Genomic DNA, 57,671 nt, shown 5'->3' with positions numbered 1-57,671 from the left:
GTTGGCAAGGTCCCAGACCTCCTGGGCAGTCTTGCCGTTGAGGACGCCCTCGTAGCCAAAGTAGCGCTTAAGCTCCAGGTGGCTCCACTCAAAGACGGGGTTGCCAACGCAGCGACCCAGGGTCTCGGCCCATTTTTGGAACTTCTCGCGAGCAGGGGCGTCGCCAGTGATAAAACGCTCGTCGACGCCGTTGGCACGCATCAGGCGCCACTTGTAGTGGTCGCCGCCCAGCCAAACCTCGGTGATGTTCTCGAAACGCTTGTCCTCCCAAATCTCCTTGGGAGAAATGTGGCAGTGGTAGTCGACGATGGGCATGCCCTCGGCAAAGTTGTGGAACAGCTCCTCGCCGGTCTTAGTGCTCAGCAGGAAATCCTGATCGTCCATAAAGTTTTTCATCAAACAGCCCCTTTGTTTGCGGAGCGGGCGCACAATACGCTCGTCATCCTCTAGGTGAACGTTCACCATACTAATCCATTACGACTCAAAAGGTGAACGTTCACCTAACAACCATGGGGTGAACGGTAGGTTTTGCCCGTTCAACGGTTGCCGGAGCTGTGACTTGCATGCATTGCGGACCGGTTGGCGTCCCCGAACACCGAACTTGAGCGCTTTTGCTCAGGTGGGTCATGTCCCGACGTACATTTTTGGGAGTATTCAGCATTGGAGCGCGCCGTGCGCCATCCTCAGCGTCCTATTTGGAACGCAGATAGCGCCCGATCGGCATAAAAAGTGCCCCCGATGGCAAATTACGCCATCGGGGGCACTTAAAACAGTCGTTCTGCACCTCATTCAGGGCATGCCAATGCTGAATACTCCCAAAAATGCACGTCGCAAGAGGGGGTACCTGCTCAATCGGCTAAATACCCGCAAGTTCGCAGTAGCGGTCGACATTGCTGGCAAATACCATCTCGACGGCACCCTTCTGGACGGACACCGTCGGGGTCCTTCCCCACAGCAGATAATCGCCCAGCGTCTTAGCGCCGCGATACGCCAGGCTCGTCGGGTCCTTATAGACAATATTGGTAAAGATACCGCGGCGCAAGGCCAGAGCACTTTCGGGAAACAGGTCGTTGCCGATCACCATGACCTGACCGGCCTTGCCGGTCGAGACGAGCGCGTCGGCAACCACTTCGGAACCAACGGCAAAAACGCTACAGATAAGTTCGGGGGCGTCCGGCGCACTCAAGCGCTTTTCGAGCTCATGCTCGAGTTGTTTGACTTGCGCATGGGCACCTGCAAGATCCTCAACCTGCCATGGAATATCACGTTCGCGCAGGTAATTGTGGAAGGCGCGGGCGGTTAGATAGTGCGAATCGGTATATGGGTCGCCCGTCAAAAGGAGCACGCGGGCGTCGGCCCCAGAAGCATGGACCAGGTTTGCCGCCTGCTCGGCCATAAGGCTGCCTGCCGTCGAATAATCGGCCAAGCTCGCACCCAAACGATTCAAATGCGGACGGTCGCCGTCGACAAGCTCAATCGTCACGCCCGCCTCGGCGATCTGCCCCAAAAGCTCAGTCGCACGATCGTCGCCCGGCGCATAGGCGAGCAAGCCATCAATCTTCTCGCCCACCTGCAGACGCTCGTCGATTTGCTCGAGTGCATCAGCGTAGCCGCCCACGCCAAATTCAACGCGCTCAACCGTAATGCCCCGGTCGATGACCTCCTGTTCAAAGCGATTGCAGCCTTCCCACAGGTAACGGAAAAAGTACGCTCCCTCGCGCGATGCGCGGGGCAGGCAAAACACCAGATTGATATCCTTGCGGCGCAGGCTTGAGGCACTTGTGTTGCGGTGATAGCCCATGGCCTCGGCCTTAGCGTTCACCTTGGCGCGCACGGATTCGCTCACGCCGGCCTTTCCCGTCAGAGCCTTGTGCACGGTATTGATGGAAACGCCAAGCTCGGCGGCTATGTCCTTCATGGTTACGCGAGCGCTCATGCGGTTACTCCGTTATAGATAAGTTGCCAATTAATAGTCCAGTTAACGATACCCCAAAAATACTCTTCGACTCGCCGTGCTCTCCCTCAAATGCACAAAGCGCCCCGCGAACGGATGCCCGCGGAGCGCTTGGATGTCCGGACCTTATTTGATACCGCGACCCAAGTCTTCGGCGATTTTGTCTACGCCCTTAAGTGCAGCGCACGTCTTTTTGTTGGAGCAATGCCCCGTGCAAACGCCACCCTGAGCGCAGTCGGCGCAGGTGCCCTTGCGGTAGATGCGCACGCACACGGCAACAAACGCAATACCGATAACAGCCAGTACAACAATATCGATAGGTGCCATAGCAAGCCTCCTTTAGTTAACCATCACTTACTTTAACCCATTCTCCACCTACCAAAAAGGGACAGGTTTATTTTGGTCGGTTTTATCTGCGGAAACGCCACATCTCCCCACCACATTGGTACAAGGCAACCTATCCGGAATGGGTGAAATCATGATCATAGAGCTCATCTCGCTGCCTCACTCAGCAATAAGGTTTACCCTGGTGCTATTTTTCTCGATACGATAGACGCCGACCTTGCCTGTAACGCCATAATGCTTTTTAAGTAGACCCATCTCCGCAGAATTGGACTCGATTACGATGAGCTTGTCATAACCCGACAGAAGGTTATCCATATTGGGCTCATAGAACGCGCATATGGCATCGGAATGCGGGGCAAACAAATAATATCGAGCCACATACGTGAAGTAGTACGAAGTCATAAGCCCATCGCGATCGGAACCGAACAGCAAATAACGAGCACCGTCTTCTTTACCCGATGCCGGCCAGCGATCACCGACGACATCTCGGACCGTCGCCGGAAGCGAAGTGTCGTATGTCTTTGCATTGAATAGCATGCCGTTGTATTCACTCGTCAAAAGGCCAAGCGACAAGGCGATGCAGCCCATTACAACCTGTTGGTATCGCCGCTTATGTAACGGCGTTGCATGGCAGGGGGAACCATCGGACCGGAATTTCATCTGCCCCTCAAGCTCAACGGTAACTGCCATCGCCAGGCCACCGACAAACAATGCAATGATGCTGCAAGCATAACGATCGAATCCAGCAAGCCTCAAGGCCTCGTCCATTGGCATCGAGAAAATGTACATGGCGAGAATACCCACATAGTAAACAATTGTCATGAAATCAAGCGCAACCAGTGCGCGGCGCACATGTGTCAACTGATGCCCAAAGCGCCACCGAGCAGCCGCTAGCAATGCGACAACAGCCAAGTTGCCGAGCAGGAAACCGAGCGCAGGCCTGGTAGTTAAATCGATGGAGGTCGCAAAAAACGTCGAGACGACCTGCGCGATCTGGGCAGTATTCTTACCGCCGACCACCGCCGCGTGAGCAGCATCGCCCACATCGAACTTATTCTTGACGCCCGCGAGCGCCGTGGCCATGTGCCAACTCCACATCAGATAAGTGGAAAAACCCAAAACACCTGCGACGGCAGTTGCACCAAACCAGCGCAGGCGAGCGTTCCAGCTGCGATTCCTGAGAGCAACGTGTCCGCGCGCTAAATGGTAAGCGAGCACAAATGCAACGAATACGACGCCCGTCGACTTCACCACTATGAGCTCCGCCATCAACGGCACGAGCAACTTGAGCTCGCGGCGAACATCACCGTTATAACGATCCACGACTGCCCAGCACGCCATCGTGAGGGCCGGGAGCACGAAATCAACCAAAAGGTTATTAATGCGAATCGTTACATTGAAAAACGTAAGGAGCGAGCAGCCAGCCCCTAACACCGCATATGGCAGAAACGAACGGCGATTGCGCACAATACCAAGAACAGCATAAAAACATGAGAAGATAAAGGCTGCCTGAACAACGAGCATTGTTCCCTCGGCATGGCCTAAAAACGTGCATGCGCAGTACAGCAGTGAAGTTGTGCCGAGCGGATAGTTGAAAAACTCAACGAGACCACTTGACGCCGTGGGGAAAGCCCCCGTCTCCAGCATGACCTTGAGCGCTATAGCCCAATGCGTAAAGTTATCGTAATGCTCGAGACGCGCCGACAGCAGGGGCCACAGAAAGATCAACATACCTAGGAGAAAACACGCGTCAGGGAGACCAAAGGGCAATCTAGCAAGACCACGACCATGGAGACAGGGCATTGCCGCTGCACCGGCGATGGCGCCCACCACAACCACCCCCCAGGTGGCAGGGGCAAGCGCGCCCACGATTCCACCGGCATACGTGACGACCCCCATGACACACAAGGCACACACGGGAGCGAAATGCACATCCGTCTCGGTCAAACGATGGATCCAATAGCACAGACCGAAGAGCGCTAGCAGGAACAGCACCGCACGGCCGAAGGCAGCAATAATCAGCATGCAGCATCTCCTTCGACATGAGCAGAATCGTGACTGGTCCGCTCCGCATCCCGTGAATCGCCGCATCGATCGCTATCACGCCTGGAGCGGCGGCGGGATCTCCATACGCGGTAACGCGAAAGAAGCGCCCTTATCCTCATGCGGACAATACGCACGATATCGTCATAGGTGGTGTTCCAGCTATCAAGCTCCTCGGCGATGCCCGTTTCGCGATCGTACAGCAGCTGATCATAGATGCGACGCTCCTCGAGCGAGCGGTGCTCGATTCGAAGCGCCGCGTACCACGACTCATCATCGCCACATTTGGATTGAAAGAGGCGCACAAGCCTACCAGAAACGCATGTGCAATAGCGACCATCTCCCAAGCGCACCGCAAAGCTGCGCAGCTCCTCGGGAAAGGAATCATCGATGCGCACGAGTACACCACCGTCTGACATGTTGATGGCACGCCCCGCGAAAACACCCACAGGGCCTTCGTCATCCGTCTCGTCCGAACTGCAATCGGGGAAAACGCCACCTTCGGCCACGGCTTCGCCGGTGCCCTCGGTTAGCTTCGACCACTCATCCTCAACCGGCAGCGCCGTCAGCACCGCAGGTTCGTCTACGGAGATGCGAGTACTCTTGCGCGGCATGGACCGACCACCCGAAAAGGCAATAGCATACAAAAGGGCAATCAAGTTGTAGCACAACCAATAGATGATCACGGAACTGTACACGAGCGCCATGCCATACTTTCCCCATGTAAATCTGATAATAGCTGCAACCGAGAGCACCACGAGCAACAGGTGTGGGAGCATGTTCCACAGGCTACCGCTGCGATTGGTCGTCTTGTCTTTACGCGTAACTTTGAACTTGGTCTCGCGGATACCGAGCGTCTCAAGAAATACGGGAATAATAAGTGATGGCGCCAGCGTGGTGTCGATGATTTGACTCCATTTCTGACTGCGAACATTGCTCGAAAGCAATTTCATAGACCTGCTATAAAAGAAATAGCTCGGCAGCCAAAAAATTAGTAACTGCCAGAGTGTGCAGTTAACCACTTGGAAGTCAAACAAGGCAAACATAATGGGCGCAAGAATGAAGATGATGCGGTTGAAGAATGACCACCAGTACAGAAAACTGCACAGATAGGTAATGCGCGCGGAAAAAGAAATCTTGCGGGAAAAGATGACACCCGTGTTTTGGATGCTCTGAATCACACCGCGCGCCCAGCGGATGCGTTGGTGCACCATCGAGCGCACATCCGTCGTCGAGAGGCCGTGAGCTTCGACCTTATCAGTGGCATAGGTAATATAACCCGCCATCTGCAGACGACAGCTCGTCTCAAAATCTTCGGTAATCGTATGATACGGAAACCCGCCAATCTCCTCCATACCGGCGCGCGAAATCACGGCATTGCTACCGGTGTATGCGCAGGCGTTGGACGAGTTGCGCATCTGGTTTACCTCGCGTGAGAAGAAATCTTGCTCATTAGGAATCTTGTCCTCGGCGTACAGATTGAACTGAAAAAGATCGAGATTATAGAAGCTTTGCGGCGTCTGAATCAGACCGACTTTAAGGTCCTCATTGAGTTCGTCCTCGGAACGATAACGCCATGCGCCGGTCGCGCCATCCTGAATATAGCGAGGCAGCAAGAAATAGGGCACGGTATCTACGAGAAAGCTGCTACGCGGAATCATGTCGGCATCGAACGTCGCGATCAGCGGTGAAGTCGTGTGCCTTAACGCGTTGTTGAGGTTGCCCGATTTGGCATACTTGTTATCCTCGCAGGGGATATAACCAATCCCAAGTTCAGCCGCAAGGGAAGCGACCTCTTTGCGGCAGCCATCGTCAGCAAAATAGACGTGCACCCGAGAACGATCGGGATAGTCCATGTAGGTACAGGCGTTCGCCGTCTTGAACAACACGTCAGTCGGCTCGTTGTGCGTAGCGATTACCACGTCAACGTCGGGATAGTCTTCGGGCAAGATTTTCGGCATAACGAGATGTCCGCTGTCGGCCTTAACCTTGCGGTAGTAAAGTTCGAAGGTCGTAAACGCGGTTACTGTCTCAGCGATGAGCAGCAAGACCGCAAAAACCATCTGGGGAATCCCCTGATCAAACGGCAGGGTGAACAGCAGACGCCATAGCAGATAGATGACCATAAGGACTGCAGTGACGATAAAGGTCGTCACATCGCGCTTCCATGCCCCCTGTTTTTCCACCACGCTTTTCTTGGCTTTCTTAAGCTCATGAACGTTCACGGAATCATCCCCCTATTCAAAGACCCATGACTGCTGGATACGGTAGTTAGCAAAGAACAATGCCGTATCAACAAACGGTTTGATGATGAAGACCGGTATGGGCAGTGCAACGGAAATCAAGAGGACGAGAGCTGCGCTCGCCAACATACAAGCTGCGCACAGGGCAATATAGCGGCAAAGGCTCCGAGAACAGCTGGAATTATCCGCTTTGAAGACGATATTTCGATTCAGCATATAGTTGACAAATGCCGAGACGACCCGCGCAACGACGGTTGCCCACACGATGGCTGCGCTGGTCGCGACACCATGCGACCATAGGAGTACGAGCGCAGAGAACAGTGCCCAATCCAACAACGATGTGCAGAGCGAAGAGAGCGTATAGCGCGCAAACGCAGAGAATAAGACACCGAGCACGCGAAGCGAATCAACAACGGGACGGAAATGTGATGCCTCGTTGTCACCCTCGTAGACCGTGGTAATGGGAACCTCGAAGATGCCACCCGCACGCCGCGCCAGCACAAGCATCTCTGTCTCGAACTCATATCCGTCTCGCACCACAGCGAGCATACGGCGCATAAGCGACGCCGGAAGGCCACGTAAGCCCGTCTGCGTATCACTCACATCGACACCGCAGAGCACGCGCATGGCCCCAAGCATAAAATTGTTACCGAGCTTACTGCGCGCAGGAACGCCATTACCGTCAAATCGGCGACAGCCAAGCACCAACGAGTCCTGGTGCAGACCGAGTTCGCGCGCAACGGCGCGGATATCGGCAGGCAAATGCTGACCATCGGCATCTGCCGTGACGGCCCCCGCAACAGTCGGGACCTGTTCCAAGAGATAAGAAAAGGCAGTCTTGAGAGCCGCACCTTTGCCGCGGTTGAGCCCGTGGACAAGAACCGTAGCACCAAGCGCGCGGGCGCGGTCAAACACCACAGAACAGGACGCGCTGCTCCCGTCATCCACCACAACGATCGGTCCCGGCCATAAGAGCACGAGCTCCTCAAGTAGTGCGGCCAGCCGACCACTCGGCTCATACGCGGGAATCACCAAAGCTATCCTATTGTCGATATCTGCCATGATCAAATGGATTCTCCAACATAATGAATCGATTTGCGGACGTCGATTATAACGAAATTGCCTAGCGGTTAAAACAAAAGCCCGAGTGTCGCTGGGACACCCGGGCTCGTGGAAAGGGGTTAATCCTTATTCGGACTTAAGCGGAAACTGCGGCGGAGGCAGCGTTGGTCTCGTCCTCGTCGGTCCATGCATGCTTGGGCATGGGACGGAAGATCTGGAAGAGCATCGCAACCAGCAGCACGATGGCCACAATCGTCCAGATACCAAACTGTCCCAACACAAACAGGTTGTAGAACTGGTTGATGAACAGGCCGATTACCCAAGCAAAGGCGCACTCATAGCCGATGGCAATCGCAGTCCACTTGCCGGAATCCATCTGGTTGCGAATAGTACCTATGGCGGCAAAGCACGGAGCGCACAGCAGATTGAAAGCGCCAAAGGCAACGCAAGCGCCCATGGTCGGGAACATGCCGGCGAACGCGGTCCACAGGCTCGGGTCAGTCTCGCCGGCGTCGGCGACGGACAGCAGCGAACCGGCGGTTGCGACGACGTTCTCCTTAGCCACAAGGCCCGAGACGGTCAGCGCGGTTGCCTGCCAGGTGCTAAAGCCGAGCGGGGCGAAGATCCAGGCGACCAGGTTGCCCAGCATGGCAAGCACGGAGTAGTCCATGAACTCCTCGGGGATGCCGTCCATCGCAGGCAGGAAGCCAAAGGAACCGTTGTAGCTACCAAAGTTGGACAGGAACCAAACCACGACAGTGGACGCGAAGATGACCGTGCCGGCCTTCTTGATAAAGGCCCAGCAGCGCTCCCACACATGCAACGCCCAAGAGCGAATCGCCGGGAAGTGGTAGGCAGGAAGCTCCATAACAAACGGCGTCGGGCGACCGGCGAAGAGCTTGGTCTTCTTGAGCATGAGGCCCGAAGCAATGACGGCAAAGACACCCAGGAAGTAGAAGAGCGGGCTGATCCACGCGGCGGTGGTGGAAGAATCGCCGATGATGGAACCCATGAGCAGGGCGATGATCGGCAGCTTGGCGCCACAGGGAATGAACGTGGTGGTCATGACCGTCATGCGGCGGTCCTTCTCGTTCTCGATGGTCTTGGTAGCCATGACGCCGGGAACGCCGCAGCCCGAGGACACGAGCATAGGAATGAAGGACTTACCGGACAGGCCAAAGCGGCGGAACACGCGGTCCATGATGAAGGCGACGCGGGCCATGTAGCCGCAGTCCTCCAGGAAGGACAGCATGACGAACAGCAGGAACATCTGCGGCACAAAGCCGAAGATGGCGCCCAGGCCGCCGACGATGCCGTCGCAGACCAGCGAATCGACCAGGCCACCGTCCTCGGTGCCGCCCGCCACAAGGGCGTCGTGCACCACGGTGGTGATGCCGGGGACATAGGGGCCGTACTGTGCCGGGTCGACCGAGTCGGCATTGTCGCCCGCAGCCTCGACGGCCGCGTCGTAGGCGTCGCGGCCCTGACCGAGCACGTACCAGCCGTCGGTGCCGAAGAGCTGGTCGTTGGTGAAGTCGGTCACCGTGCCGCCCAAGGTAGAAACGGCGATGTAGTACACGCAGAACATGATGACCACAAAGATCGGCAGACCCAGGATACGGTTGGTAACCACGCGGTCGATCTTCTCGGAGGTGCTCATCTTGGCCGGAGCCTTAGTGAGGCACTCATCGATGATGTGCGCGATGACGCCATAGCGCTCACCGGTGATGATGGACTCGGCATCGTCGTCGCAGTCCTGCTCGCACTGGGCGACCAGCTCCTCCACGCGAGCGGCCTTCTCCTTGGTGAGGTTGATGAGCTTGCAGGCGTCCGCGTCGCGCTCAAACAGTTTGACCGCGTAGTAGCGACGCTTGTTGGCGGGAACGCTCGCAGGCAGGTTATTCTCGATGTGGTCCAGAACGTCCTCGATGGAGGAATCGAACTTGTGCTCCGGCACCTGGCCCTTAGAAGCAGCGGACTTCTTGACCTGCTCGAAGAGTTCCTTGATGCCCTTGTTCTTAAGAGCCGAGATCATCATGACCGGGCAACCGAGCTTCTTGGAAAGCTTGTCCGTGTCGATCTTGTCGCCGTTCTTCTCGACCAAGTCGGCCATGTTGAGGGCAACGACCACAGGCAGGCCGGTCTCGATGACCTGAAGCGCCAGGTACAGGTTACGCTCGAGGTTGGTGGCGTCGACCACCTGAACGACCACATCGGGCTCGCCGCTCATGAGGTAATCGCGCGAGCACTGCTCCTCGGGGCTGTAGGGGGAAAGCGAGTAGATGCCAGGGAGGTCCGTGATGGTAACGTTCTTGTCGCTTAGGAGCTTGGCCTCCTTTTTCTCAACCGTGACGCCGGGCCAGTTGCCAACGTAGCCGTTGGCGCCGGTGATCAGGTTGAAAAGCGTGGTCTTGCCGCAGTTGGGGTTGCCCGCCAGCGCGACATGGATCTGAGAATCCGCCATTCAATCCTTCTTCCTTGTGTGCCCGCGCTGCTTTCTCCGCGCAGGCTGGATAATGTGCTTCAAAGACGCTGCATTAAGTTAGAAAAACCTAACTTTATCTGCAGAAATATGCGCCGCGAGTCCTTACTGGACCTCGACGACGGCGGCCTCCTCCTTGCGGATGGAAAGCTCGTAGCCGCGCACGTTGATCTCGACCGGATCACCGAGCGGTGCAACCTTTACGACCTTGAACGAAGTGCCCTTAATGAGCCCCAGGTCCATAAGGTGGCGGCGAAGCGCACCCTCACCGTGAAGCTTGACGATGGTGGAGCTCTCGCCCACCTTAACGTCACCCAACGTCTTCATTTACTTGTCCCCCTTTCAGTGCGTACAGAAATACCGTCGACTAACCGACGGTCATGATGTGCATGGCAACCTTGGAATCGATACCAAAGCGTGCGCCCAGCACCGTGACGATGATATTGGCGCCACTCGAGCTCACCACGTGGATTTCGTTGCCCTCGACAAAGCCGAGATCCTTGAGGTGGTGCTTCATATCCTCATTGCCCTTTACACGAGACACGCGCACGGTTTCGCCCGCTTTTACCATCGAAAGCGGCATGGCCGGCATCTGCGGTCCGCAAGACATGAGTGGCTCCTAACGTCAGTTCGTCCTCAACATCGACGCGTTAAAAGTTAACCACGTCTATGTTCGCTATAGTAAACTAGCACGTGGTTAACTTTTTGGAAAGGGTCCCCATTCAGATTTCGAAAAAGTTTCCTATACGAAACAAAAGGGCGCGGCAAAGGACCATCCTTTACCACGCCCTGTCATGCTTAAAGCGAGAGATTTCTGATCGATGTGACACAGGAGGCCTCATCTACGCCCGAAACGCGGAAGATGATGTCCTCGCCGCACTCGCCGTAGAGAGCCATGAGTCCCATGACATCGCGGCCGTCCGTGTGGCGATCACCGATGCTGACTGACACGTCGCTACGATGCTTGGCAATGATGTCATAGAGCAGCGCAACCGGGCGGGCATGTAATCCCAACGGATCTTTAATCGTCTTTGTAAACTCGACCATGTCCCCTCCCACGACATCGCACATTCGGCCGGCAAAACCCAGCCACGTGGTAGCTATTGTACCGTTAGATGCTTCTCGAGAGCCCCTCTGAACACCTCGTGGTCAAAAAGTGGCAAATATGAGTACTGTCACCAATTTAGTAGCAGCAAAATCGAGAGCAAATTGCCTAATTTGAGCGATTCGAAGAGGTTGAAAGCCGTCAAACGCCCTTTAAAGGGGGCCAGATAAATTGATTATGAGCCCATTTTCGCTCAGAGCAGGCCGAAAAATATGACACCTCTTTTGCAACAGTACTCATATTTGGTATTTTTTGACCACAGGGTCCAAAACCATGCTCCAAAACACAAAAGGAGGGGCCTCGTAAGGCCCCTCCTTAGGAAAGGGAATCGATTTATTCCACAGCCGTAGATTAATCCTAGCCGCTACTCCATCATGTCGAGGACGGAGGGGCGAAGCTCGTTCTCAGCAGCCTCGGGATCGGTCTCGCGCAGACGGTTGATATAGCGGTTGTACCACATCACGGCAAGGCCCAGGAAGACAACCACACCGCCAACGTTGTAGACCAGCGTCAGCCACAGCGGCTGATCGAGCGGAATGGTGCCGCAGATAAGCACGAAGCAGAAGACCACAAGCAGGAATGCGGCAACGACCAGGCCAAAGCTGCGCGAGCCCATGCGGAAGTCACGGGGAGCGGCGTCGAAGTTCTTGCGCAGCATAAAGTAGGCAAGCAGAATCAGCAGCGGCGGGAGCAGAGCGGTGGCAGCCGTCATGTTGGTGACGATCATGAGCAGGTCGTCGAGGTTGCCGGAGCCCAGGGCCGGGATGATCAGGATGGGGACGACGATGGCGAACTGCAGCCAAGCAGCGCGGGCAGGAATGCCGTGCTCATTGAGCTCGACGATCTTGCTACCAAAGACGCCCTTGGGAATCTCGGTGAAGAACACCTTGATGGGAGCGGAGGTCCACATCATGAGGGAGCCCAGCGTAGCGGCGAGAAGGATCAAGCCGATGGCGCGCGTAGACACTTCCATGGGAATGCCAAAGTGGGCAAAGACTGCGCCGAATACGTCGAAGATACCGGTGGAGATGGCAACGCCGCCCTCGGGGATGAACAGGTTAACCAGCAGCGAAGCGCCTGCATACAGAAGGCCGATGGTCAGGCCGGCGATAACGACGGTGCGCACGAAGGCCTTGACGCCACCCTTAAGGTCGTTAAGGAACACGCCGACAGACTCAGCGCCGCCAACGCCCTGGATGATCCAGGCAAGCGTACCGAAGAAGCCCCACGCAGTTGCGAAGTTGCTCATGTCGGGAGCCATGTTAGCGGGAGTAGGAGCCGTAGCGAACTCAACGCCGCCAAAGGCAGCAGCCAGGGACAGCAGGATGAACACGGCGGTCAGGCCGAGAGCCGCGGTCGAACCGAAGGAGGAAATGGAGCCGATCCACTTAGCGCCCTTGGTCGAAACCCACGTGGCGATAGCAAAGACGACGATCTCGATAATGGTGATCCACAGCTGCGAAAGCTCGGCGTTGGCACCAAAGAACACGTAGCTCGCGTAGATGATGACGTTGGGCAGGACGGACGCAAAGAAGAACAGGTTAACAAACCAGTAGCTAAATGCCGTCAGGAACGCCCAGCGACCACCCATCGAGGTCTTAACCCATGCGTACACGCCAGACTCGGAGTCCTTGTTGAGGCCGACGAACTCGGCGGTAACCAGGGTATAGGGGACAAAGTACAAAAGCGTGGCGAAGAAGAACGACGGCGCAGCTGCCAAGCCGATGGCCGCGTTGTTGTTGATGATGTTCTTGATACCGAACACGGCGGCGACCGTCATGCCCAGCAGAGCGAACGAACCAATCGTTCCTCGTTTTTCAGAGCTCATAAGCCCTCCCAATCATCTGTTAAATGTCATCTAAAACCGTCCGAGCTGCAAGTGCAAACACGGACGGCGCACCTGCTAAGGGGAATGGGGAAAAGGGAGTCAACAAAGCCATCCCCCTTAACGGCGCGAAGCAAACGTCCAGGCGGACGAATACTACTTGTTGGGGAAGGAATAACCTTCGACTGTCACGTGCAGTACCACGACGCGGGGATCCGCGGCATCGGCCACGACACGGTAGGCCTCGTCAATTTCGACGACGGCAACGCCGCCGGCGGGAATCGTCACGGTCTCCCCCGTACCCTCAAAGCGCTCGCGATCATCGATATCGCTGTAGGCGCGCGTACAGGTAAGATCGGCCTTGGAAGCCACCTCAACGGTCAGATTGCCGTCGAGCGGGGCGAGCACGGCATGGTAGCGACGGTGACCGACCAGATCGGCAGTAGCCGCCTCGTGGGCGTTCACCCACCAATACACCAGCGAGTCGCCGATAGAGTACGCCACATCGTGCTGCAGTTCAGAAACGCCGTCGAGTGCCTGACCGGTACGCATCCACTTCTTGACGGACTTCATCTGGGCGTCGAAATCGGCACGCGAGTTAAAGATATGCATGACTTATGCCTCCTTAATGGGTGCCAGCGCCTGAGCCAGATCGGCAGACGTCAGCGGTCGCAGGGACACCTCAAAGCTGAAGCTCTCAAAACGGGTGCGATAGGAATCGAGCACCTCGGAACCCCAAGAGTTCGAGCCAAGGCCGAGCAGCTGGTCGTTGATGTTGACCGTAACCGTTTCGCCCGGGACAAGATCGTAGACATGCTTGGCGTTATCGATAGCCTCGCAGCTATAGGGCCATGCGGAGAACGAGAACGGATTGGAAGCGGCGTCGCTCGGACGCGTCACGACCAGACCGTCACCGTGGCTGGAGCGCAGGGCGACCCAGCGGGTACCCTCGCGGTTGGCGCAGTCCTGGGGCATAACGTAGGGCGTGAACATGTCGTCGACCGTAGTGCGGTAATGACCGACCGGGTTGGCGCGCAGCGAGTCCGGATAGTTCTCGCCCGGGCCGTGGCCATACCACTCGACGGCACGATCACAACCGGGAACCTCAAAGGAGATGCCGATGCGCGGGATGATATCCGAGTAATCGCCGTAGGGCTCGCCGGAAACCTTGAGGTCGACGCGACCGCTCGGAAGCACGGTGTAGACAAGCTCGACGCGCATGCCGAACGCGCGGACGGGAGGAGCAATACGTTGGCTCACGGTAACGACGACCGCATTGCCGTCCTGCTTCCAAGAAACCTTGCGGGTGGACGTCTGCATTACATCAATGAAGTTGTCCTTCCACAGGGAGTCGTACTCCTGGGCGTGGTTGTCGACGAGCGGATGCCAAAAACCAACCTGGGGACCAGAGGCCATGACGTCACGGCCGGATGCCTTCCACTTGCTCACGGTGCCGTTTACCTTGCTGAAGGTCAGCTCGCCGTTGAGGGAGTGAATGCGAATCTCCTGCTCAGTCTCCTCGACCGTAAGCTCAGGACGAGTGGGAGCCGCGATGGCCGGCGCCGGATGGTTTGCGATGGCAAACTGGCTTGCGCCCAGTTGGAACATCGGCTCGCACCAGACGTGAGCGGCCATGGTGTAGGCGCGCACGGTCAGCAGGGTCTCGCCTACCGCGGCCTCGCGAATCACCAGCGGAAGCTTGACGGACGCGCCGGGGGCAACCGCGCCGGGCATGAGCGTCTTGCGGCAGACCACGTCGCCGTCCACCAGGGTCTCGGCCGACAGGCAGACATCCTCGAGAGTGGTGAACCAACGCTTGTTGGTGACGGTCAGCTCGCCCGCCTCGGCATCGTAGGCCATGCGAACCGGGCAGATGACCTGACCATACTCAGTGAGGCCCGGGCTCGGCTGCTGCCAGGGGAACACCATGCCGTCGATGCAGAAGTTGCTGTTGTTGGGGTAGTCGCCGTTGTCGCCGCCATACATGTCGTAGGCAACGCCGTCCTCGGTCACAGCAGCCAAGCCGTGGTCGCACCATTCCCAAATGAACTGGCCCTGGATGCAATCCCAGCGATCGAAGACCTCCTGGTACTCGGACAGGCCTCCGGGGCCATTGCCCATGGAGTGACCGTACTCGCAGTTGATGCGCGGCTTGGGGAACGGATGTTCACCAAAGTCGTTCATCTGCGACACGCGGGAGTACATGGTGGAGATAACGTCGACGGTATCGGCGTTGCGGTCCTCCTCGTAGTGGACCGGACGACCATCGAGCTCGTGAGCCTTGGCATACATTGCACGGATGTTGCAGCCATAGCCGCTCTCGTTGCCCATCGACCACATAATGATGCAGGCGTGGTTGCGCTCCTGCATCACCAGGCGCTCAATGCGGTCGACGTAGGCCGGCTCCCATGCCGGGTCGTCGGTGACCAGGGCGATATTGCCGATATTCTCGAAGCCGTGGCTCTCCATATCGGTCTCGGCGACCAGCATGATGCCGTACTCGTCGCACAGCTCGTAGAAGCGCGGGTCGTTGGCGTAGTGGGACGTGCGCACCGCGTTGATGTTGTGCTGCTTCATGAGCTCCAGGTCGCGGCGCATGCGATCGAGGCCCACGGCGCGGCCCTTGTGATCGTCGTGATCGTGGCGGTTGACGCCATGCATCTTAAAGTAAGTGCTGTTGAGGTAGATATGATTGCCCTCGACCGTCACCTCGGCAAGACCCTGGCGATGCGGGACGTACTCGCTCACCTTGTCGCCGTCGTAGACCTCAAACGTAAGGTCGTAGAGGAAGGGGTCCTCGGGATTCCAGAAGTGGGCATCGGTCACGCTGCACTCGGCATGGCCGTCGACGCACTCACCCGTAGCCACCACGTTCTCGCCATCGCTGAGCGTATACACAACGCGGGTAGCGCCCTCGGCCACCGTATCGAGCGTAATCAGAGCGGTATCGCCCTCGCGGTGCGTGCGGAACCTAAAGTCGACCAGGTGCGCGGCGGGACGCTGCACAAGGTACACATCGCGGAAAATGCCCGAGGCCCACCACATATCCTGGTCCTCGATATAGCTGCCATCGCTGTACTGCAGGACCTTGACCGCAAACAGGTTGTCGCCCTCGACGAGCGCGTCGGTCACGTCGAACTCGGCAGACAGGCGCGAGCCCTTGGTCATGCCGATAAACTGGCCGTTGACGTACAGCTCGCCATAGCTCTCGATGCCGTCGAAGCGAATGATCTCGCGAGCGCCGGCGGGAACAGCGGGAAGATTGACGATGCGCTGGTAGACGCCCGTGGGGTCGTCGGAGGGAACGAACGGCTGGTCCACCGGGAACGGGAAACCCTCGTCGGTATAGGCAAGATTGCCATAGCCGTCCACCTGCCACAGGTGCGGAACCTCCACGTGATCCCACTCGGGCTTGTACGTGGAGAGTTCCTCGTTGGAGACGGCAGCGGGGCCCTCAAAGAGGCGGAACTGCCACGAGCCGGACAGCTGGACAAACCCGCGCGACAGCTCGCGGCTGTACGTTGCAGCGAGATCGGCGGTCTCATAACCCATAAAGTACGCATGGGGTGCCAGGCGGTTCCTATGGGTGAGCGCTTGGTTTTCCCAATCGTTAATGGTGTCCATGGTGATGCTCCTTCGTCATCGTAGTGATTCTTGTGCAACCGGTTGTCCTTATCTTACGGGCGATGCAAAAAACTGTGCAACCGGTTGTCCGCTGAACGGTCGATTTGGTCGGGTTAACGGTGCAACCGGTTGTACAACCGCGACACTTATGTCACCCTGAGTATCGAAACTCAGCGCAAGACATCGTTCTCAAGCTCGTAGGCAACCTCCACGCCCGCTGATATCTCACCCACACGAGACGTATTCGATTCCGGCTTGGTTGCAAAACGACACCGGTCACCGGATATCATGAACGCTGTTCAGGCGCACTATAGTAAGCTGTATCCGCACTAGCCCGTATCAGTGACAACATCGACCGCATTTTCCAGGAGACGCCATGACCCAACCAGTTCGCACCGCACCTACGCTTGCCGAGGTTGCCGCAGCTGCCGGCGTGTCGCGCTCCACGGCATCGCGTGCCCTCAACGATTCGCCCCGCATTAGCGAGGAAACCAAAAAGCGCGTCCGCGCGGCGGCCAAGGAAGTCAATTTTGTCCCCAACGCTCGTGGCCGAGCGCTCGCTGTCGGGCGCACGGAAATCATCGCCGTGCTCGTGACCGAGCCTCTGAGTGAACTCTTCAGCGACCCCACCTATAGCGAGTTTTTGAGCGGCATTACCGAGGAACTGTCGGAGTCGTCCTATCTGCCCGTTATCTTGCAGGCGTCTTCTACGCATGAGCGCAACCGCGCACGCGAGCACTTTGAGCGCCGCTCGTTCGACGCCGTGATCGACGTCTCTCCCTACAAAGGCAGTGAGCTGCTCGAGGTGCTGCGCGAGCTGGGCGTACCCACCGTGTTGTGCGGCCAGCTCGAGGGCCACCCCTATCGCGATGTGTTCTCGACGGTCTACTCTGACGATGAAGAGGGCGGACATTTTGCGGCACTCGCCATGAAGGATCGCGGGCGCAAAGATATCGTCGCCGTGTTGGGACCGCAAGACAACCCCGCTGTTGTCGACCGCCTGCGCGGCTACCGCGCCGTCTTGGGCGAAGACCTCCCAGACGCAAACGTTATCTATACCGGCTGGAACAGCGGAGACGGCTATCAGGCCATGCACCAGATCCTCGCGCGCGAGATTACTTTCGATGGCGTGCTCTGCGGATCGGACCGTATCGCGGCTGGCGTCATCACCGCGCTCAACGAGGCAGGCCTATCCGTTCCTGCGGACGTTTCTGTCGTCGGCTTCGACGATCACGAGATTGCGGCGCGCTGCGTCCCCGCGCTCACGACCGTCCGCCAGCCCCTGCGCGAAGAAGGACACATGGCCGCCAACATTGCGCTCGACATGATCAAGGGTGCCGAGCCCACCACCTCCGTGATGCACACGCAGCTGATCCAGAGAGACTCGCTATAAGAAAATGGGGCAGGCTTTCCGCCGGACAGTTGTTGCGGAAAGCCTGCCCCGTTTTGAGCGCTCATTCTGGGACACAGTTTCCGTTAGACAGCTCAACCGGAAACTGTGCCCCATTATTTTGCCGAATTCTGGGTCGCGCTTTCCCAGAGGACCCCCTTTGGGAAAGCGCGACCCGTTTTGGACGCAAATTCCGGGTCGCAGTTTCCGCGGCGGCCGGTCATCCCATACCCTCGCAACATCGGCGCATAAAAAAACGAGGGAAGGCACGTGTCCTTCCCTCGTTGCGGGCAATATGTAGCCGCTTGCCTACATCAGGCGCAGGCTGACGTCCTTGAGCTGGGCGCCGCTAACGGCACTCGGGGCGCCCGACATAAGGTCGGAGCCGCTGGCCGTCTTGGGAAACGCCATGACGTCGCGGATGGAGTCGGAACCGGTGAGCAGCATGCACACGCGGTCCAGGCCCAGAGCGAAACCGCCCATCGGGGGCGCACCAAACTTGAGGGCCTCCATGAGGAAGCCAAACTGAGACTCGGCGCGCTCCTCGGTAAAGCCCAGGAGCTTGAGCATGGACATCTGCATCTCGGCGTTGTGGATACGCATACCGCCACCGCCGGCCTCAAAGCCGTCCATGACAAAGTCGTAGGTGCACGAACCGGCCGCCAGCGGATCGGCCTCGATCTTGGCGATGTCGGTCTCGGTCGGCAGGGTAAAGGGCTGATGCTCGGCAGCATAGGCCTTGCGGTCCTCGTCCCAATGGAACAGCGGGAAATTGACGACCCACAGGAAGTCGTGGCCCTCGCGCTTGATCTCGAGCGCGTTAGCCATGTGGGAACGCATGCCGCCCAGGATCTCGTCGGAGAGCAGGCGCGGGCCGGCGGCAAACATCACAAGGTCGCCGGGCTCGACGTCCATGCGCTCGCGCAGAGCCGCCATCTCCTCGTCCGAGAAGAACTTGACGATGGGGCTGTTGATGGAGCCGTCCTCGCGGAAGGCGATCCAGGCCAGGCCCTTGGCGCCAAACGTGGAGGCCACGCCAGCGAGCTTATCGATCTTGGCACGTGCCCAGGCACCGGCGCCCTTGGCGTTGATGGCCTTGACGACAGAACCCTCCTCGTTTGCGGCAGTCGCAAAGACCTTGAACTTGGAGTTGGCAAAGATGTCGGTCAGGTCGACCAGGTGCATGCCATAGCGGGTATCGGGCTTGTCGGAGCCATAGGTGTCCATGGCTTCCCAGTAGTTCATGCGACGCAGCGGCGTGGGCATCTCGACGCCCATGCGGCCGAAGGCATCGGCAAGAACCTCTTCGAGCGCGCTCATAACGTCGTTCTGGTCCACGAAGGACATCTCGATATCGACCTGGGTGAACTCGGGCTGACGGTCGGCACGCAAGTCCTCGTCGCGGAAGCACTTGGCAACCTGGTAGTAGCGCTCGACGCCACCGACCATGAGCAGCTGCTTCAGGAGCTGCGGGGACTGCGGCAGGGCGTAGAAGTTGCCCGGCTGAATACGGCTGGGAACGATGAAGTCGCGGGCGCCCTCGGGCGTGGACTTAAACAGGGAGGGCGTCTCGACCTCCATGAACTCACGGTTGTGCAGCGCCTCGCGAATGGCAAAGGTAAAGTCGGAGCGCAGCTTGAGGTTGGCCATCATCTCGGGACGGCGGAGGTCCAGATAGCGATAGCGCAGGCGGGTGTCCTCGCTGGTCTCGATGCCGTCCTCGATCTGGAACGGCGGGGTGACGGACGTGTTGAGCACCTCGGCGTGGTCGGTCAGGACCTCGATCTCGCCGGTCGCGAGCTTGGTGTTGGTGGTCTCCTCGCCACGAGCGCGCACGACGCCGTGAATCTTGATGGGCCACTCGGGACGCATGGTCTCGGCGATCTTAAAGGCATCGCCGTCGGAGTGCTCGGGGTCGAAAGTGAGCTGCGTGATGCCCTCGCGGTCGCGAAGGTCGCAGAAGATAAGGCCGCCGTGGTCGCGGCGACGGCTCACCCAACCGGTGAGGGTGACCTCTTCGCCCACGTTCTCGAAGCGAAGCTCGCCGCAGGTACGGGTGTGCATGGAATGCTCGTCAATGGGACGGGTCTGGCTCATACCAGTGATCCTCCTTTATGGATCTGTGCCGCCCCGTGTCGTTCCGGGCGGCGTCGTACAGATTTGCCCAGCCTGCGTAAACCGCGCAGCCAGACATGGCGTTCTATCTTATCGCACCTGTGTCGATGTGCCGCGAAAAAGCAACTCTTGCCCAAAGACTTGACGGAGACGAAACAATTGACGCACCGTGGCCGTCGCCGACGCGCGCCACGTGCGACAATGTGCCCCAATACAACTGCACTCGGAAAGGCCCGCCATGACTGCACGCCTCATCGTTATGGATATCGACTCCACGCTCATCAACCAGGAGGTCATCGACCTGTTGGGCGAGGAAGCCGGCGTGGGCGAGCAAGTGGCGAAGATCACCGAATGCGCCATGCGCGGCGAGCTCGACTTTAAGCAGGCGCTCGAGGAACGCGTGGGGCTGCTTGCCGGCTTGGACGAGAGTGTGTTCGAGCGCACCTTCGAGCGCGTGACGTTTACCCCCGGCGCGCTGGAGCTTGTGCGCTCGGCGCACAGCAAGGGCTGGAAGGTCGGCGTGGTAAGCGGCGGCTTTCACGAGGTCGCCGATAAGATCGTGGCCGCCGCGGGCATCGACTTTTGCCTCGCTAACCGTCTGGAGGTCGTGGACGGCAAGCTCACCGGCAAGCTGGCGGCAGACATTGTGACCAAAGAGTCCAAGCTCATCCAGCTGCTGGATTGGGCGGTTGAGTGCGGTGTCGATATGGCCCATACCGTCGCGATCGGCGACGGCGCCAACGACATCCCCATGATTCAGGCCGCGGGCACGGGCATCGCATTTTGCGCCAAGCCCAAGACGCGCGAAGCCGCCCCATTTGCCATCGACGAGCGCAACCTGATGCTCGCCATGGACATCATCCTGCGTGACTAGCCGATCCGTCTAACAATTGAATCAGTCTGTCCTATAGTTTCCGAACAATTTTGTCTTAGTGTTCGGAAACATACCCTTTGAGTGCTAGACTTTGCGCCGTCGAAGGGAACATAGATGGATAAGCAAGATCTAGAGCAGCTACTGAGCGATGTTGCCGGCGGATCAGTCACCCCTGCCGACGCCCTCACGCGCATCCAGACGGCGCCAACCGCCGATTTGGGCTTTGCACAGCTCGATCTTTCACGCGGGGTACGCCAGGGAGCCGGCGAGGTTGTCTACGGTGCCGGTAAAACCGCCGAGCAGATCGCCGCCATTATCGAAGCGCTGCGCGATGCCGGTCAGGAGCGCATCCTGGTCACGCGCCTGGATGCCGAAAAAGCCACGCACACCGCTGAGCTTCTCGGCAACGACATCGACCTGGGGTATGTCCCGGACGCCCAGCTCGCCCTCGTGGGCGGCAAGCCCTCCCCTACCGGCAACGGACGCATCGTTGTCGCCTGCGCCGGCACGAGCGACCTGCCCGTCGCCGAAGAAGCCGCGTTGACGGCCGAGTTCTATGGCAACGAGGTCGACCGCCTCTACGACGTAGGCGTCGCCGGCCTGCACCGCCTGCTCGCGCATGCCGAGGAACTCGCCCAGGCACAGGTGGTCATTGCCATCGCCGGCATGGAGGGCGCGTTGGCGAGCGTTATCGGCGGTCTGGTGAGCTGTCCGGTCATCGCCGTTCCCACCAGCGTGGGCTACGGCGCAAGTTTTGGTGGCGTAGCCGCGCTGCTCGCCATGCTCAACTCCTGCGCCAGCGGCGTTTCAGTCGTCAACATCGACAACGGCTTCGGCGCCGCCTACCAGGCAAGTCTTATCAATCATCTGGGCGCCGGCACACCTCGCGCCCGTTAAGGAGCATTTCATGTCCAACCATCAGCACACGCTTATCATCGACGGCACCTCGGGCATCAGCGGCGACATGACCGTCGCGGCCCTGCTCGACCTGGGCGCCAGCGAGGAGCACCTGCGCGAACAGCTCGCCACGCTGCCGGTCGACGGCTTTGAGATTGCCGTCACGCGTGCAAACAAGCATGGCATCGACGCCTGCGATTTCGACGTCCAGCTTGCAGAGGAGCTCGAGAACCACGATCACGATATGGCCTGGCTCTACGGCAACGAAGCAACTGCCGAGCACACGCACGAGCATGAGCACCACCATCATGACCATAGCGAGCACGAACACGAGCACTGCCACGAGCATGACCATGAGGCCCATGGCCATGGCCACGAGGACCACCATCACGCCCACCACCATCACCACCGTTCTTTGGCGGACGTCACCGCCATCATCGATGGCTCGCAGCTAAGCGATGGCGCCAAGCGTCGCGCCCTCGCCATTTTTTCCGTACTCGCCGCGGCCGAGGCCAAGGCTCACGGCAAAACGCCCGAGACCGTCATGTTCCACGAGGTGGGCGCCGTCGACTCCATCGTCGACGTCTGCTCTGTCGCCATCTGCCTCGATGACCTGGGTATCGAGGACATTGTCGTCGAGTCGCTCTCCGAGGGTCACGGCACCATCCACTGTGCCCACGGCCTTATGCCCATCCCGGTGCCCGCCGTCGTCAACCTATGCCAAGCAGGCAATATCGCCCTCACGCCCGCACCGGTCGCCGGCGAGCTCGTGACGCCCACGGGCGCCGCCATCGTCGCCGCACTGCGCACGTCCGAGCACCTACCGGCCCGCTACCGCATCGAGGCCGTCGGCTACGGCGCCGGTAAGCGCCCCTACGAGGGTTGCTCCGGCACGCTCCGTTGTCTGCTCGTTCACGTGGATGCATAGCCATGGATGCCCGCAAAGAAAAAAGCCGCGCTGCCATCGTTGCGGCGTTCTCCGAGCTGCTACGCGAAGTGGACTACGGCAAGATTACCGTCGGCGACATCATCGCGCGCGCTCACGTAGGCCGCGCGACATTCTACGGCCTCTTTAAGAGCAAAGACGACCTACTGTCCGAGCTCGTGAGCGACATCTGCACCCACGCCCTCGACGACGATGGCACACCGCTCGACGACCCACTCGTGCAGGTCGAGCATATCCTCAACAACCTCTGGGAGCGCCGCCAGGGCGTTCGAGCCCTCGTAGCCGGCGCCGGCTCCCGCGTCTTCGCCGACTGCTTACGCAAGACCATCATGTCACGAGCAGCCGAAACCGTCCCCGCCGACCCCACAGGCCCCGCTGGCACCATGGACCGCAGTTTCTTACTACACCACATAGCCTCAAGCTTCGTAGGAATGGTCCAATGGTGGGCCTGGCACAACTTCCAAGCAGATAAGGCCGACGTAGCCAAAGACTACCTCTCAGCCATAAAACCCCTCTTCAACTAACTAAGTAAGCCTCTCATCCCAAAGCACCGCCCCACCCCAAGGCACCACGCATCCCAAAGTGCCACTCGCACCTCAAAGCGCCTAACAACAAAGTGCCCACCACATCCAAATTCAGATATATATGTTGGTTGCTTGTTCGAACGCAACTGGATTCCCGCAGGGTCCGGCATAGGTTAACTTTCCGCCGCACTCCGCAGGACGCAAGAAGCTCCCGCCGCACGAAGTGCGCAGCGGGAGCTTCTTGCATGTCCGAGGACGCGGCGGAAAGTTAACCTATGCCGGACCCGGGCGTTATATCAATTGTCTTGGACTAGAACATGCCCAAGAAACCATGCACAAACAGTGCGGCCAGAGCGGCACCGACAAACGGCGCGATGCCAGGAACGAGCAGGCCGTACTTCCAGTTGTTGTCAGCCTTGTTCTTGATCGGCAGCACCTGATAGGCCATGCGAGGACCAAGGTCACGAGCCTGGTTCATGGCGAAGCCGGTGATGCCGCCCATGCCCATGCCAACAGCCCAAACGATCAGACCGACGCAGATAGCGAGCATCAGAACGTTCTCGCCGGCGCGGTTAGCGGCAGCAAGGATGGCGCTAATGAACACGAAGGTGCAGATAGCCTCGCAGAAGAAGTTGCGGGCATAGTTGGTGCCCTCGGTGGTGGGGTTGGTCGAGAAGATGTTGCGCTGAGCAATGGGATCGATGACACCATCGGAAGCCTTGAACTCATCGGCATACATAAGCCACGCGATCACGGCACCCGCAAAGCCGCCGAGCATATCGGCAATCATGAAGGGGATGCAGCTGCTCCACGGCACCAGGCCGACGATGCACTGGGCAAGCACCATGGCGGGGTTCATGCACACGGCGCCGCCAAAGATAAACAGAGCAACCGAGATGCCAAAAGACCAGGTGGTGATGGCAAACATGTGGCCGGAGCCCTGATACTTGGTGCCCTTAAGCACGGTATCGCAGTGCACGCCCACGCCAAAGATGATCATGAGGGCCGTTGCGCCGAATTCGCAGAGGAGTTTGGTAAGCATAAAACCTTATCTTTCTTGTCGGTTATAAACGATTCGTTTAGGCCGCGTACTAGTGCTGAGCGACGACAACGCCCAGGCCATCGGGAATGACGGCCACCTTGGCATCGGCACCCTTCATCTCAAAGGCGAGCTTGAGCGCCTCATCGAGGGTGTTGACCGGCGTCATGTGCATATCCTTGATCATCTGGTGATCGCACAGGTCGGTGACCATGATCACAGGGTGATGCGCCAGGATGCGGGCAAAGATCTGGCTCGTCCACTGGTCGGGCAGGGTCTCGTCCTTAGGACGGTCGATGCAGGCACGCTCAAACTCCGCCGGATCGTTGTCGGCGATGTTGTGATAGAAGCCCTCGCCACCGTGACCGTCGGCACAGCCGGCGACGTCGATGATCACACCGCCCTCGGGAAGCGTAGCCTCGGCAGAGCACATGCCCTTCACGGCCTGGTAGATGTTCTGGTCGAGCGGGTAGCCGCCGTTAGTGGTGATGGCAATCTCGCACTCAACGGGCTCAACGCCGGCAAGGCTCTTCACGAACTCACAGCCGGCCTCGTGCGCCTTGTGAATGTCGCCGGCAAAGGAGCCGATGACCTCGTGCTTGCCGTCGAGCACCACGTTAAGCACAAAGGCAAGGTGAGCCATCTCGGCAGCGGCAAACATGTCCTCGCTCACGTGGTTGTGGCACAGGTTGCCGGCACGCGAGTGGGAATCATTCACAAACTGACCGTTGTGGTTGTACATGATGGTCTTGTAGCTGGCGATGCCAGGCAGGACGGACTTGCGGCTACCAGAGAAACCGGCAAAGAAGTGCGGCTCAATAAAGCCCTCGGCAAGCAGCAGATCACAATCGGCGGCAATCTTGTTGATGATGCACTCGCCACCAGAAGGCAGGGTGCCAATCTTTTTCATCATGCTGTCGTCAGTCGCGACGTGCATAACGATTTCCTCGTTGGCAACAATCTCCTCGCCATACTTGTTGACGAGTTCCTCGTGCGTCGACGGACGGTGCATACCCGTAGCAACCAAAATACGCACTCGAGCCTCGGGCGCAGCGGAATGGATGTGATGCAGCAGAATAGGCATCGTCACACGCGAGGGAACGGGGCGAGTATGATCGGAGCTAATAATGACGATATCCTTCTTGCCAGCACAAAGCTCCTCGAGCGAAGGCGAACCATAAGGGTTGGCAAGCGACTCCTCTACCAGCTCTTCCTGCGATTTCGTGGTCTTAAACTCGTTTTGATGACCTTCCATCACACCCGCGAAATTCTTATCCTCGAGCTCCAGATGCAACGTCTTGTGGTCAAACGGTAGTTCACATTCAAACAATGACGAGCGCCCTCTTCCTTTCAACTGACACACTAGATAAACCGTTGGAAGGATACGCCGCTCACCGAAAAACACCACCGTCCACCGACTCATTAACACAACGTTCATATTTGACCCACAACAAAACGGCCGCGACCCCAAACGGGACCGCAGCCGTCACAGCTGTAAGGCGAGAAGCACCAAATGCATCTCAATCCCGATCGATAAGACGCGAGGCGCGAAGCGCCAAACGCGCCGCCGGGACAAACCCCATCCAAAACGCGCGAAGCGCGCCAGCTTTTCCCAGCCAGTAATCCGCCGAAGACCGGACATCGCAGGGCCCGCCATTAGTTTACTTTTAGGCACACTCCGCAGGACGCAAGAAGCCCTCGCCGCACGAAGTGCGCAGCGAGGGCTTCTTGCATGTCCGAGGACGTGCCTAAAAGTAAACTGATGGCGGGCCCGGACGACTACAGGGCTATCGATTACCCCGTGTTCTGCAGTCCTGCCGAGACGCCGGTCACAGTCGAAAGAATCAGGCTCATGTACTCGGCCTTCTTCTCCTCGGCCATCTCGTCCTGGTTCATACGCACCTCGCGAAGGGCGCGGACCTGGGCGATGGACAGAGCGTCGACATAGGGGTTACGCACGCGGACGGCGCAACCGAGCACGCGGCGGCGCTGCAGCGGCCACTCATCACCGACGATGGCAAGGACCCACTTACGGGTGAGCTGCATCTCGGTAAAGACCTTCTCGGACAGATCCTGGCGATCGCCCAGGTGCAGATACATCTTGGCGATGCGCTGATCGGTCTTAGCGATCGACATCTCGATGTTGTCGATGAACGTGCGGAAGAACGGCCACTCCTGGTAGGCAGCCTTGAGCTGGTCAAGATCGCCAAGCTGCTCGCAGGCGGTGCCCAGACCGTACCAAGCGGCCAGGTTAATGCGCGCCTGGCTCCAGCTGAAGATCCACGGGATGGTACGCAGGTCGTCGAGCGACTTGGCACCCAAGCCGCGCTTGGCGGGACGCGAGCCGATCGGCAGCAAGCCGACCTCGGTCAGCGGCGTCACGGTCGAGAACCACGGTGTAAAGTCCTCGGTGTTCAGCAGGTCCAGATAGCGCTCGTGGCTTGCGGCGTTGAGCTTCTCGGCCATATCCCAGAACTTCTGCGTGGTCTCGGTGTTGGTCTTCTCGACACTCGGGGCCGACTGCAAAAGCGTTGCGGCGGCAACGGACTCAACATGGCGCTGAGCCAGCGTGCGGTTGCCGTAACGGGCAAAGATGACCTCGCCCTGCTCGGTGAGCTTAAAGAAGCAGTTGACCGAACCCTTGGGCTGCGCCAGCACGGCCTTGTTGGCCGGGCCGCCACCACGGCCCACGGCACCGCCGCGACCGTGCATGAGCACCAGGTCGATATCGTTCTTCTCTGCCCACTTGGCGATGCGCTCCTGCGCAGAATGCAGCGCGAGCATGGCCGTGGTAGGACCGGCGTCCTTGGAGGAGTCGGAATAGCCCAGCATAACCTCCATGCGGCGGTTGGTCTGAGCAAGGCGCTTCTGTACCACGGGCAGCGTGAGCATCTGGTCGAGCACGTCGACGCAGCCCTCGAGGTCCTCGAGCTGCTCGAACAGCGGGATCACGTCGAGCTCGGGGACATCCTCCTCGTGCGCAAAGGACAGGTGGGCAAGCTCAAAGACATCGGCCACATGCTGGGCGCTCTTAGTGAACGAGATGATGTAGCGGTGCGCCATCTTCTTGCCGTAGCGCTTTTGGATGGAACCGATAGCGCGGAAGGTATCGATGACCTCGCGCGTCATGGGCTGCAGATCGCCATGGATACCGTTCTCGTGGATATCCTTAAGGGCGCGGGCATGCACCACGGAGTGCTGACGGAACTCCATCTCGACCATATGGAAGCCGAAGGACTCGACCTGCCAGATGATGGTCTGGACCGGGCCGTAGGCAGCACGGACGGCACCGCAGGCGGCCAGCGAGCGCTGGACGACGCGCAGGTCCTCCAGGAACTCATCGGCGCTGTGGTACATGGTGTCGGTGATACGGCGCACGGTGGCGTTCAGGCGGTCGGCCATGACGAGCATGACGGCGCGATGCGGCTCGTGCTCGGAGATCAGCTCGGCGCGGGCCGTGTACCGAGGGCTCATCTCGACCTGATGGTTCCACAGGTTGATGAGCTCGGCAGACGGCTTGCTGTAGGTGGCCTCGAGCGTGAGGTTGCGGCCAATGTGGCGGCACTTGTCCTCGAGTTTGAGCACCATGTGAGTGAAGTACTTGGCGGCGACCTCACGGCTCACCTTGGCGGTGACGTTGGGGTTACCGTCGCGGTCGGAACCGATCCAGCTGCCGGGATGGAAGAACGCCGGGCACAGCGGCGGCACGGTACCGGCCTTGTCGCCCAGCACCCAGTCGTCAAAGCGACGATAGATGACGGGGATGACGTCGAACAGCGTGTTATCGAAGATGTCGATGATGGTATCGGCTTCCTCGACCGGCGTGGGCTTCTTGAGCGCGATGGGGCTCGTACGCACCAGGGCGTCGATCTCCTGCAGCATATGGCGCTCGTTCTCCACCAGGTCGGAGCCGCCCAGACGCGGACGCTCCTCCAGCAGGTTAGAGATACGGCGAATCTTGCCCTCGACGGCCTTACGACGGGCCTCGGTGGGATGCGCGGTAAAGACGGGGTGGAACTCGAGCTTGCCGAGCAGCTCGTTGGCGCCCTCGACGCCCAGCTCATTCACCAGCTGGTGATAGGCGACGGTGAGCTCGTTGGCGGGATCGACCTCGGTATCGGTCGACGCACCGGCCTCGCGCTCGCGCAGCTGCGCCACACGGTAGTTCTCCTCCGACAGGTTTGCCAGATGGAAGAAACTCGTAAAGGCGCGGACAATGACCTGCTGCTTATCGAGCGGCAGGCTGTCGATCAGATCGACGACCTCACGAAATGCCACGGCGGTGGGCTCGTCGGCGGTGGGCACGCCCTGCTCGTCGACGGCCTCGTCGGCAGCGCGGGTACCGGGGTTGCCGGCATTGACCACAATCTCGGCCGACAGGATCTTGTCGAACAGGTCCGCGATCTCGGGATCATACTCGCTAAGCACACGACGCTCCAGGCGCAGGAACAGCGCCAGATTATCGCGCAGCTCCTCGGGGATCTCGATCTCGGCGAGACGCTCCCTGGACTCGGCATTCGAGCCGATTCGGTTAACGAGGCGGTTGACCACGGCAGCGACGCGCGCCGCGGCTTCGGGTACAGACTGGTTGCTTAGGTTCTCAGCCACGTTTCCTCCCATTCCTCCTTCTATGCACGTAACATGCGATATTCATTATAGGCACTCGGCAAAAACTTTCGGCGCTGATTGCGCTTTACCACACAAAAGTATTTTCTGCATTGCAAGGGTTTTGCCCTAAATGGTCGTATTTCTCGGTGGGCGGCATACGCAAACGGGGGCGTTCCGCATAAAAGCGAAACACCCCCGTAACAATCGCTCGCCGCGAGCGGGACATGTTAGCGGGTCCGCAGCTCAAAAAGATGCGCTACAGGCGCTCGCGAACCGCCTCGACGACGTTGGCCAGATCGGCAAGGACCTCGTCATGGCTCTGCATGTTGCGCACCTTGACCTTGCCGGCGGCAAGCTCGTCGCCGCCCAGGACCAGGATGAGCTTGGCGCCTACCTTATCGGCCTGCTTAAACTGAGCCTTGAGCGAACGGCCCTGATAGTCGGCCTCGGTCACGATACCTGCGGCGCGAAGCTCCTGCGTAATGGCAAAGACGTTCTGGCGCAGTTCCTTGCCGGCATTGGCGACATAGACGCACGGGGCCTCATCGGCACCCAAATCGCTGCCAAAGGCCTGCAGGGCCAGCAGGGCGCGCTCAAAACCGACGGCAAAGCCGACGCCTGCCGTGGGCTTACCACCCTCGAGCTCGACCAGGCCGTCGTAGCGACCACCGCCGCCGATGGAGCCGACGCCGGCGCCGGGAGCCTCGACCTCAAAGACGGTACGGGTGTAGTAGTCCAGACCACGCACCAGGGTGGGGTCCTCGACATACTCGATACCGGCGGCATCCAGATAGCGCTTGACCTGCTCGTAGTGCTCTCGGCACTCATCGCACAGGTTGTCGCCCATCAGCGGAGCCTCGGCCATGATCTCGCGGCAGTGGTCGTTCTTGCAGTCGAAGGCACGCAGCGGGTTGAGCTCGGCGCGCTCGCGGCACTCGTCGCACATCTCGTCGGCGTGATCGAGGATGAACTGCTTGACCTGCTCGCGATAGGCCGGACGACACTGGGCGTCACCCATCGAGTTGATGAGCAGGCGGAGCTTGGACAGATCGAAGCCCAGGCGCTTGTAGAACTCCATGAGCATGATGATGCACTCGGCGTCGGCAGCCGGATCGGGAGCGCCGAGCCACTCGATGCCCACCTGGTGGAACTGGCGCAGACGGCCCTTCTGGGGACGCTCGCCACGGAACATGGCCTCGGCGTAATAGGCCTTAAACGGCGTGGAACCCTGGGGCACCAGGTTGTTCTCCACGACGGCGCGCACCACACCGGCCGTGCCCTCGGGACGAAGGGCCAGGCGCTGTTTGGGCTTAAGCTTGGTGTCGGTGCCCTCGGTAAAGACGCGCTCCAGGTTGGCACCGCTGAACACGCGGAACATTTCCTTGCGCACGACGTCGGTCGACTGGCCGATACCGTGGACAAACACATCCACCTGCTCGATCGCGGGCGTCTCGATAGGCTTAAAGCCAAACGGCTCGAACACGCCGGCCGCAATCTGCTGCATCTTTTGCCAGGCGCGCATCTCGGCGCCGATAAGGTCGCGGGTTCCCTCCGCCTTCTGTGCCTGCATGGGCAAACACCTTTCTTTTGTATCGCGTCATAGGTAACAGTCATTATACGGCACAAACACAAACCGCGGCGGCGCGTCTGACCGAACGAGGGTATGGGGACTCGTTCGGCCAGACGCGCCGCCGCGGCAGCCGATCCCTTTTCCTCCGTCCCCTTCGGATCACGTGATCTGTTGGGGACGGAGGAAAAGGGATCATTTCGTAGGCCCGTGGCCGCCTTGGAAACCGAATGATGGTACGAGCATCCATTCGGCTTCCAAGGCGGCCACGGACAGAACGGAGCGAACAGAAAAGAGCGACGGACGTCTACTCCCCCGCCACGCTCGCGCGCAGCTTGGCGGCGATGGGCTCCGAGGCCAGCAGGAACACGAGCATGACCACGGAGCACGCCAGGCACACAATCCAGGTGCTCGCAAAGGAGCCCGAGACGGCAAAGAGCACATAGACCTGCCAAAGCTCACCCACAAAGCTCATGCCCGCGAGCACCGTCGAGGTGGCGATAACGGTGAGCGAGCCCAATACGCGGCCACTCACCTTATCGGCAACATGACCGATAACGAGCGAACCCACGACACTCACCACGGTGGAGATAGCGTTGGAGATGTTGTACTGGGCAAGCGTAATCCCGAGGTTGCTGACGATCAGCGGCTGGAACAGGCTCATGCAGTTGACGAAAATCGTGTAGCACGTGGCCATGATCACGAAGCCGGAGGCCACAACAAGCCAACCGGGGAAGAATTTATGCTGCTGGGACATACTGTTCCTTTTAAACAAACGAATAGCAAGATTGGGTGCTACCGGTGGTCGGCGATATAGCCCAAAGCGACGGCGGTATAGGCCGCGGCGCCGAGAGGAAGCTCGGCATCGTTAAAACGTGCCTTGGGATGGTGCTGGGCAAAGTGTTCGTCCGTGTCGGTTACGGCCGCGCCCACGGTAAAGTACGCACTCGGAATCTCGCTCGAGATAAGCGCAAAGTCCTCACTCGCCATGGCATGGAAAAGCGGCAAGAAAGCCACCTTGGGCAGCACTGCGCCCACGTAGCCAAGCGACGCCTGAGTCATATCGCTGTCGAGTACAAGCGGCGGAACATCCGAAAGCGTCTCGATGGTCGCCGGCGTACGATATGTTGCGGCAACGCCGTTAACGACCTCCGCGATGCGGGTCTTTAGGTGCTCCATGAGCTCAACATCAAAGCCGCGCAGCGTTCCCTCAAGCACGCAGGTGTCGGGGATGACGTTGGCCGCTTGGCCACCGGCAAACTTACCCACGGTCAGTGCGACCTCCTTGGCCGCCGGCACTTCGCGAGCAATGAGCTCCTGAAGCGCCAGGTGCACATGGACGCCGGCCGTGATGGGGTCGATGCAGATCTCGGGGCTCGAGCCATGTCCGCCCTTGCCCTGCAGCGTGATGCGGAAACCGTACACGCCCGAAAGCGCCGGGCTCCCATAGAGCACCAGGCCGAGCGGCGATTGGCTGTTAACATGCATGGCAAAAGCCGCCTGAGGACGCGGGTTCTCGAGCAAGCCGTCGGCGATGGCAGCGCGTGCCCCCTCAAAGGTCTCCTCGCCCGGCTGGAACAGCAGTTTGACGGTAGCGTTGGCGTCGACAAGCTCGGCCTCGCGGGCCTTGAGCAAGCGCGCCGCACCAAGCAGCGCCGTCGCGTGCATATCGTGACCGCAAGCATGCATGCAGCCGTTCGTAGAGGCGAAAGGCTCGCCCGACTCTTCGGCAACGGGCAGGGCATCCATGTCGCCACGCAGCATAATGACCGTTCCAGCCTGTTCGTCCGTGCAGACGCCATTGCCCTGGGCCGCGGTGGCACCGGCACCGACAAGGCCCACAACACAGGAACCATCGACAAGCGTGGCAAACGGGATGTCCATCTCGGCCAGGCGCGCTTGGATATACGCAGAGGTCTGCGGGAGGTCGTTACCAAGTTCGGGCGTCCGATGCAGATCGTGACGCCATGCGGCAAGCTCATCGGCAAAAGTTTGAGCCTCTTTGACCAGACTGTCGCCAATGGCGGCTTGCGCCGCCGCGGTGGCCTTGGGCGCTGATTGCGGTTGAAGATCGGACAGTGCTGGTGCCATAGATGCCCTCCAGTAACGTTTTTGCAGCAAGCACTTTGATAGCGTAAAGTGCAAGGTACTACTTTAAGGGCGACGCATAAAAAATGCCGCCCCGGGAGGCGGCGCAACAAATTGTTTACAATTGCGGGCGCGGCTTTCGACGCAAAAAATCGAAATGCGTCTCGCTCAAGATAATCGAAAGAAAGATGAGCGCGAAGCCGGCGAGCAGGCGCGAGGTGAGCGCCTCCCCCATCAGCAGCACCGAGAACAGCACACCCGAAGGCGACTCCATCGAAAGGAGCAGCGAGCCCGTCGAGGCCGGGACATGCGCCAGGCCGACGTTTTGGATGAGCAGAGCCACACATGTGCAGCCCACCGAGAGAAACGCCATCACACTGATAAAGCTCGGCGTCCAAGCGGACAGCGGCGCTTGGGTCTCGAATAGCAGCGACGAGATCAGGCTCAGCACGCCGTTGCCCACAAACATCCAAAACGTGATGACGTTGATGTCCATCTTGCGGCCATACTTGGCGGTCACCGCCATCTGGATGGCAAAGAAGACCGCACCGCCCAGTGTGATGACATCGCCGACATTGAACTCGACGCTATCGAGCGCCACCAGACCAATGCCCGCCAGGCACAGCAACGCGGCGCCCAAGTTGTAACGGGTAAGCTTTTCGCCGCTTAGAACGTAGCTCGCAAACGGAACCAAGATGCAGTACGTGCCCGTCAAAAATGCACTCTTGCCTGCCGTGGTCTGTGCCAGGCCGATCGTCTGCAAACCGTAGGCACCCCACATGAGCGCGCCCATGCCAAGTCCAACAATCAGGTTTCGAGCGTTGAAATGGGCAACAATGCGCTCGTGGAAGATGGCAAGCATGACCAACGACGCCGGAAGAAAACGAATGTAGAGCAGCTCGAACACCGGAATGGTATCGAGCGCATCCTTCATGGTGGTGAAGGAATAGCCCCAGATGACCGCCACCGAAAGCAGCAAGACCTTCCAGAACAGCGGCGAGCGCGCACCGGCACCGCGAGAGGCACCGCCGGCACCTAGGTCTTCGCGGGCTACAGGGCTATCGGGCATATTCTCGATTTCGTTGGCAGCGTATTGGGCCATGGAACATCCTCACACTCAATCTGGGCGTGGTGTCCGCACGCGTATGGCTGCGTGCCGCCTCATGGTCAAATAAAAACGGGGCGCACCGGACCCCCGGCACGCCCCGCTACTGTAGCAACAACCAGCGTTGCATCGCAATCCAGCATAATAAAGTGTCAAACTGGAAGACCTCGATGTTCCGACGGCGTTTACGTGGCTGAACTAGATCAACTTAGTTGATTCCAGCTTTTCGATGATCCAGTCGTTGGCTTTGATGACCGGGCGGCGGAAGACGACGCCCAGGGCCAGCGACGGAATCAGATAGCTCGCCAGAATGCCTAGCTCAATCCAATACTCCATATGGTAGGCACCGGCCATAGCGGCGTGCATGGCGTTGATGCCGTGAGTAAACGGCAGGAACGGATAGATCGCCTGGAACACGGGGCCGGTCATCTCGATGGGGAACGTGCCGCCCGAACCGCCGACCTGCATGACCAGCAGCACGACGGCGAGCGCCTTGCCGATATCGCCAAACGAAACCGTAAGCGTGTAGACGATATTAGAGAACACGAGGCTCGCGACCCAGCCCGCCAGCACAAACTGCAGCGGGTCGTCGCACTGGATGCCAAAGAACAGGATGTCGCCCGCACACACGAGCGTTGCCTGCAGCAGGGCCAGACCGCCAAAGAACAGGTAGCGGCCCAGGTAGATCTCGTGCAGGCGCACGGGGATGAGCTCGTTGATAAGCTCATCGTCAACCGAGACCTTCATCATGGCCGCCAGCACAATCGAGCCCACCCAGAGCGACAGAATCGTGTAGAACGGTGCCATGGCCGAACCGTAGTTGCGGATCGGATAGACCGGCTTGCGATCGAGCGCGACGGGGCCGGAAAGCGACACGGCCAGACCCTCGGGATCATTGCCGATCATCGTCTTGATCGTAGCGAGGTCATCCGACATCAAGGCGCCGTCGAGCTCGTCCTTAAACGCACTGATCTTGTCCGACGCCTCGCCCAGCTGATCAGAAGCCTTGTTGACCAGCTTTGCAGCCTTGGAGAGGCCCTTTGCCAGCGAACCGGATGCGTCGGTCAGGCCGTCTACGGCGCTATCCAGATCGCCCGAGATACCATCGAGCGAGTCTAGAATGCCCGAGACGGTCTTCTTGAGCTCCTTGGCCTTAACCGAGAACGTGGAATCGTAATCGGATTTGGCGCCCGCGATGCCGGCCTTGGCATCGGCGATGGCCTGATCGACCTCGGCACGCGACTTATTAACCTCTGCCATGCTGTCAGAGAGAGACTTCGCGGTGGCCGTCAAGTCCTTGGCGTTGTTGCGATACTCCACAGCAATCCTGCTCAGCGATGTTGCCACAGACTTGAGGCTGTCCTGGAGTTTTTCGTCAGTCACCTGATCGGCAAAGCTGCGGAGCTGGTCGGCCGTGGCGTCGATATCGTCGGCACGCGTGTTGAGCGCCGCCGCGGCATCGTTGAGCTGGGACACTGTAAGGTAGACATGTTGATTCGCGGCATCAAATGCCTTCGCAAGCTCGGCGGACACGTTGTCAAACGAGCCCGCGCTTCCGTCAATCGCGGCATTGATGGCGTCGTTGGCGTCCTTCAGCGCTTCCTTGGAATCGCTAATACCGCTCTTGACATGCTCCATCAGCTGCTTCGTTGACTCATCGACCGTGCCCGTCTGCTTGAGCATGCCGCTCGCCGACGTCAGCGAATCGGACGTGGAGCTCAAAATGCCCGCCAGCGACGAAGCATTTGCCCGAACGTCTCGCAGGTCCTCAATCGAATCGCCGAGCGTCGAGGACAGGTTGGCGATAAAGTTACCCACCTGGTCGGTGCTCATGTAATCGAGCAGGCTGGACACCGTCTTAAGACCGATCGTCGTAATGGTCTCGGTAAAAGTTTTGTTAACCTGGCTCTGGACGGCGCTCGAACCCTTCTCGGTCACGATCTGCGCAATGGCGTTGGCCTTCTGATTCTCGTAGAACTCGATATCGGCATGCTTCACGTCGGTCGAGAAAAGCGTCATCATGTCAGCGCTAAACGTTTTGGGGATAACGACGGCAGCATAGTACGCGCCCGACTTAACGCCCTCGATAGCCTTTTCGCGATTGTTGAGCACAACCCAATCGAAGCTCTCGTTGCCGCGTAGGGTGGCGGTCACGTTTTCGCCCACGTTAACCTCGACGGGGATCAAATCGCTCTCGTAACCCTCATCGGTGTTGACCACGGCGATCTTAAGATTGCCGGTGTTGCCGTACGGATCCCAGCTGCCGGCGATGTTAAACCACGCGTACAGACACGGTACGATAATGAGGCCCATCACGACAACCAAGCCGATCACGGAGCGAGACACGTTTTGGACATCGCGCTTAAACAGATGCAGGATGTTCTTCATTTATGCCTCACCTCCTTTGGAGTGCTTGCCAAGCGCGGTGGTATCTCCATCATTTGTGGCTGTGCTGTCGCTGCCCTGAGATTTATGGTGCGAGCCGATATGCGGCAAGCGGCCCGTGGACTGATCGCCGCCCTTGGCACCACGCTCGCTGGCGTTGAGGCCAAACATGTGGCGGGCGGCAGGAATGGCGGCCGTGTGTTCGCGCATCTCGCGACGCAGGTCCTCATCCGAAAGCGCCGAGATGCGCATCTGGGTATTGAGGCTCGCTCGGATATATTCGATATTGATAAGCCAGCCGCAGATGGCAATAACCGAGATGATCCAAATGACAAGCAGGATGATCTTGCCGTTATTGTCGATATCGAGAACCGTCGACAGGACAAAGAGCAGGACCTGAACGCCCACCACGGCGGCAAAACCGCCCTTGATGTAGTACGGGTAGCGATGTTCAAAGGCGACCGCATGATCGAGCAGTTCGCGACGGTACGAATCGGAATCGAGCATGACGCGCATGGCCGTGCGCAGCGAGTAGCGCTGGCGCGGCAGGTCGTTGGACTCGCAAATCATCATACCGGTCGTGGAGAGCTGTTTATCAAAGAGCAGGTTAAGGTTGAGCAGCAGCGGACGCAGCTGCAGGCCGATAAAGAGCGCCACGATCAAGAACACGCCCAGAATGCACAGGTTAAACAGGTAGTTAAACGAGTACATGCCGCCGACCGTCTCGCGCAGCAGATTGATGCCGTAGGTAAAGGGCAGCAGTGGGTGCAGCCACTGGAAGAAGCCAGGCATCATCTCGATGGGGTACATGCCCGATGAACCCGGAATCTGCACGATGACGAGAATGACGCCGATAGCCTTGCCGATATGCTTAAACGTGGTGGACAGCGCATAGATGATATTGACGTAGGTGAACGAAATGGCGATGCCGCCCAGCACGAACAGCAGCGGGCTGACGCACTGTACGCCAATTACCAGATCACCCACCGTAACGATGATGGCCTGCAACGCGCCCAGGATCACCATGAGCAACCAGCGGCCAAAGTAGCCTTGGCGCGCCGTAAAGCTGCCAACACCTTCACGGTCGACCTCGAGCTTGTAGATGGCGATGAGCACATAGCCGCCCACCCAAAGCGCCAGATTGGTGTAGAAGGGAGCGATGCCCGAGCCAAAGCTCTTGACCGGATAGATCGACTTGGACGTCAGCTCGACCGGAGAGGCCATGAAATCTGCCACGTCATTGACATCGACGCCCATAAGGTCGGCGAGCTCGCCCATAGACTCAGAGGTCTGCAGCGCCGCGATGTCATTGGCTGCGGTCGCAAGCTTGTCCTGGACCTTGGCAAGCGAGGAATCGGTCTGGGACAGCGTGGTCTTGGCCTGGCCGAGCGTAGCGTTAAGCTGCGAAAGCGTACCGCGCGCGCTTGCAATCGTGGGCGTGAGGCCAGATACGATACCCGTCAAATCACCCGAGACGGCGGCAAAGGAATCAAGCGCGCTCGAGGCCTTCGGCAGCGCGTTTTGGCCCAAGTCCGTCTGGGCTTGGCCAAGGTTGGTCGCACCGGTATGAATTGCGTTATTGATAGCGTCACTGGCACCCGAAACAGCCGCTGCGTCATTCGCCATGGCGCTCGACTGCGCGGACAGACCGTCCTTGATGCTCTGAAGCTTTTCATTCTGCTCTCGAAGCAAATCGATGGTCGATACAATGCGCGCGTCAATTTCCTCGGAACCTGTCGACGTGTCATTGGCGAGAATCTCCAAGTGCCCGATAACGGCCTTATTGTGGTCGATCGTCGCTTGAAGAGACTCGAGCGAGTTGTCGATACGGGTGGTCGTAGATGTGACCGCGCCCGTCAGCTTGCCGATGGCAGCGTTCGCAGAGGCCGACGTCTTGGTGAGCGCAAGGCTGCCTTCCGAGAGCGCCTTGGAGAGCGAGGTGATGGAGTTGCCCGCCGTGGTGCGAGCTTCGCTCAGCAGGTCGTTGCCCTGGGAGATCGCCTGCGTCAGCGACGGTGCCTGGCCTTGCAAGCCGGCAAGTGCCGCATCAGCCGAGGCGATAGCGCCACTCGTCTTATCGATGGCGGCATTCATATCGCCAATCGAATCGCGCACCTCGCCCAAGGTGTCGGACGCCTCGGACACCGAACTTGCCAGCGAGTCCTGAGTCTGGGTTGCCTTGTCCTTTAAATCGACACCGGCATCCTTGGCGATACCGGCAACAGTCTTGCCTACCGTAGAGACAAATTCCGAGTTGATCTGCTCCTCGATGGTGTTTGCACCGGTATCGGTAACCTTGGGCGCAATGGCGCTCTTCTTCTCATTGACGTAGTACGTGAGCTTGGGCTGATGGTAGTTGCCGTCGAGCATCGAAACCAGGTTATCCGAGAAGTTCTTGGGAATCACGATAGCGGCATAGTACTCGCCGCTCTCGACGCCCTCCTTGGCATCGGCCGTCGAGTCGACGAACGTCCAGCCCAACTGATGATTCTCCTTGAGCTGGTCGACCACTTTGTCGCCAGCGTTGAGCTCACCCACCAAGTCGTTTTGGGTGCCTCGATCGTTGTTGGCGATAGCAATCTTGATGCCTTGGGTGTTTCCATACGGATCCCAGTTTGCCACGATGTTATACCAGGCATACAGCGAGGGAATAACGCACACGCCTAGGGTAACCACCAGGGCGACGGGGTTCACAAGCAGTCGCTTAATGTCGCGCTTAAATATCGCAAAGGACACCTTTGCATTGGATAGTTTGCTGCCGAGACTCACGCTTGGACCATCCATCCTGTCGTTAAATCGAATCGTACTATCGACAACCATTGTACGTAGGCGCTTTAGCGTCTCAGAGCACAATGGTATTGAGTTTTGCGGGTAGCAATATACTACGAAGATGAGTTAACGTACAGTTGTACAGTATCCTAAATTTCAGCAGGTCACAAAACCACAACCCGCACAAATTAGCAATTCAAATAGTCATCGGGGACGTTCTTAAATGACTAGTCAAACAAGAACGTCCCCAATGACTACTTAGGACCACGGCAACGTCGATGTTTTGGCAATGCCAGCGAGCGGGCGCCAGAGCGAACAAATTGGCATGAAAAGAGGACGGCATAGACCTTCTGGTCATGCCGTCCTCTTTGAATGACAAGTTGTCGCTCTGGCGCCCGCGCAGCGTCGACTGGTCCGCCGTTCGTTAGAACGGCGGAACTGAGGGCAGCGTCGAGCCGTTACGCGGTTTGGTAAAACCGCGTAAATACCTAACTACATCAAGTTGCAAACAGCCGCCGCGAAGGCAACGGGGTCCTCGGGGAGGATGCCCTCGACCAGCAAAGCCTGGTCATAGAGCAGACCGGAGTACTGCTTGATCTTGTCGGCGTCGCCTGCCTTCTGGGCAGCGACGAGCTTGGCAAAGACCGGGTGCTTGGCGTTGAGCTCGAGCACGCGCTGACTCTTGGGCATGCCGTCGGGCGCGCCCTCGGGTCCCTTCTGGAGCACCTTCTCCATCTCGAGCGAAAGTGGGCCCTCGGTGGTGATGCAAGCGGGGGCATCGGTCAGGCGCGCGGAGACGGCAACTTTCTCGACCTTGTCACCGAGCGCCTCCTTCATAGCGCTGAAGAGGTCCTCGTTTTCCTTGGTGGCGTCCTCGGCCTCCTTTTTCTCGTCCTCGGTCGCCAGGTCAAGATCACCGGTCGCGACGTTCTTGAGCTCCAGATGACGATCCTCGACCTCGGGCTCGGCACCGTCGGCCACAGCCTTCTCGGCAGCCTCGCGGGCAGCATCGTCCTCGTAGATCTTGGGCATATCGGCGGCAACGTACTCACGCATAGCCTGGAACGTGAACTCATCCACATCCTGCGTCAGCAGCAGCACGTCATAGCCGCGGTCGAGCACGCCCTTTACCACGGGCATCTTGGCCAAGCGCTCGCGCGAGTCGCCGGCGGCGTAGTAGATGGCCTTCTGATCCTCGGGCATACCCTTGGCATACTCGGCCAGGGTAATCATCTTCTGTTCCTTGGCAGACCAGAACAGCAACAGGTCGGCGAGCTCATCGGCCTTCATGCCATAGCTCGAGTAGATGCCGTACTTAAGACCGCGGCCAAAGTTCTCAAAGAACTTCTCGTAGGCCTCGCGGTCGTTGTCACGCATATCCTCAAGGTCGGCGGTAATCTTCTTTTCCACACGCTTGGCGATGGCCTTGAGCTGACGGTTCTGCTGCAGCGTCTCGCGCGAGATGTTGAGCGACACGTCGGCGGAATCCACGACGCCGCGGACAAAGTTGTAGTAGTCGGGCAGCAGGTCGTCGCACTTCTCCATGATCAGGACGTTGGAGCTGTAGAGCGCCAGACCCTTCTCGTAGTCCTTGCTGTACAGATCGAACGGCGCGCGTCCCGGCACAAACAGCAGGGCGTCATACTCGAGCGTGCCCTCGGCGTGGAAGCTGATGGTGCGCGCAGGATCGTCAAAGTCGTGGAACGTGGACTTGTAGAACTCGTCGTAGTCCTTCTGCTCGACATCGGAGCTGCGCTTCTTCCAGATCGGTGTCATGGAATTGACGGTCTCGAGCTCCTGGTAGTCCTCGTACTCGGGCTTGTAATCGTCGCCGGCGTCCTCGGGCTTGGGTTTCTGGCGGCTCTTGGACACCATCATCTGAATCGGGTAGCGCACATAGTTGCTGTACTGCTGAATCAAGCTCTTGAGGCCCCACTCGGTCAGGAAGCGATCGTAGGTCTCGGCCTCGCCATCGGCATCAAGCTTCTCGTTCTCGCGCAGCGTCAAGATGACATCGGTGCCGTGCTCGGCGCGCTCGCCGTCTTCGATGGTGTAACCCTCAAGACCATCAGACTCCCACACGTGAGCGGTGTCCTCGCCATAGGCGCGGCTGACGACCTTCACATGGCTGGCGACCATAAAAGCCGAGTAGAAGCCCACGCCGAACTGACCGATGATGTCGACATCGGAGCCCTGCTGCTCGGCGTTCTCGGTCTTAAACTCCTCGGAGCCGGAATGGGCGATGGTGCCCAGATTGCGCTCGAGCTCCTCGGCGGTCATGCCAATGCCGTTATCCGAGATGGTAATGGTGCGGGCGTCTTTATCAAAGGAGACGCGAATGGCCAGGTCGCCCTGGTCGATCTTGACGCTCGGGTCCTGCAGGCTCTTAAAGTTGAGCTTGTCGACGGCGTCGCTCGCGTTAGAGATAAGCTCGCGCAGGAAGATTTCCTTATTGGTGTAGATGGAGTTGATCATGAGGTCGAGCAGTTTTTTGCTCTCGGTCTTAAATTGACGCATGTGCAGTCCTTTCGCGCTACCCCCGTCCGCAAAAAACGGCCCGGTCGCCCGAGCCGCATCGCAGACCTGCTATGTTCAGGCTTAGATTTTATAACCCATTAACGCGCATATATACATACGGAATCGAAAAACTGTATGTCCGAGCGCTCCAATGCGTCAATTGCCAAGGAGTGTCCCCAACTGCCGGCAGAAAAGGAACGTCCCTATCTGCCATCTACGCGCTTGGCCATCCAGACATGGGGTTGGCCCTCGTCTTCGTAATCTACCGGGGCAATTTGCGTGTAGCCCGCCTTTGCATAAAGCGGCAGCACGTATTCCTGCGCATGCAGCTTAATAAGCTTAGCGCCGGCATCGCGTGCACACGAAGCACTGGTCTCCACGATCGCACTCGCCAGTCCGCGACGACGCATAGCCGGCAGCACGGCGACGCGCCCCATAATGTAGGTCTCCCCCGCCGCAACGTCTTCGTCCATGTCGCATGCCGGCAACACCGGGGCCTCTGCGTCAGCCACGCGCTCAAGCTCTTCGGGAAACACGCGCGAGCAACCGGCAAGCTCGCCGTCTACATAGAGCGTCACATGAATGCAGTTCGGATCCTCGTCGATAGCGTCGAACTCATTCTCGTAGCCCTGCTCGTCCATAAAAACGACGCGGCGCACCAACGCCGCGTCATCAAAGCATCCCGTCTTAAGTTGGATATCCATAGCTGCCCTTTCATTCAACGCGAACGTTAGGGACAGATTTTAGCGAAAATGAGCTCCGCGCACGCTAAACTTCGCGCGAGCCTTCGCCAGGCAGTCGTAATGACCCACGTTATGGGCATCGCTCGCGATGAAGCTGTACAGGTTCTGATCAAACAGGCGCTGTGCCGGCTTTTTTTCGCGACCAAAGCGACCGCCGGCAATAAAGTCCGCCGAAGCCTGCAGCTTGCAGCCCATATCGACCAGGCGCTCCGCCACGCTTACATCCTTTTGAACCGCACGATAGCGCTCAGGATGAGCGATGATCACCTGGTAGCCACGGCACTGCAAATCGTAAATCGTGTTCTCGTACTCTCTAAACGCATACGCATCGGCATGCGTCGAAAGCTCGAGCAGAAACTCGTTGGTCCCATCGAAATGCAAGTGCTCCGCGGCATCGATACCAAGCTCAACGAGCTTTCGATGGTTGACCTCGAAGCCCATCTGGAGCGGAAAACCGTCAGCGTTATCACGCAGCAGTTCAAAGGCATCCCACATCTTGTCGTAATCAAAATAGGGATCACGGCAGTGAGGAGTGCAAACGATTCTGGTTACACCGGCCCGCTTGGCAGCCTCGAGCATCGCCAAGCTCTCATCGAGATCGGCGGCGCCGTCGTCTACACCCGGCAAGATATGGCAATGAATGTCACGCATAGGTCAGCCTTAATCAACTAAACGTTTGCTCGGTTGGTGAAGATGCCCTTTTTGGAAGTCCCCTGATCGTCGGAGCCCTTCTTCACCTTCTTACCGTCCTTGGTGTAGTAGGAGTAGTAGTACTCGCTGGTCTCGGTCTCGCAGTAGTTCATAACGGTACCGATGAGCTTGACCTTTTCGGACTTCTTAAGCTGGCCGATGGCGTTGAGTGCCTCCTCGCGCTTGGTGAAGTCCTCGCGCACCACGAACAGCGTGCCGTCGGTCAGGCTGGCAATCTCGGCAGCATCGATGAAGGTGCCGACCGGAGGAGCGTCGAAGATGACGTACTGGAACTTGGCAGACAGCGCCTTGACCAGCTTGGCAAAGCGGTGAGAAACGATGATGTCGGCAGGATTGGGAATGTGCGGCTCGGCATCGAGGAAGTAGAAGTTCTTCTGACCCGTCTCGACAATTGCCTGGTCAATGGAGATCTGCTCGGAAAGGACCGCATAGAGTCCGCCGCGCGAACGAACGCCGAGCATATCGGAAAGGGACCTGCGGCGCATATCGGCCTCGACCAGGAGCACGGACTTGCCGCTCGTGGCGATAGCCTGGGCAAGGTTGATGGAAACCGTAGACTTGCCCTCGTTGGGAATCGAGGACGTGACGGTAATGGTGCGAATGGGGTCGTCCACGCTCGCAAAGCGGATATTGGCCAGAAGGGTCTTGGCGGCATTCTGTACAACGAGCTTATCGGTGTTCTTTGCCTTAGCCATGCCTATTTACCACCTTTCATAGCCGGAATTCGGCCAACAACGGGAATGCCCAGGAGCTCTTCTGCCTCTTCGGCACCGCGGATGCGGGTATTGAGCATGTCTGCCAAAACGACATAGGCAACTGCGATAAAGATACCGGCGAGGAACGCGACAGCAACGTACAGCGTGCGCTTGGGGCCGCTGGGGACTTCGGGAGTCTTAGCCTCGTCGATAACGTTGATGCTCTGGGCAGCGCCGACGTTCTGAGCGACCGTACTCACCGAGCTGGCCATGGCCTTTGCGACCTTAGCCGTCTCCTTGGCATCGGTGCCGGTAACCGAAAGCGTAATGACACGCGTGGTGGTCTCGGAGGAAACAGACACCTTGTAGTCATCCAGGTCAGCAAGGCCCAGCTCATTGGCAGCACCGCTCTTAACGCTATCGCTATCCAGCAGCGTGGCGATATCGTTGGAAAGCATCTGGCTCGCCGAGAGATCGTTGTAGCTCATCTGACCGCTATCGTCGGTTTTGGCGAGAATGTACATGCTCGTCGTCGCGGTGTAGGTGTTGTCCATCGCAACGAAGGACACGATGCCCATGGCGATCGCGCAGACCACCGGAAGGGTGATGACCAGCTTAAGGTGCTTTTTGAGCAGCTGGAACAGTTCGAGAAGGGTCATGCAGCTTGCCTTTCATTTCCCCAGTTCGGATTGACAAAACTGTCCGTATGTTATCGCATCTTTTTACCGAGACCAAACTCTATACATAAGAAACAGGCTCTCCTGTAAAAATGTCGGAAGCAATCGTAAAATTGCACAACAACGCCGCACCCGAAAGTCAAATGCGGCGTCTACATCAATATCTATGTTGTATCGCTATGCGAATGGCTCGTCCTGCTGTATGGGAAACGTCACCGTAATGGTGGTTCCCACGCCCAACTCGCTCGACAGATCGAGCGTGGCGTGATGATACAGGGCCGCATGCTTGACAATGGCAAGCCCCAGACCGGTTCCGCCGCGTGCCTTGGACCTACTCTTGTCCACGCGATAGAACCGCTCAAATACCTTGCCCTGTTCTTCAGGCGCGATACCGATTCCCGTGTCGGCGACCGCGAGGAACGGATGGCCTTCGTCGTTGGTGCCGCACTGCAGCGTAACCGTACCGCCGGGTCGATTGTAGCGGATGGCGTTGCTTGCCAGATTATAGATGAGCTCGTCAATCAAGCGCGACACGCCCTCGATGACCACGGGCTTGGTCTCATGACTTATCGTCACATTCGCCTGACGGGCGACCTGTTCAAGACGCTGCTCAACCGCGTAGATGGCACGCGAGAGCTCAATAGGCTCCGTGGACCCAATGGGCACCGCCTCGCCCTCAGTTGCACGCTCGGCCTCGTCCAAGTTAGACAGCGTAAGGATGTCGTTGACAAGCGCTGCCAAGCGGCCCGCCTCACGATAGATGCGACCGCCAAAGTTGCGCAGGTCGTCCTCGCCCTCGACCATGCCGTTTGCGATGAGCTCGGCATAGCCCGAAATCGCCGTAAGCGGCGTCTTGAGCTCATGGGTGATATTCGCCGTGAACTCGCGGCGCATACGATCGTTGTCCGCCAGCACCGCCATTTGGCGCTTGAGTTCCTGGCGCTGCGACTCGATACGCTCAAGCATGGGGACCATCTCGGCATAGGCGTGCTCATAGCTACGGCGTGGGTGGTCCAAATCCACCTCTTGCAACGGCGCGATGATGGCACGGGACTCGCGGCGCGCCATAAAAAACGAGAGTACCGCGCCCGCTGCTGCGATAAGCAGCAGCGGCGCCACCATCGACAGCAAAATCGCCGCAACGCCAGGCTGGGCCTGCGCCAAGCGGACAACCTGGCCGTTATCAAGGGCGACGGCGCGATACAGCATAATCTCGTCGAGCGTAGAGCTTGCGCGCTCCGCGGAACCCGAACCATTCTCAAAGGCCTCGATGACCTCGGGGCGATCGCCATGGTTGGGCAGTGTGGAAGGCGACGCCTCGTTGTCGTAGGCAACCGATCCATCCTTGTTAATCAGCGTGATGCGCAAGTCCTCGCGATCGAGGCTACGCAAGAACGGGATGGGCTCCTGCTGCTCGTCGAGGGCGGCAGCAATGAGCTCGGTTTCCTGCGCCAGATTGGCACTCGTGGCATCCGCCAAGGTGTTTTGCACAAAGAATGCACCCAGCACCGTAAACGCCACGATAACCGCCATGGCGCAGACAAAGATCGTCACAAAAACGCGGTGCGACAGCGTATGTTTTCCCTGGGGGGCGAAGACCACGGGTTACTCCTCCGATGCGGTGGCCGCGGTGACGTCACCTTCGGCACCATCACCGGCAGAAGGCTCGGCCAAGCGGTAGCCCACGCCGCGCACGGTCTCGATGGCGCTGGCATGCTCGCCCAGTTTTTGGCGAAGCGTCTGCACGTGCACGTCAACGGTGCGCGAACCGCCGTCGAAGTCCCAGCCCCACACGCTCTGCAGCAACGACTCGCGGGTAAAGACCACGCCGGGCTTGCGCATGAGGTACTCGAGCAGGTCGAACTCGCGCAGGGTGAGCTTAAGCGGCTCGCCGGCAACGGTCACCTCGCGATGGCTGGGCGAGAGCACGATGTCGCCCACGCTGAGCACATCGCTCGCCTGCTTGACCATGCCGCCGCGACGCAGCAGTGCGCGGCAGCGGCTCGCAAGCTCCATGAGCGAAAACGGCTTAGTCAGGTAATCGTCGGCACCGCCATCGAGCGCCATCACCTTGTCGAGCTCGGTATCCTTGGCGGTAAGCATCATGATGGGCACCGTCGCCGTCAGGCGGTCGGCGCGGAGGCGGCGCATAATCGCCAAACCATCGGTATCGGGCAGCATGATATCGAGCAGCACAGCATCGGGCACCCGTCGCGCCACGGCAGCCTTAAACTCACCGTCGCACGAAAAGCCTTCGGCCTCGATCCCCTGCTTGCGCAGCGCATAGACCGTCAAATCCCTGATGTTGTCATCGTCCTCGACGTAATAGATCATGTTGAACCCCTTTGCGGCCGGCATGACCGCATCTTAACCCTAAAGGTACCTTTACTAGATGGTATCAGCCAAAACGTCCCGTCAAATAATCCGCCGTGCGCGGATCGGTCGGATTCTTGAAGAGTTGCGCGGTGGGCGCGTGCTCCACCAACTCGCCCAGCAAGAAAAACGCGACCGAGTCGGAGATACGCGCCGCCTGCTGCATATTGTGCGTAACGACCACGAGCGTACAGGTCTCTTTGAGCTCGCAGGCCAGCTGCTCCACCACGAGCGTCGACACGGGGTCGAGCGCCGAGGTCGGCTCGTCCATCAGCAGAATGTCGGGCTGCACGGCCAGCGCGCGGGCGATGCACAGGCGCTGCTGCTGTCCACCCGAAAGACCCAGGCCCGACTCCTTGAGCTTGTCCTTGACCTCGTCCCACAGGGCAGCGCGACGCAGGGAGTCCTCGACCAGCTCATCCAGCACAGCGCGATCGCGCACGCCCATGCCGCGCGGACCATACGCGACGTTGTCGTAGATGCTCATGGGAAACGGGTTGGGGCGCTGAAACACCATGCCCACGCGCTGGCGCAAACGGCAGATGTCGTAATCGCCCAGGATATCTTGACCATCGAGCGCAATCTTGCCCTCGATGCGGCAATCCTTGATGCCGTCGTTCATGCGGTTAAAGCAGCGCAGCAACGTGGACTTTCCGCAGCCCGAAGGCCCGATAAACGAGGTGATCTGCTTGTCGCGGATCTTGATATTCACGTCCTTGAGCGCATGATGGTCGCCATAGAACAGGTCGAGGCCCTCGACGTCGATGCGCGTCGGCGAGGCGGCAAGATCCTCTGCCGTGGGACGAGTCGCATCCCCAACCTCGCGCTCGTGCGCGGCCTCGGCCTGCGCTTTCATGAGTTCTTCAAGCTCCGTGGGCTCCACAGCCGCAGCAGCCGTCATACCGCATACCTCCACATCAATATCAATTCAGCAGTATCGATAGTAGAAATCGCGGCTCATATGCACGTGAGCGCATTGTCAAGTGTTTGTAAGGGCACGCTGGTTATGCGGCGGGCAGCTCGATGGTGAATATCGTGTGTTCGGGCGTCGATTCACATGCAACGGTACCGCCGTGTGCCGCGATGATCTCCTTGGCGATGGCAAGCCCCAGTCCAGCGCCGCCGCGATTGGTCGCACGCGCCGCATCCAGGCGATAGAACTTCTCAAAGATCACCTTGAGCTTTGCTTCAGGGATGGGATCGCCCTGATTGATAAAGCGCACGCGCACGCCGCCATCGTCTTGGCGTCTGGCCTCGATCGTGATGGTCGAGCCCTCATAGCTATAGGCAATAGCGTTTTTCATGATGTTGTTGAACACGCGAGCCATTTTGTCGCCATCCACGAGCACCGTCAGGTCCTCGCGAATATCAACTTGGGTTTCCTTATGCTGCTCGTTGAGGATGGGATAGAACTCGTCAGCCACCTGAGCCAGCAGCAACCCCAGATCAACATAGCCGCGCGTGAGCACGATATCGTGGAAGTCAAAGCGCGTGATATCGAAGAACTCTTCGATGAGCGCATCGAGCCGGTGCGCCTTGTCGAGCGCCACGCCCGTAAAGTACGCACGTTGCTCAACCGGCAGCTCAGGAGCCTCTTGCAGCAGCGAAAGATAGCCCACTACGCTCGCAAGCGGGGTGCGTAGGTCATGTGCCAAGTACGTAACCAGATCGTCCTTGCGATGCGACTCGTCACGCAGAGCTTGCTGCACCTTGCGATCACGGTCACGCACGCGGTTAAGGGCGCCCTCGACCTCCAAGAAGTCGCCGTCGATGTTGTCCCAGGTGTCGGGGTGATCGATCAGGCGATCTTGAATACGAGCGGCCAGCACACAATCGGCATGCTGCTCGCCCTGTTCGTAGCCCTGGTAGTACAGGGCACGGCCGCACAAGAACAGCACGCACGCGGCAAGCGCCAGCACAAAGCCAAGCATGTTGAATACAAAGCCGGCATCGAACAGCACCGGCCCTTCAATGCCGCCGAGCGCCATGGCGCCAATCGCCAACGTCATGGCCCACGCGGCGCCGCCAATCACCACGCAGCGGCGCACGATCTCAAATCGATCGATCAGCAAAAAGCCAACAAGCAGCACCGCCAAGATTCCGACGATGTTGTCGATGCCAATCAGCAGCAGGCTCAGCAAAAAGAGCAGCACCGTTGCAAGCGCACGGTTGTCGACGACCGACCTCACGTAATCAAAGAGCCGATCGGGTACCTCGAATGCCTGCCTATCGTCTTTTGTCATATCAAGATCCTCACAAGCGAAAAGCGTTATTCGATGATGTAGCCGACGCCCCAGACGTTTTTGATAAAGCGCGGCTTTTGTGCGTCGTCGCCAATCTTTTCGCGCAAGTGGCGAATGTGCACCATCACCGTATTGTTGGAGCCGGGCATAAAGTCCTCGTTCCATACCGCGCGGAACAGGTCCTCCACGCCCACCACGCTGCCGCGATGCTCGACCAGATACAGCAAGATTGAATACTCGGTGGGTGTGAGGCGTACCGGTGCACCGTCCACCGTTACGGAACGAGCATCGCGGTTGATCTCCAAGCCGTCGAGCTGGAGGGTCGGCGACTCGGCCGCCTGTGCGCGGCTACCGTAGCTGGTGTAGCGGCGAAGCTGAGCATGCACGCGCGCGATGAGCTCCAGAGGACGAAACGGCTTAACCACGTAATCGTCCGCGCCAAGCGAAAGGCCCTCGATCTTGTCTTGCTGGGCATCGCGCGCCGTCAGCATGATCACGGGATAGGTATGGCTGGAACGGATCGTACGCAGCAGCTCAAAGCCATCGATATCGGGCAGCATGACATCCAGCAGCGCCAGATCGAACTCCTGCTCCAAGATTGCCTTGGCAGCATCGGCCCCGCTATAGGCAATCTGGACATCAAAGCCCTCTTTTGTAAGGTAGATACCAACCAAGTCGGCGATGGCCTTTTCGTCATCAACTACCAAAATGCGCTCGTTCATGCGTGCTCCTCTCGCGCTCCATTATGCCCGAGGGGGCGCCCGTCACACACAACAAGCGTGGGTGATTAAGTCGGCCTTAAGCACCCTTGTGCCCGTTCGGGCGCGGATGTGGGCCACGCACGCACGCGATGATCGCCGATGCCGGCAAACGATATACTCTAGTTCCAGAAGTGACCATCCCGTCGAAAGCGAAATCCGTGAAGTCCCTCACCTCTTTTGCAAAGCGCTCAGCCCAGCTTGCCGCCGGCTTTGTCTGCGCTATCGCCCTTGCCGCCGGCGTGCCCACCGTCGCCGGCGCCCAAGTGCTCACGACCGACAATGTTTGCGGCAAAACCGCCGATGTGCGCGGTATCACGGCCGAAAACCTGCCCGATATCGATGCGACCAATGCCCTCGTCATGGGCAAAGACGGCGCCGTCTACTATGCCCGCGACGCCGATGAGCAGGTCAAGATTGCCTCGATCACCAAGGTCATGACCGCAATCCTAACCGTCGAGAATTGCAAGATGGACGAGAAGGTCACGGTGAGCAACGCCGCAGCCACCGTGGGCAATTCGACCGCCGGCTTGCTCGAAGGCGACGAGCTTACCGTGGAGCAGGCGCTGCGCGGCCTGATGATTCCCTCGGGCAACGACGCCGCCATCGTGCTCGCCGAATATGTGGGCAAGAAGATCGACCCTAAGACCAAAGACGCCGAGGCCACATTTGTGAAGGCCATGAACGAGCGCGCTAAGAAGCTCGGCTGCACCGGCACGGTCTTTGAGAACCCACACGGTCTGGACTTTGATGAGTGGGCTGGCGATATGCACTCAACCGCACACGACGTAGCGCTGATGATGCAGGAGGCCATGAAAAACGACACGATCCGCGAGGTCGTAGCGAGCGAGGATTCCTGGATCGAGGTCACGGGCGCCGACGGCGCCGACCATTCGCATTCCATGGACACGCATAACTATTTGCTGGGCCAAGATGGCAACATCGGCGGCAAGACCGGCACCACCGACGACGCGGGCTATTGCTTTACGAGCGCCTACAACCGCGACGGCGACGAGATCTACACCGTTATTTTGAACTCCACCACCACCGATCAGCGCTTTACCGATACCGCAACCCTTGCCAATTGGTACTACGGTCATAAGGTGACGGTCGCGATCGCCAACACGCAGGAAAAGACCGCCAACGGCAACCCGCTTATGGCGCGCATCGGTCAAACCGACTGGACGGATAAGACGATCGACGCCACGCTCGCCGACCCCACGGTGCAAGCGACCGTGTTTTCCCTTGCCGGCGAGGTGACCGAAAAGGTTAGCTACGACGATCTTTCGGGCACGGTGCATGTGGGCGACAAGGTGGGCAGCGTTACGCTCAAGCAGGACGGCACCAAGATTGCCGTCGTGGATTTGGTTGCCGACGAGGAAGGTGCAGGGCCGAATCCCATTGAATGGCTCCTTGTGAAGCTCGACCGCCTGGGCCGCCGCATCGACAACCGCCCACTCACGGCAGAAAGCGAGACCGTCGCCAAGGCGCCCGAGATGTAAGATCGAAGAACAATACACTCGCTGAAAGGAGGCGTCCGAAAGGATGCCTCCTTTTTTTGAGGGTTCGAATCCCCAGCTAACGTGGTTCAACTAAAAAAGGGCCCCTTTCGGAACCCTTCTTTAAAGTCTTACTGGCGGAGAGCTGGGGATTCGAACCCCAGATGCCCTTTTGGGGCATACTCGCTTAGCAGGCGAGCACCTTCGGCCTCTCGGTCAGCTCTCCGTAACAGCCGTTCTATAGTAACCAAACAGCCAAGGATGGGCAAGAGGAAATTTTCTAATTGCCTAGTATCCTTTCCTCCTTGGAAGCTTCGCCTACCCCAGCGAGCGGTTGAGGGAGCCGAGCTCGTCGTTGCCCATGGTGCGCCACATTTGGAAGATGCAACCGCGTGCCAGGAAAAAGAAGCCGTTGTCGACCAGTTGCACAGCGGCATCTGCCAGCTGATTCGTCACGGCGGACACTGGCGGCAACTCAAGTCCAGCCTTGCGGATAGTCTCGACCGCTTCCTCGAACGTCGGAGGCTCGCTAACGCCCATCTCGTTCATAAGGCCCTGCATTTCTTCCAGCGCGCTGCTGCCCGACTCCTCGCCACGCGGCACGAGACGGTAACAAGCCAGCGCCAGGTCGAGCTGATCGCAATTCCAATAGGCAAACGCCAAGCGATAGAACAGGTAGCCGATTGCAGAACGATCGTTGGCAATACGTAGGCCGTGGCGCGCCACCTCGATAATCTCGTCAAAGCGCTCCAGACGCGCAAGCACGTTGATGAGCGCAAAGTGCGATTGCATGGACGAGCGCGCCAGATCGTAAAGATGGCGCACCTCGGGCAGCGCTCGTTCAAAGTCCTCTTGCTCGGCGTAAAAGCTGCAGATCTCGTGCTGGGCAAAGACCAGCGCATCGGGCGCACGAAGGATTCGCACAGAGCGGTCTTCTTCCAACACCGGTAGCACCATGCGCACCAGCTGGTTATCACAAAACTGCGTTTGAACCGGACCTGTCGCCAAAAGCTCGGCGACGGCGCACTTAGCCTCCAACTCCTCGACAAGACGGGAAAAGCCTTCAAAAGCACCTGTACGGTCGACTTTTGCCTGCTCGCGCAATTCAACAACACGGGCCACGTATGGGTCATCGTCCTCTTCCATGACCTCCAACTCGTCAGCCTTATCGGCGAGCAGCAGATCGCGCAGCGCCGGCGGCAGTGTGCGATGGTCATCACGCGGACGAGCATGAACCTCCGCAGGCTCAATCGTCTCCGGAGCGGTTGACTCATACGCCTCAAGCACACGCTTGCACGGCATATCGTCCATGTCCATGCTCTCAAGATCCTTGGCGACAGGCACGCAATCGGCCAGATAGGCCGCGCGCCCAAAGAAATACGTTGCGACAACGCGCTCGCCCTGCTCACTGTCGGGAGCAGCAATCTGCACATAGCAGCGCGTGATGCAGGTGCCCGCGGCAAAACACGCTGCCGCAAGCGTGAGTGCCACGCGCGCATCGTGCTCCGCGGCCCAGATCGCGCGCGTGTCCTCTTCCAGCTCGCGCCAGGCGTCATCTTGAGCGTCGTATTCACGTTGCGGCATGGCATTCGCGACAGAGTGCCCAAACCGAACGAGCATAATCCCCTCGGCAACGTTTGCCCGATAGGTATAGTCGAGCCGCGTGACCACGTTGAGCGCCTCGACAATACGCGCGAAGCGGGTACGCACATCCCACTCACCGCCCGGTTGGCAAGCCACCGTACCCGGTTTGCCCCACGGGTTATCGCTCGAGGCCGTATCGAGCAGTCGGGGAACATCGTTGGTCGTCTTGGCGATATGCCACGCATCAAAGAGCGCGCAGCCCTCAAGGCTCGGCGAGGATGCCGCAGGGGCCAATCCGGCCCCGATGCGCTCGAGGATGCCGGAGAGGCGGTTGAGACGGCACTCGATGGCAAGCAGCATGTCAATCTCGTCCTGGTCCAGCAGGCTACGATCAAAATTGAGATAAAACAGCTTTGACCGGTCGATGCGCGCCAGGCTCATTTCGGACTTGGCGGCAATGGTGCGCAGACGGGGCAAGTCGACCTCGCTCATAAGGGCGGCGGCATAGCGCTCGATACCGCTCGGATTCTCGGCATGGTCAACGCGGTAAAGCAGCGTCTCGATAGCATCGGGGAGCGGTGCCGTGTTAAAGCCCAAAAACACCTCGACCGGCTCGGGCAACTTTACGAGCTTGATCTTGTCGACAACGTTTTGCATGTCTGCATCGAGACCGTCGACGCCCGCCGTGTTCGCAATAGCGCTTTCGGAGTTGGCAAATATCACGTAGCGCAGGAACATCGATGCCATGAACTCGCCGTAAGGAAGGGCGCGGGTCGAATTCCATGTCTCGTGGTCGGACTGTTCGCGCATGGGGCCTTCGGGAGAGCCGACGGTTCGCGCGCACGCGCGCATTGCACCGCTGGCTTCCCTTACCATAATCTCACCAATACTGGAATCCGACTCGTCAAGGACCAGCTCCATGTCGGGATCGTTGGGCAGCGGAGCCTCGCTAACGGGGCGGTCCACCTTGTACACCTCACCCGAAACGCTTACGTAGCCCAAAAGCGACACATGGCTTTTGCCAACGAATTCGACGACATAACAAGATTCATGCTGGTCCTCGCCAAAGAGTTTCCAGACCACGCCATATGAGCGCCCCGCAGGCTGCTCGGGCATCGCCGGAAAGCGCTTCTTGGGATCGAGAAACCTGAGCTTGTATGTCGGACGCTCTGCCACGAAATATCACCCTGATCGGTCGCTTGAAGAAGGAGTGGTCACGGATGGGCCGCGACACCTACTCGAAATCTTACACGAGTCGACAGGAAATCGTCCCTTTGGACGAAAGCACTCAAGCTGGCGCAAAAGAAAAGCCCCCGTTGCCGGGAGCTTTAATCTCAAATGGTGCGGCGTATAGGATTCCGCGCATCCGCTGCGCGGATCCGCACCGGCTTCGCCCGCCTGCCGGCGTGCTCGCCCGCTCGCTAAAAACGCTCCGCGTTTTCTTGACGCTCGCGCCTCGACCGAGGTTCGAATCCATGCAGTGCTTACGTAAAAGAAAAGCCCCCGTTGCCGGGAGCTTTAATCTCAAATGGTGCGGCGTATAGGATTCGAACCTATGACGTTCTGATTCGTAGTCAGACCCTCTATCCAGCTGAGGTAACGCCGCGACTTGTTGATTATTATGCACATGGACTGAATAAAGGTCAAGCGTTTTTCAAAAAAAGTTATTGAATTTGATTTTTACTCATTTTGACCACTTGATGCGATCTTCGACGCATCGCGATATAAGAAAAGCCTCCGTTACCGGAGGCTTTATAATTCAATTGGTGCGGCGTATAGGATTCGAACCTATGACGTTCTGATTCGTAGTCAGACCCTCTATCCAGCTGAGGTAACGCCGCAACGCACGGATTATTATGCACGTGACCCCTCGATGGGTCAAGCGACAATTTGGAAAATTTTTACGAAGTGATGATTAAGACGCTCGCGCCTCGACCGAGGTTCGAATCCATGCGGTGGCGGCATAAAAGAAAAGCCCCCGTTGCCGGAGGCTTTCGATTTCGATTGGTGCGGCGTATAGGATTCCGCGCATCCGCTTCGCGGATCCGCACCGGCTTCGCCCGCCTGCCGGCGTGCTCGCCCGCGGGCTAAAAACGCTCCGCGTTTTCTTTACGCCCGCGCCTCGACCGAGGTTCGAATCCATGCGGTGTTGCCATAAAAGAAAAGCCCCCGTTGCCGGAGGCTTCAAGTTCGATTGGTGCGGCGTATAGGATTCGAACCTATGACGTTCTGATTCGTAGTCAGACCCTCTATCCAGCTGAGGTAACGCCGCAGCGCAAGACATATAAAACCACTTTAGCTTATTGGAGTCAAGCACAATCTCAAACTTTTTTGTGGAACGCAGTTTTGTCATGCTGCTCCGCATATACCGCCGTTCCCCGTACGATCGATTGGCTTTTCGATCACGTCGAACTTGGCATCAAGTTCCCTCAGGAGTGATCTCACCCGCTGGGCACAATCATAATCGGCAAACGAGATGCTCAGCATGCGCGCGACCTGGTTGGAAGTCCCAACTCCATAGAAGTGCTCCAGCGCCACAAGTCCCTCGTGCGTCACAAAGGTCTCGACCACATGCGGCGACTCCTCAAAGCACCATTGTGTCAACGGACCCTCACTCGTCTGCCGAACCACCAGGCCGCCCATGCCAGACGGCTCACACGTTACAAGCAGGTATTCCCCGCCCTCGTCGCTCTCAAACAAAACCACCCGATCATCAAACAGCTCCATCGCGTCCCCTTTCTCTCGCTCTTATTTAGCAAAAGCATAGCAGGTAGATGGCTGTATACAGAACAGTTGTTCGTGTGTTTTCTATTGAGCTGTCCGCACGGCATGGTATGGACCTGCGCACGAAATAGGGCGCCCCCGAAGGAGCGCCCTTGCATATCCCCTATGCAGCCAAGTTACGCGACCGGCTCGATCTTCTCGAGGCCGCCCATGTAAGGACGCAGAACCTCGGGAATCGTGATGGTGCCGTCGGCGTTCTGGTAGTTCTCCAGAATGGCGGCCATGGTGCGGCCGGCCGGCAGGCCGGAACCGTTGAGAGTGTGCAGGTAGCGCGAACCCTTGAAGTTCTCGGGGTCGCGATACTTGATGTTGGCGCGGCGAGCCTGGAAGTCACCGCAGTTGGAGCAGGAGCTGATCTCCTTGTAGGCGTTGTAGCTCGGCAGCCAGACCTCGACGTCGTAGGTCTGACGGGCAGAGAAGCCCAAGTCGCCGGTGCACAGGCTAATCACGCGATACGGAAGGCCCAGCTGCTGCAGCAGGTACTCGGCCTCGGCGGTCATGCTCTCGAGCTCCTCGTCGGACTCCTCCGGCTTAGCGAACTTGACCATCTCGACCTTGTCGAACTCGTGCTGACGGATGATGCCGCGGGTGTCGCGACCGGCGGAACCGGCCTCCTCACGGAAGCAGGGGGTGAAGGCGGTGTAGCGGCGCGGCAGGGTGTCGGCATCGAGGACCTCGCCGGCGTGCAGGTTGGTGAGCACGACCTCGGCGGTGGGGATCAGGAAGTTGTCACCCGAGACGTGATAGGCGTCGTCCTCGAACTTGGGCAGCTGACCCGTGCCAAACATGGTCTGACGCTTGACGACGATGGGCGGCCACCACTCCTTAAAACCACGGCTGGTGTGCGTATCGAGGAAGAAGTTGATGAGGGCGCGCTCCAGGCGGGCGCCGGCGCCACCGAGAACGGTAAAGCGGCTGCCGGAAAGCTTGTTGCCACGCTCGAAGTCGAGGATGTCCAGATCGGTGCCCAGATCCCAGTGCGGCTTAAAGTCGAAGTCGAACTCGCGCGGGGTGCCCCAGCGGCGACGCTCGATGTTCTCGTCCTCGTCCTTACCGTACGGCGTGGCCTCGCAAGGAATGTTGGGCAGGTGAGCCATGAAGTCGTACTGCTCCTGCTCGAGAGCAGTACGGCGCTCGGCCAGACCGTCAATCTTCTCGTTGACGGCGCGCACGGCCTCCTTGGCGGCCTCGGCCTCGTCCTTCTTGCCCTCCTTCATCAGGGCGCCGATCTTCTTGGACTCGGCATTGCGCGTAGCCTGGAGCTCCTCGACCTCGGTGATGACGGCACGGCGCTCGTCGTCGAGCTCAAAGAACTTCTCACGATCCCAAGACGTCTGGCGGTTAGCCATGGCGACATCGATGGCATCGGGGTTCTCGCGAACAAACTTGATATCAAGCATTAGATCCTCCGGCGATATACATTCCATTTAGGTTGCAACCTTGTACATGTATGGGCAAGTATATACTTATGAGCGTTTACGACCCAACTCAACTACGCAAGAAGGCACCCAATGGACGCAGTTTTTTCCTTTTTGTTTGGCACCCGCACCGGTTTTGCCATCCTTTTCGCCGGCGGCATCCTGTTATTTGCGATTCTTGCCTTTGTAATGGAGAAGCGCACCCATAAGATGTACGTCGACCGCGGGCCCAAGTCCGAGGATGAGGAAGACAGCTTCTGGGACTAACCTGCCAAAAAGGGACAGGTTTATTTTGGTCGGTTTTATCTGGGCAAATGCAAGCGCCCCGCAGCTGGAATTGAGCCAGTTGCGGGGCGCTTTTCGTGCATGCGACAAAACCGCAGGAAAAACCTGCCAAAATATACCTGTCTTTTTTGGTCGGTTTTATTGGAGAGTTGCGTCAATTGCCTTGACCAGGGCGCTGCGCATGCCGGCGTCCTCGAGTGCAACGACGCCCTTGATGGTGGCACCACCGGGCGAGCATACGGCATCCTTCATCGCCGCAGGATGCTGGCCAGTTGCAAGCTGCAGCTTTGCCGTACCCAGCACCATCTGGCTCACAATGCGATAGGCATCGGCACGCGGGATACCGTGCTTGACCGCCGCATCGCCCAGGGCCTCGATTGCCATGGCGACAAAT

The 57,671-nt window shown here is 58.7% G+C and carries 44 protein-coding genes and 4 tRNA genes (2 of these 48 cut by a window edge); 7 read left to right on the top strand and 41 right to left on the bottom strand.

Annotated features, from left to right (window positions below; translation table 11 throughout):
- The 13 genes from uxaC to AAAV44_RS01865 all read right to left on the bottom strand — a co-directional run.
- Window positions 1–396 carry the 5' portion of a glucuronate isomerase gene (gene uxaC, locus AAAV44_RS01925; RefSeq protein WP_055285978.1) on the bottom strand. It extends 1,032 nt beyond the left edge of the window, so only the first 396 of its 1,428 coding nucleotides appear in the window; its start codon is at window positions 394–396; the stop codon falls past the left edge of the window.
- A gap of 460 nt (window positions 397–856) precedes the next feature.
- Window positions 857–1,936 carry a substrate-binding domain-containing protein gene (locus AAAV44_RS01920; RefSeq protein WP_349114283.1) on the bottom strand — a complete coding sequence of 360 codons (1,080 nt, stop codon included), beginning with the start codon at window positions 1,934–1,936 and terminating at the stop codon, window positions 857–859.
- Window positions 1,937–2,080: 144 nt separating this feature from the next.
- Window positions 2,081–2,281, bottom strand: a complete 201-nt coding sequence (locus AAAV44_RS01915) for a hypothetical protein (protein ID WP_035136858.1) — start codon at window positions 2,279–2,281, stop codon at window positions 2,081–2,083.
- A gap of 177 nt (window positions 2,282–2,458) precedes the next feature.
- Window positions 2,459–4,324 carry a hypothetical protein gene (locus AAAV44_RS01910; protein WP_349114281.1) on the bottom strand — a complete coding sequence of 622 codons (1,866 nt, stop codon included), beginning with the start codon at window positions 4,322–4,324 and terminating at the stop codon, window positions 2,459–2,461.
- The gene (locus AAAV44_RS01905) at window positions 4,318–6,567 is read right to left on the bottom strand and encodes a glycosyltransferase (RefSeq protein ID WP_349114279.1); all 2,250 of its coding nucleotides are present in this window, start codon (window positions 6,565–6,567) and stop codon (window positions 4,318–4,320) included. Before AAAV44_RS01905 ends, AAAV44_RS01910 begins: the two co-directional genes overlap by 7 nt.
- Window positions 6,568–6,579: 12 nt before the next feature.
- Window positions 6,580–7,647, bottom strand: a complete 1,068-nt coding sequence (locus AAAV44_RS01900) for a bifunctional glycosyltransferase family 2/GtrA family protein (RefSeq protein ID WP_349114278.1) — start codon at window positions 7,645–7,647, stop codon at window positions 6,580–6,582.
- 136 nt (window positions 7,648–7,783) lie between these two features.
- Complete coding sequence (locus AAAV44_RS01895) at window positions 7,784–10,111, bottom strand: ferrous iron transporter B (RefSeq protein WP_349114276.1); 2,328 nt, start codon at window positions 10,109–10,111, stop codon at window positions 7,784–7,786.
- Between the two features lie 123 nt (window positions 10,112–10,234).
- Complete coding sequence (locus tag AAAV44_RS01890) at window positions 10,235–10,456, bottom strand: FeoA family protein (RefSeq protein ID WP_006234774.1); 222 nt, start codon at window positions 10,454–10,456, stop codon at window positions 10,235–10,237.
- A 40-nt stretch (window positions 10,457–10,496) separates the two neighbouring features.
- Window positions 10,497–10,739, bottom strand: a complete 243-nt coding sequence (locus AAAV44_RS01885; protein ID WP_022094360.1) for a FeoA family protein — start codon at window positions 10,737–10,739, stop codon at window positions 10,497–10,499.
- Between the two features lie 188 nt (window positions 10,740–10,927).
- Window positions 10,928–11,176, bottom strand: a complete 249-nt coding sequence (locus AAAV44_RS01880) for an HPr family phosphocarrier protein (RefSeq protein WP_022094361.1) — start codon at window positions 11,174–11,176, stop codon at window positions 10,928–10,930.
- 422 nt (window positions 11,177–11,598) lie between these two features.
- The gene (locus AAAV44_RS01875) at window positions 11,599–13,062 is read right to left on the bottom strand and encodes an amino acid permease (protein ID WP_349114274.1); all 1,464 of its coding nucleotides are present in this window, start codon (window positions 13,060–13,062) and stop codon (window positions 11,599–11,601) included.
- Between the two features lie 153 nt (window positions 13,063–13,215).
- Window positions 13,216–13,671: a hypothetical protein gene (locus AAAV44_RS01870; protein ID WP_161145099.1), complete on the bottom strand. Its 456-nt coding sequence runs from the start codon at window positions 13,669–13,671 to the stop codon at window positions 13,216–13,218.
- A 3-nt stretch (window positions 13,672–13,674) separates the two neighbouring features.
- A complete protein-coding gene (locus tag AAAV44_RS01865; RefSeq protein ID WP_349114272.1) occupies window positions 13,675–16,683 on the bottom strand; it encodes a glycoside hydrolase family 2 TIM barrel-domain containing protein in 3,009 nt (1,002 codons plus the stop codon).
- A 376-nt stretch (window positions 16,684–17,059) separates the two neighbouring features.
- On the opposite strand from AAAV44_RS01865, the gene AAAV44_RS01860 reads away from it, so the two are divergent.
- On the top strand, window positions 17,060–18,076 hold the full coding sequence (locus AAAV44_RS01860) for a LacI family DNA-binding transcriptional regulator (RefSeq protein ID WP_349114270.1): 1,017 nt from the start codon (window positions 17,060–17,062) through the stop codon (window positions 18,074–18,076).
- A gap of 306 nt (window positions 18,077–18,382) precedes the next feature.
- Here AAAV44_RS01860 and aspS read toward each other — a convergent pair whose 3' ends face one another.
- On the bottom strand, window positions 18,383–20,170 hold the full coding sequence (gene aspS, locus AAAV44_RS01855) for an aspartate--tRNA ligase (protein WP_117583379.1): 1,788 nt from the start codon (window positions 20,168–20,170) through the stop codon (window positions 18,383–18,385).
- A gap of 256 nt (window positions 20,171–20,426) precedes the next feature.
- Between aspS and serB the strand changes: the two genes are divergently transcribed.
- From serB to AAAV44_RS01835, 4 genes are all read left to right on the top strand, one after another.
- Window positions 20,427–21,062 (top strand): phosphoserine phosphatase SerB, encoded by a 636-nt coding sequence (gene serB, locus AAAV44_RS01850; RefSeq protein ID WP_349114268.1) that lies wholly within the window; start codon window positions 20,427–20,429, stop codon window positions 21,060–21,062.
- A gap of 114 nt (window positions 21,063–21,176) precedes the next feature.
- Window positions 21,177–21,959, top strand: a complete 783-nt coding sequence (gene larB, locus AAAV44_RS01845) for a nickel pincer cofactor biosynthesis protein LarB (RefSeq protein WP_349114266.1) — start codon at window positions 21,177–21,179, stop codon at window positions 21,957–21,959.
- A 10-nt stretch (window positions 21,960–21,969) separates the two neighbouring features.
- Complete coding sequence (locus AAAV44_RS01840; RefSeq protein ID WP_349114264.1) at window positions 21,970–22,887, top strand: LarC family nickel insertion protein; 918 nt, start codon at window positions 21,970–21,972, stop codon at window positions 22,885–22,887.
- Window positions 22,888–22,889: 2 nt separating this feature from the next.
- A complete protein-coding gene (locus tag AAAV44_RS01835) occupies window positions 22,890–23,429 on the top strand; it encodes a TetR/AcrR family transcriptional regulator (protein ID WP_349114262.1) in 540 nt (179 codons plus the stop codon).
- Between the two features lie 310 nt (window positions 23,430–23,739).
- Here the strand turns inward: AAAV44_RS01835 and larD are convergent, their stop codons facing one another.
- The 19 genes from larD to AAAV44_RS01740 all read right to left on the bottom strand — a co-directional run bounded on the left by larD (window position 23,740) and on the right by AAAV44_RS01740 (window position 49,671).
- Window positions 23,740–24,471, bottom strand: coding sequence for a D/L-lactic acid transporter LarD (gene larD, locus AAAV44_RS01830; RefSeq protein WP_329738555.1), 732 nt, complete (start codon window positions 24,469–24,471; stop codon window positions 23,740–23,742).
- Window positions 24,472–24,520: 49 nt separating this feature from the next.
- A complete protein-coding gene (gene larA, locus AAAV44_RS01825) occupies window positions 24,521–25,798 on the bottom strand; it encodes a nickel-dependent lactate racemase (RefSeq protein WP_349114260.1) in 1,278 nt (425 codons plus the stop codon).
- Between the two features lie 464 nt (window positions 25,799–26,262).
- On the bottom strand, window positions 26,263–28,995 hold the full coding sequence (locus AAAV44_RS01820) for a phosphoenolpyruvate carboxylase (protein WP_271743141.1): 2,733 nt from the start codon (window positions 28,993–28,995) through the stop codon (window positions 26,263–26,265).
- 337 nt (window positions 28,996–29,332) lie between these two features.
- On the bottom strand, window positions 29,333–30,646 hold the full coding sequence (gene hisS / locus AAAV44_RS01815) for a histidine--tRNA ligase (protein WP_349114259.1): 1,314 nt from the start codon (window positions 30,644–30,646) through the stop codon (window positions 29,333–29,335).
- A 304-nt stretch (window positions 30,647–30,950) separates the two neighbouring features.
- On the bottom strand, window positions 30,951–31,400 hold the full coding sequence (locus AAAV44_RS01810; protein WP_316365174.1) for a hypothetical protein: 450 nt from the start codon (window positions 31,398–31,400) through the stop codon (window positions 30,951–30,953).
- A gap of 38 nt (window positions 31,401–31,438) precedes the next feature.
- Entirely contained in the window at window positions 31,439–32,734 is a 1,296-nt protein-coding gene (locus AAAV44_RS01805; protein ID WP_349114257.1) for a M20 family metallopeptidase, read from the bottom strand.
- A gap of 115 nt (window positions 32,735–32,849) precedes the next feature.
- Window positions 32,850–33,833: a DMT family transporter gene (locus tag AAAV44_RS01800; RefSeq protein ID WP_349114255.1), complete on the bottom strand. Its 984-nt coding sequence runs from the start codon at window positions 33,831–33,833 to the stop codon at window positions 32,850–32,852.
- A gap of 201 nt (window positions 33,834–34,034) precedes the next feature.
- On the bottom strand, window positions 34,035–36,224 hold the full coding sequence (locus AAAV44_RS01795) for a YhgE/Pip domain-containing protein (RefSeq protein WP_349114254.1): 2,190 nt from the start codon (window positions 36,222–36,224) through the stop codon (window positions 34,035–34,037).
- Window positions 36,225–38,990, bottom strand: coding sequence for a YhgE/Pip domain-containing protein (locus tag AAAV44_RS01790; RefSeq protein ID WP_349114252.1), 2,766 nt, complete (start codon window positions 38,988–38,990; stop codon window positions 36,225–36,227). It abuts the gene before it with no gap.
- A gap of 492 nt (window positions 38,991–39,482) precedes the next feature.
- Window positions 39,483–41,507, bottom strand: a complete 2,025-nt coding sequence (gene htpG, locus AAAV44_RS01785; RefSeq protein ID WP_349114250.1) for a molecular chaperone HtpG — start codon at window positions 41,505–41,507, stop codon at window positions 39,483–39,485.
- 203 nt (window positions 41,508–41,710) lie between these two features.
- Entirely contained in the window at window positions 41,711–42,211 is a 501-nt protein-coding gene (locus AAAV44_RS01780) for a GNAT family N-acetyltransferase (protein WP_346979023.1), read from the bottom strand.
- Between the two features lie 39 nt (window positions 42,212–42,250).
- The gene (locus AAAV44_RS01775; RefSeq protein ID WP_022094060.1) at window positions 42,251–42,901 is read right to left on the bottom strand and encodes a CpsB/CapC family capsule biosynthesis tyrosine phosphatase; all 651 of its coding nucleotides are present in this window, start codon (window positions 42,899–42,901) and stop codon (window positions 42,251–42,253) included.
- A 17-nt stretch (window positions 42,902–42,918) separates the two neighbouring features.
- Window positions 42,919–43,656 (bottom strand): CpsD/CapB family tyrosine-protein kinase, encoded by a 738-nt coding sequence (locus AAAV44_RS01770; protein WP_055309657.1) that lies wholly within the window; start codon window positions 43,654–43,656, stop codon window positions 42,919–42,921.
- A 2-nt stretch (window positions 43,657–43,658) separates the two neighbouring features.
- The gene (locus AAAV44_RS01765) at window positions 43,659–44,315 is read right to left on the bottom strand and encodes a Wzz/FepE/Etk N-terminal domain-containing protein (protein WP_349091124.1); all 657 of its coding nucleotides are present in this window, start codon (window positions 44,313–44,315) and stop codon (window positions 43,659–43,661) included.
- A gap of 195 nt (window positions 44,316–44,510) precedes the next feature.
- Window positions 44,511–45,935 carry an ATP-binding protein gene (locus AAAV44_RS01760; RefSeq protein WP_349114248.1) on the bottom strand — a complete coding sequence of 475 codons (1,425 nt, stop codon included), beginning with the start codon at window positions 45,933–45,935 and terminating at the stop codon, window positions 44,511–44,513.
- 3 nt (window positions 45,936–45,938) lie between these two features.
- Window positions 45,939–46,667, bottom strand: coding sequence for a response regulator transcription factor (locus AAAV44_RS01755; RefSeq protein WP_349105560.1), 729 nt, complete (start codon window positions 46,665–46,667; stop codon window positions 45,939–45,941).
- A gap of 64 nt (window positions 46,668–46,731) precedes the next feature.
- Entirely contained in the window at window positions 46,732–47,607 is an 876-nt protein-coding gene (gene pstB, locus AAAV44_RS01750) for a phosphate ABC transporter ATP-binding protein PstB (RefSeq protein ID WP_349114246.1), read from the bottom strand.
- Between the two features lie 103 nt (window positions 47,608–47,710).
- Window positions 47,711–48,949: an ATP-binding protein gene (locus AAAV44_RS01745; protein ID WP_349114244.1), complete on the bottom strand. Its 1,239-nt coding sequence runs from the start codon at window positions 48,947–48,949 to the stop codon at window positions 47,711–47,713.
- A 26-nt stretch (window positions 48,950–48,975) separates the two neighbouring features.
- Window positions 48,976–49,671 carry a response regulator transcription factor gene (locus tag AAAV44_RS01740; protein WP_117770430.1) on the bottom strand — a complete coding sequence of 232 codons (696 nt, stop codon included), beginning with the start codon at window positions 49,669–49,671 and terminating at the stop codon, window positions 48,976–48,978.
- A 197-nt stretch (window positions 49,672–49,868) separates the two neighbouring features.
- Here AAAV44_RS01740 and AAAV44_RS01735 point away from each other — a divergent pair, with 197 nt between their 5' ends.
- Window positions 49,869–51,209 (top strand): D-alanyl-D-alanine carboxypeptidase family protein, encoded by a 1,341-nt coding sequence (locus tag AAAV44_RS01735; protein ID WP_349114242.1) that lies wholly within the window; start codon window positions 49,869–49,871, stop codon window positions 51,207–51,209.
- 132 nt (window positions 51,210–51,341) lie between these two features.
- On the opposite strand, the gene AAAV44_RS01730 is transcribed toward AAAV44_RS01735, so the two are convergent.
- The 7 genes from AAAV44_RS01730 to serS all read right to left on the bottom strand — a co-directional run bounded on the left by AAAV44_RS01730 (window position 51,342) and on the right by serS (window position 56,974).
- A tRNA-Ser gene (locus AAAV44_RS01730) sits at window positions 51,342–51,432 on the bottom strand.
- A gap of 92 nt (window positions 51,433–51,524) precedes the next feature.
- Window positions 51,525–53,966 (bottom strand): hypothetical protein, encoded by a 2,442-nt coding sequence (locus tag AAAV44_RS01725; RefSeq protein ID WP_349114240.1) that lies wholly within the window; start codon window positions 53,964–53,966, stop codon window positions 51,525–51,527.
- A 353-nt stretch (window positions 53,967–54,319) separates the two neighbouring features.
- Window positions 54,320–54,396 (bottom strand) — tRNA-Arg (locus AAAV44_RS01720).
- 158 nt (window positions 54,397–54,554) lie between these two features.
- Window positions 54,555–54,631: transfer RNA gene (locus AAAV44_RS01715), tRNA-Arg, on the bottom strand.
- A 354-nt stretch (window positions 54,632–54,985) separates the two neighbouring features.
- Window positions 54,986–55,062, bottom strand: a tRNA-Arg gene (locus AAAV44_RS01710).
- 77 nt (window positions 55,063–55,139) lie between these two features.
- Entirely contained in the window at window positions 55,140–55,517 is a 378-nt protein-coding gene (locus AAAV44_RS01705) for a hypothetical protein (RefSeq protein WP_138113992.1), read from the bottom strand.
- Window positions 55,518–55,690: 173 nt separating this feature from the next.
- Window positions 55,691–56,974 (bottom strand): serine--tRNA ligase, encoded by a 1,284-nt coding sequence (gene serS / locus AAAV44_RS01700; RefSeq protein WP_040359108.1) that lies wholly within the window; start codon window positions 56,972–56,974, stop codon window positions 55,691–55,693.
- Between the two features lie 111 nt (window positions 56,975–57,085).
- Here serS and AAAV44_RS01695 point away from each other — a divergent pair, with 111 nt between their 5' ends.
- Complete coding sequence (locus tag AAAV44_RS01695) at window positions 57,086–57,259, top strand: DUF6724 family protein (protein WP_006235069.1); 174 nt, start codon at window positions 57,086–57,088, stop codon at window positions 57,257–57,259.
- A gap of 156 nt (window positions 57,260–57,415) precedes the next feature.
- On the opposite strand, the gene proC is transcribed toward AAAV44_RS01695, so the two are convergent.
- Window positions 57,416–57,671, bottom strand: the 3' portion of a protein-coding gene (gene proC / locus AAAV44_RS01690) for a pyrroline-5-carboxylate reductase (RefSeq protein WP_055285927.1). It continues 515 nt past the right edge of the window; only the last 256 of its 771 coding nucleotides appear in the window; its start codon lies beyond the right edge, outside the window; its stop codon occupies window positions 57,416–57,418.

Origin of the sequence: Collinsella sp. CLA-AP-H1, from assembly GCF_040092945.1 — a bacterium.
Classification (GTDB): Bacteria; Actinomycetota; Coriobacteriia; order Coriobacteriales; family Coriobacteriaceae; genus Collinsella.
The sequence above is the reverse complement of the archived record's forward strand: the minus strand, read 5'-3'. Positions and strand labels throughout refer to the sequence as shown.

Excerpts from the sequence above, each read along its gene's own strand:
- AAAV44_RS01920 (WP_349114283.1), bottom strand. The coding sequence starts at position 1,936 with ATGAGCGCTCGCGTAACCATGAAGGACATAGCCGCCGAGCTTGGCGTT.
- AAAV44_RS01915 (WP_035136858.1), bottom strand. The coding sequence starts at position 2,281 with ATGGCACCTATCGATATTGTTGTACTGGCTGTTATCGGTATTGCGTTT.
- AAAV44_RS01910 (WP_349114281.1), bottom strand. The coding sequence starts at position 4,324 with ATGCTGATTATTGCTGCCTTCGGCCGTGCGGTGCTGTTCCTGCTAGCG.
- AAAV44_RS01900 (WP_349114278.1), bottom strand. The coding sequence starts at position 7,647 with ATGGCAGATATCGACAATAGGATAGCTTTGGTGATTCCCGCGTATGAG.
- AAAV44_RS01895 (WP_349114276.1), bottom strand. The coding sequence starts at position 10,111 with ATGGCGGATTCTCAGATCCATGTCGCGCTGGCGGGCAACCCCAACTGC.
- AAAV44_RS01890 (WP_006234774.1), bottom strand. The coding sequence starts at position 10,456 with ATGAAGACGTTGGGTGACGTTAAGGTGGGCGAGAGCTCCACCATCGTC.
- AAAV44_RS01885 (WP_022094360.1), bottom strand. The coding sequence starts at position 10,739 with ATGTCTTGCGGACCGCAGATGCCGGCCATGCCGCTTTCGATGGTAAAA.
- AAAV44_RS01880 (WP_022094361.1), bottom strand. The coding sequence starts at position 11,176 with ATGGTCGAGTTTACAAAGACGATTAAAGATCCGTTGGGATTACATGCC.
- AAAV44_RS01875 (WP_349114274.1), bottom strand. The coding sequence starts at position 13,062 with ATGAGCTCTGAAAAACGAGGAACGATTGGTTCGTTCGCTCTGCTGGGC.
- AAAV44_RS01870 (WP_161145099.1), bottom strand. The coding sequence starts at position 13,671 with ATGCATATCTTTAACTCGCGTGCCGATTTCGACGCCCAGATGAAGTCC.
- AAAV44_RS01865 (WP_349114272.1), bottom strand. The coding sequence starts at position 16,683 with ATGGACACCATTAACGATTGGGAAAACCAAGCGCTCACCCATAGGAAC.
- AAAV44_RS01860 (WP_349114270.1), top strand. The coding sequence starts at position 17,060 with ATGACCCAACCAGTTCGCACCGCACCTACGCTTGCCGAGGTTGCCGCA.
- aspS (WP_117583379.1), bottom strand. The coding sequence starts at position 20,170 with ATGAGCCAGACCCGTCCCATTGACGAGCATTCCATGCACACCCGTACC.
- serB (WP_349114268.1), top strand. The coding sequence starts at position 20,427 with ATGACTGCACGCCTCATCGTTATGGATATCGACTCCACGCTCATCAAC.
- larB (WP_349114266.1), top strand. The coding sequence starts at position 21,177 with ATGGATAAGCAAGATCTAGAGCAGCTACTGAGCGATGTTGCCGGCGGA.
- AAAV44_RS01840 (WP_349114264.1), top strand. The coding sequence starts at position 21,970 with ATGTCCAACCATCAGCACACGCTTATCATCGACGGCACCTCGGGCATC.
- AAAV44_RS01835 (WP_349114262.1), top strand. The coding sequence starts at position 22,890 with ATGGATGCCCGCAAAGAAAAAAGCCGCGCTGCCATCGTTGCGGCGTTC.
- larD (WP_329738555.1), bottom strand. The coding sequence starts at position 24,471 with ATGCTTACCAAACTCCTCTGCGAATTCGGCGCAACGGCCCTCATGATC.
- hisS (WP_349114259.1), bottom strand. The coding sequence starts at position 30,646 with ATGCAGGCACAGAAGGCGGAGGGAACCCGCGACCTTATCGGCGCCGAG.
- AAAV44_RS01810 (WP_316365174.1), bottom strand. The coding sequence starts at position 31,400 with ATGTCCCAGCAGCATAAATTCTTCCCCGGTTGGCTTGTTGTGGCCTCC.
- AAAV44_RS01805 (WP_349114257.1), bottom strand. The coding sequence starts at position 32,734 with ATGGCACCAGCACTGTCCGATCTTCAACCGCAATCAGCGCCCAAGGCC.
- AAAV44_RS01800 (WP_349114255.1), bottom strand. The coding sequence starts at position 33,833 with ATGGCCCAATACGCTGCCAACGAAATCGAGAATATGCCCGATAGCCCT.
- AAAV44_RS01795 (WP_349114254.1), bottom strand. The coding sequence starts at position 36,224 with ATGAAGAACATCCTGCATCTGTTTAAGCGCGATGTCCAAAACGTGTCT.
- htpG (WP_349114250.1), bottom strand. The coding sequence starts at position 41,507 with ATGCGTCAATTTAAGACCGAGAGCAAAAAACTGCTCGACCTCATGATC.
- AAAV44_RS01780 (WP_346979023.1), bottom strand. The coding sequence starts at position 42,211 with ATGGATATCCAACTTAAGACGGGATGCTTTGATGACGCGGCGTTGGTG.
- AAAV44_RS01775 (WP_022094060.1), bottom strand. The coding sequence starts at position 42,901 with ATGCGTGACATTCATTGCCATATCTTGCCGGGTGTAGACGACGGCGCC.
- AAAV44_RS01770 (WP_055309657.1), bottom strand. The coding sequence starts at position 43,656 with ATGGCTAAGGCAAAGAACACCGATAAGCTCGTTGTACAGAATGCCGCC.
- AAAV44_RS01765 (WP_349091124.1), bottom strand. The coding sequence starts at position 44,315 with ATGACCCTTCTCGAACTGTTCCAGCTGCTCAAAAAGCACCTTAAGCTG.
- AAAV44_RS01755 (WP_349105560.1), bottom strand. The coding sequence starts at position 46,667 with ATGATCTATTACGTCGAGGACGATGACAACATCAGGGATTTGACGGTC.
- pstB (WP_349114246.1), bottom strand. The coding sequence starts at position 47,607 with ATGACGGCTGCTGCGGCTGTGGAGCCCACGGAGCTTGAAGAACTCATG.
- AAAV44_RS01745 (WP_349114244.1), bottom strand. The coding sequence starts at position 48,949 with ATGACAAAAGACGATAGGCAGGCATTCGAGGTACCCGATCGGCTCTTT.
- AAAV44_RS01740 (WP_117770430.1), bottom strand. The coding sequence starts at position 49,671 with ATGAACGAGCGCATTTTGGTAGTTGATGACGAAAAGGCCATCGCCGAC.
- AAAV44_RS01705 (WP_138113992.1), bottom strand. The coding sequence starts at position 55,517 with ATGGAGCTGTTTGATGATCGGGTGGTTTTGTTTGAGAGCGACGAGGGC.
- serS (WP_040359108.1), bottom strand. The coding sequence starts at position 56,974 with ATGCTTGATATCAAGTTTGTTCGCGAGAACCCCGATGCCATCGATGTC.
- AAAV44_RS01695 (WP_006235069.1), top strand. The coding sequence starts at position 57,086 with ATGGACGCAGTTTTTTCCTTTTTGTTTGGCACCCGCACCGGTTTTGCC.